This is a genomic window from Nonomuraea sp. NPDC001684 (assembly GCF_053596515.1).
Genome location: NZ_JBSFGJ010000036.1, coordinates 1 through 43,101 on the forward strand (window position 1 = coordinate 1; position 43,101 = coordinate 43,101).

The window sequence follows — 43,101 nt, forward strand, 5'->3', positions numbered from 1 at the left end:
GGGATGTCATATGTGGCCGTTCCGGAGAAAGAAGCAGGAGCAGATCGATCCGGAAGAGCGGTCACCGGAGCTTGGCGTCAAATACAAGGACCTGATGGTCATGCGTCAGCTCACCAAGGCAGGGGCCGATCTTGAGCAGCCTCGTCGTGTGATCTTCCACCTGTACGCCCCGACCCTCGATGCCGCTCAGAGCATCGCCAAGGAGGCCAACGGCGCCGGCTTTGGTCTGCGCCCCGAGGTCGGGAAGCCTTCCCCGGAGTCTCCTGACAGCTGGCCGGTGACCTGCGAGGCAACCGCCGTGATCTCACCCGACTTCGTACGGGAGACAGGCAACCTGTTCGACGACCTGGCAGCTCGCCACCACGGCGCATACGACGGTTGGCAGGCCGCAGCCGCCCCGTGAGGGATAGTCACTCAGCAACGCGAAAGGCCGCCTCCCACAACGGGGAAGCGGCCTTTGACCTGGGTGGAGATGAGGGGATTCGAACCCCTGACCCCTTCGATGCGAACGAAGTGCGCTACCGGACTGCGCTACATCCCCAAGGACTCGACCAGATTAGCAAACTCCCAAGGGTCCTCGCGCCATCCTCTCAGTCCCCCACCGCCCGTTTGGGCGGTTCGGCGTACTGGTCGAACAGGACGTCGGCGTGCAGCGCGGTCAGGTCGATCACCTCGGCCTCCACCTCGGCCGCCGCCCGGCGCCGCTCGCGGGCCCGTCGCAGCCGCTCAGAGCGCGCCTGGAGGGCCCGCTCGCGGCGTTCGCGATCCACCTGTACGGCGATCCGCAGAAAGGCCATGTACGACAGCATGACGACCACGGACGGAGCCACACCCCACCACGGGATCATCTCGACCCCGGCCGTGACCACCGAGGCGAGGACGAGCAGCGCGGTGAAGAACAACAACCTCCGGCGGCGCGCTACGATGATCGCCCTACGCCGAAACCGGAACTGCCGGACATCGACCTTCTCGACCTCCGGCGCGTCCTCGTCGCCGAGGGTGGCGTCGAGGTTGTCCAGGTCGGGCAGGGCGTGCTCGCCGGTGTAGTGCTCTTCGAGTTCGGCCAGCTCCTGGAGGTTCGTCTTGTCCCGGCGCAACCACATCGGGATCAGGACGCACAGCCACATCACCACAATGGCGACATAGAGGAAGGCGCTGCTCACGACCACCTCCGGGCAGCACGAAAGCGCGTCTGTGCTCGTCGCGCCTTCATTGTGCTCACGTCACGCACCGTAAGACCGTGTGTCACTGATTGACGAGCATTCGGTGCGGTGTGTCGCGAGATCGTCAAACCTCTTCGATCGGAGAACCGCCGTGAGCGGCCGCCTCACGGGCGCGCCGCCACTGTACGAGCAGGCCGCCGGGGACGTCCTCGACGGTCAGCGCGTAGCAGATGTGGTCGCGCCAGGCCCCGTCGATGTGGAGTTGGCGACGCCGAATGCCTTCTTCCCTGAACCCGAGCTTCTCCACCACCCTACGGCTGGCCTGGTTCTCAGGACGGATGTTCGCCTCTAGCCGATGCAATCCGGTGGTGAAAAAGCAATGATCGACGGCCAGGGCCAGGGCGGTGGGGATGATGGCCCGCCCGGCCAGCGCGCCGTCCACCCAGTAACCGACCTGGGCGGAACGGGCAGATCCCCACACGATGGCCCCCACGGTGAGCTGCCCGGCGAAGCGGCCGCCGTAGGTGACCACCCAGGGCAGCGCCAGCCCCTGCCGGGCCTCGCGGCGCAGGGTGCCGACCATGGAGACGTACGGGCCGAGCCCCGTCCTGAACAGCGGGGTCTCGGGGTTGCTCGGTTCCCAGGGACGCAGCCAGTCGGCGTTGCGCAACCTGGTCTCGCGCCAGACGCGTACGTCGCTCAGCCGCAGCGGCCGCAGGCCTACCGGGCCCTCGTTCAGAATCGCCGGCCAGCCACGAAGTCGATCCACGCCTCTCATCATCCCCCCATCGGGCTCGATGTCGCCACGGATCATCGATCGGCAGACCGAAACCTGGTCAGCGGGGGTGGTCGCCGCCCTTCATCTGCTCGACGGCGTGCCGCAGGACGGGCGCGAGCACCGCGACCCCATCCCGGACGCCCCCGGACGAGCCGGGCAGATTCACGATCAACGTGTCACCCGCCTGACCGGCCAACCCCCGGGACAGGACCGACGTGGGCACCTTGTCGCGATTCGCCAGGCGAATGGCCTCCGCTATACCGGGAATTTCCCTGGTGATCACGCGGGCGGTCATCTCCGGCGTCAGGTCGAGGGGCGTGAGCCCGGTGCCGCCGGTGGTGACGATCACGTCGTAACCCTGCGCGACGCCGTCCCGCAGCGCCGCCTCGACCGCGTCGCCGTCGGGGACGACCACAGGCCCCGAGACCTCGCAGCCGGCGTCGGACGCCAGCAGCTCGGCCAGCAACGGCCCTGACTTGTCGGCATAAATCCCGGCGGACGCGCGGTTCGACACGGTCACCACGAGCGCCCTGATCACGTGGCTTCCCTGGTCCACAGACCGGTCTTGCCGCCCACCTTCTCCTCCACCCGGACATCGGTGATCACGGCGGCCGGATCGACCGCCTTGACCATGTCGATCAGCGCCAGCGCGGCCACGGTGACGGCGGTCAGCGCCTCCATCTCCACCCCGGTGCGGTCGGCCGTCCGCACCCGGGCGGTGATCGCCACGCCCCAGTCCTCGACGTCGAGCACGACCTTGACGCCGTGCAACGCGATCGGGTGGCAGAGCGGGACGAGGTCGGGCGTGCGTTTCGCCCCCATGATCCCGGCGATCCTGGCCACCCCCAGCGCGTCGCCCTTGGGCACCTCGCCCGACCGCAGCAGCGCCACGACCTCGGACGACAGCAGCACCCGCCCGGTCGCCGTCGCGCTACGGGCGGAGACGTCCTTGGCCGAGACGTCGACCATGCGCGCCGCACCCGTCTCGTCGAGGTGCGTGAACTCGCTCAAATCCGGATCACCTCCACCTCGGACCCGCCGGGCACCTCGGTCACGTCCTCCGGCACCACGATCAGCGCGTTCGCCGAGGCCAGGGCCGCGAGCTGGTGGGAGCCCTGCCCGTGGACCGGCGCGACCGTGCCGTCGGAGGACAGCACGCCGCGCAGGTACGAGCGCCGGCCCGACGGCGAGCGCAGCGCCGCGGTGACGTAGGCGGTCACCGGGGCCGTGTCGGTGGGCAGGCCGCGCATCTTGTCGAGCGCGGGGCGGACGAACAGCATGAACGACACGAAGGAGGACACCGGGTTGCCCGGCAGGGCGAAGATCGGCACCCGGTCGTCGCCCAGGACGCCGAAGCCCTGCGGCATGCCGGGCTGCATCGCGACCTTCTCGAACCGGACCGTGCCGAGCGGCGACAGCGCCTCCTTGACGGGCTCGTAGGCCCCCATGGAGACCCCGCCGCTGGTGATGATGGCGTCGGCGCGCACCAGATGGGTGTCGAGCTGGTCGAGCAGCACGGCGGGATCGTCGCCGACGGACCCCGCGCGGAACCCCTCGGCGCCCGCCTCGCGGACCGCGGCCGTCAGGGTGAAGCTGTTGGAGTCCCAGATCTGCCCGCGGTTCAGCGGTGCGCCCGGTTCGACCAGCTCGGCGCCGGTCGAGATGACGACGACGCGCGGCTGCGGACGCACCCACACGCGCCGCCGGCCCACACCGGCGATGATCCCGAGCTGGGCCGGCCCGATCACCGTGCCGGCCTTGAGCACCACCTCGCCCGCCTGGACGTCCTCACCCGCCCGGCGAATCGCGTTACCGACCGGGACATCCCGATTGATCCGGACGGAGACCGTGCCGCCGTCCGTCCACTCCACCGGTACGACGGAGTCCGCCCCGGCCGGCATCGGCGCCCCGGTCATGATGCGGACGGCATGCCCGGGGCCCACCGCCCGCAACTCGTCGGAGCCGGCGGCGACGTCGTCGATCACCGGCAGCGTGCCGGGGACGTCCTCGGCCCTGACCGCGTAGCCGTCCATCGCGGAGTTGTCGAACGGCGGCAGCGGCACCGGCGAGGAGACGTCCTCGGCCAGCGTCGTGCCTAGCGCCCGCTCCAGCTCCAGCTCCAGAGGCGCCAACGGACGCACAGTGGCCAGGATCTCGGCCAGATGCGCGTCAACCGATCTCATCGAGGAACTCCCGCAGCCACGGCACGAACTCCGGCGCCAGATCCTCGCGATCGGCGGCGAACTTCACCACCGTGCGCAGATAGTCGAGCTTGTCGCCGGTGTCGTACCGCCGCCCGCGGAACAGCACGCCGTGCACCGGCCCGCCCTGCTCGGAACTGCGGCCGGCCAGCGTGCGCAGCGCGTCGGTGAGCTGGATCTCGTTGCCACGCCCCGGCGGGGTGTTCTCCAGGACCTCGAAAATGGCGGGATCGAGCACGTATCGCCCGATGACCGCCCATGTGGAGGGCGCCTCGTCCACCGGCGGCTTCTCCACCAGGTCGGTCACGCGCACGACGTCGTCCTCGACGGTGCCGGCGATGGTGGCCACGCCGTAGAGCGAGACCTGCTCCCTCGGCACCTCCATCAGCGCCACCACGCTGCCGCCGAACGTGTCACGCACCTCGATCATGCGCTTGAGCAGCTGGTCGCGGTAGTCGATCAGGTCGTCACCGAGCAGGCAGGCGAACGGGTGGTCGCCGACGTGCTGCTTGGCGCACAGCACCGCGTGCCCGAGCCCCTTCGGCTCGCCCTGCCGCACGTAGTGCAGCGTGGCGAGCGAGGCGGGCTCGCGGACCTGGGACAACCGTTGCTCGTCGCCCTTGGCCTCCAGGGCCTCTTCCAGCTCGAACGCGCGGTCGAAGTGGTCTTCGATGGACCGCTTGTTCTTGCCGGTGACCATGAGGACGTCGAGGAGCCCGGCGGAGGCCGCCTCCTCGACGACATACTGGATCGCGGGCTTGTCGACGATGGGCAACATCTCTTTGGGTGTCGCCTTGGTCGCCGGGAGGAACCGGGTGCCCAGACCCGCGGCGGGCACGACGGCTTTCGTCACAGGGTCGAAGTCAGCCATGAGTAGACCCTAGTGGAGGTACCTGTGGACAAGCTGAACCTGCGTCGCCGACTGCTCGCGGCGCGTACCGCTCTACCCCCCGAACAACTGCGGGCAAACGCCACCAAGGTCCGCGAGACGCTGCTCGAACAGCCGTGGGTCCAGATGGCCGGTCTGGTGGCCTGCTACTGGTCGGCGGGGTCGGAGCCGGAGACGCACGGTCTCGTGTTCGCTCTGTGGAAACACGGCGCGACGGTGATCCTTCCGGTGCTGAAAGAGGACAATGACCTGGATTGGGCGGTCTACGACGGCCCGGACACGCTCGCCCCTGGCCGCTTCGGCATCATGGAACCGGTCGACACGCGCCGGGGCGTCGACGCCGTCCGCACGGCCGCGCTGGTGATCGTGCCCGCCCTCGCGGTCGACCGCCGCACGGGGGTGCGGCTCGGACGCGGCGGCGGTTCGTACGACCGCGCGCTGGCCAGGGTGGGGCCCAACGTCCCCACGGTGGCCCTGCTGCACGACGGCGAGCTGATCGACGACGTGCCCGCCGAGCCGCACGACCACCGGGTCCGTTTTGCGATGACGCCGCGCGGACTCACTAGGCTTATGTGACCGAAGGGACGAGAGGGGGCTGGATGACGCTTGATGTCTGGCTCCTGATCGGCGCCGGAATTGTCATCGCGGCTATCGCGTCCGTACGCATCACGCATCGCAGCGGTCTGCCCAGCCTTCTCCTCTTCCTGGCCCTCGGCCTGGTTCTGGGGGCTTCGGGGTTCGGCGCCAAGCTGGAGAGCCCGCAGACCGTCCAGCAGATCGGCCTGATCGCGCTGGCGGTGATCCTGGCCGAGGGCGGTCTGACCACGACCTGGTCGCACGTCCGCAAATCGGTGCCGCTCGCCCTGATCCTGGCCACCGTCGGCGTGACGGTGAGCATCGTGGTCGTGGCGCTGGCCGTCCAGGGGCTGCTCGGCATGGATCCGACCGCGGCGCTGGTCCTCGGCGCCGTGCTGGCCTCGACGGACGCGGCCGCCGTCTTCTCGGTGCTGCGCAGGTTGCCGCTCCCGACCCGGTTGGCGGGGGTTCTGGAGGCGGAGTCCGGATTCAACGACGCCCCCACGGTCATCGCCGTCGTGCTGCTCAGCGGGGCGTCCCGGCGGCCGGCGTCAGTGGGAACGTTCCTGCTGGAGACGGCCATCGAGCTGGTCATCGGCGCGGCCGTGGGCCTCGCGGTCGGACCGGCGGGCGCGTACGCGCTGCGCCGCGTCGCCCTCCCCGCCTCCGGCCTCTACCCGATCGCCGTGCTCGCCCTCACCTTCGTCTCCTACGGCGGCGCGGTGCTGCTGCACGGCTCCGGCTTCCTGGCCGTCTACCTCACGGCCCTCATCCTGGGCAATTCGCGCCTGCCCCACCGCGCCGCGACGAGAGGGTTCGCCGAGGGCGCGGCGTGGCTGGCGCAGATCGGGCTGTTCGTCATGCTCGGACTGCTGGCCACCCCCAAGGAGCTGCCGTCGGCCATCGTGCCGGGCGTGATCGCCGGGTCCGTGCTGGTGATGGTGGCCCGCCCGCTGTCGGTGCTGGTCAGCTCGACCGTGGCCCGGGTGTTGCGGCTGGATCGGGTGAGCTGGCGCGACCAGGCGTTCCTGTCGTGGGCGGGGCTGCGCGGCGCGATCCCCATCGTGCTGGCGACCATCCCGTGGGCGTCCGGCGTGCAGGGCTCGAAGGAGATCTTCAACTGGGTCTTCGTGATCGTGATCGTGTTCACGCTGCTGCAGGGGCCCACACTGCCGTACGCGGCCCGGCTGCTCGGGGTGAGCGCGCCGGGCGAGGCGCACGACCTGGAGGTGGAGTCCGCGCCGCTGGAGGAGCTCAAGGCGGACCTGCTCCAGGTCAAGGTGCCCGCCGGGTCGCGCCTGCACGGCGTGGAGGTCTTCGAGCTGCGCCTGCCCGCCGGAGCCGCCGTCACGCTCGTGGTCCGCGACGGCAAATCGTTCGTACCGGACAACAGCACCCGCGTCCGGGCCGACGACCAGCTCCTGGTGGTCACCACGGCCGCCTGCCGTGACCAGGTCGAACGCCGCCTGCGCGCGGTGAGCCGCAGCGGCAAGCTGGCCGGTTGGTACGGGGAGCGGGGGTTGGAATAGGTGTTTGGCCCAATCGGTTAGCATTAGCAGTCGCATCGCTCGAGTGCCAGAACGTATAAGGAGGAGCGCGTGCCGACCTACCAGTACGCCTGCAACGACTGCGGCGAGCAGCTCGAAGTCGTGCAGAAGTTCACCGACGATGCGCTGACGGTGTGCCCCAACTGTCAGGGCAACCTGCGGAAGGTGTTCTCCGCCGTCGGCATCGTGTTCAAGGGTTCGGGCTTCTACCGCACCGACAACCGCTCGTCCTCGACGTCCTCCGCCTCTTCGACCACCCCGTCGAAGCCGGCCGAGAGCAAGTCGAGCGAGTCGTCGTCCGCGTCGTCCTCGTCGTCGTCCACCCCGGCGCCGGCGCCCGCCGCGGCTTCCAACTAGGCGCGTCACCCCGCCCGCACGGGCGGGGGCCTCATCGAGGCCGGTCGGCGTACGCGCCGAGCAGTTCCGGCGCGATGCGATCGACGAGCCGCGTCAGCTGTGGATCGGGCCCCCAGTCGGCCACGAGCCTGCTCAGCCCCTCGCGTGAGCAGCGCACGAGCCCCAGGGCCGCCCGGTCCCCCTTCGGCGTGAGCCGCAGCCGCTCGCCGTCCTCAGAACGTTCCACCAGCCCCTCGTCCACCAGCCGGTCGACGTGGGGCCGTCCGTGTGCCCTGCTCACCTTGGCGCACTCGGCCAGTTCGCCCGCGCCGACCCAGCCCTTGTCGTTGAGCCTGGCGAGCACCCACACCCCCTGCGGCGCGAGGCCGCTCAGCCCGGCCAGCGCCCCGAGCCTTTCGTAGTAACCCCTGCGCAGGTCGGCGTCGGCGAGCCGCATGAGCCCCCGTTCGACCTCCTCCAGCGACGACCGCTCGGCCGACGTGGCGCCCAGCCCCTCGCCCAGGTCCGCCGCCTTGGTGGTCTCCCTCAGCCGCGTCTGCGGGATGAACCAGCTCAGCGCGAACGCGCCGAACATCACCGGCGCGGCCACCCGGAAGACGGTGGCGATGGCATCGGCGTACACATGGAGGAACTGACCGGCCAGCGCGGGAGGCAGCCGCTGGATGACGGTCGGGTCGCGCTGGATCCCGGACGGGTCGAACCCCGCCGGCAACCGGGCCCTGGCCAGCACCTCCCGCAGGTCGCCGTCGAGCGTGCCGGTGAAGACCGCCCCCAGCGTGGCGACCCCGAAGGAGCCGCCGATCGACCGGAAGAACGTCGCCCCCGAGGTGGCCACGCCGAGGTCCTTGAAGTCGACGGCGTTCTGCACGACGATCACCAGCACCTGCATGGTCATCCCGAGCCCGACGCCGAGCACCAGCAGGTAGCCGCCCATCGTCAGCAGGCTGCTGCGCTCACTCAGCCCGGACAGCAGGAACAGCCCCGCCGTCGCCACGGCCGTGCCCGCGATGGGCAGGAAGCGGTATCTGCCGGTCTTCGAGATCACCAGCCCGCTGACGATCGACATCGTGAGCATCCCGGCCATCATCGGCAGCAGGTACACCCCGGACAAGGTGGGACTCACCCCATGCGCGACCTGCAGGAACAGCGGCAGGTACGTGAGCGCCCCGAACATCGCGAACCCCACCACGAACCCCACCGCGGACGACATCGCGAACGCCCGCACCCGGAACAGCCCCAGCGGCAGCACCGGCTCGGCGGCCCGCCGCTCGACGGCCACCCACGCCGCGACCAGCGCCGCCGCCCCCAGCGCCAGGCCGGCGATGACCGGGCTCGCCCAGGGATAGGTCGTGCCGCCCCAGGTCGTGATGAGCACCAGGCACGAGGTCGCGCCGCCGAGCAGCATCACCCCGGCGTAGTCGATGCGATGGCTGGTGCGCGTGTCGTCGCCGGGCAGCGCCGCCGCGATCACGCCCAGGGCGATCGCGCCCAGGGGAAGGTTGACGTAGAACACCCAGTGCCAGGACAGATGGTCGACGAACAGCCCGCCGAGCAGCGGCCCCACGATGCTGCTGACGGCGAAGACGGCGCCGAAGAAGCCCTGGTAGCGCCCTCGTTCGCGGGCCGAGACCACGTCGCCCACGATCGCCTGCGCGAGCACCATGAGCCCGCCGCCGCCCAGCCCCTGGATCGAGCGGAACCCGATCAGCTCCCCCATGTTCCGGCTCAGCCCGCACAGGGCCGATCCGAGGAGGAAGATGATGATCGCGGCGATGAAGAGCTTTTTGCGGCCGTACTGGTCGCCCAGTTTGCCCCACAACGGCGTGGAGACGGTCGAGGCGAGCATGTAGCCCGTCACCACCCAGGAGAGCTGCTCCAGCCCGCCCAGGTCGCTCACGATCGTCGGCAGGGCCGTGGAGACTATGGTCTGGTCGAGGGAGGCCAGCAGCATGCCGAGCATCAGCGCGAGGATGATGAGGCCCAGCCCTTTTTGCCGCATGCGGCGATCCTACTCTTCGTACTGGTGTGCGTACGCTCCGCGTTCAGGGGGGTGATCTCGCGCCCGCGCGGTTGTCCACAGAACGGCGTTCGGCGTTCTCGCCGCCCTCGGCCGTCCGGCTACTCTCGGCGCCATGGTCACTCGCGCAGACATCGGCGTCCTCGGCGGCTCGGGCTTCTACTCCCTGCTCGACGACGCGGAGGAGATCGAGCTCTCCACCCCCTACGGGCCGCCCAGCGACGTCGTCACCGTCGGCCGCATCGGCTCGCGCTCGGTCGCGTTCATCCCCCGGCACGGCCGGGACCACCGATTCCCTCCCCACCGCATCCCCTACCGCGCAAACCTGTGGGCGCTGCGCTCGCTCGGCGTGACGCAGGTGCTCGCCCCCAGCGCCGTCGGTTCACTCAGGGCCGAGTACGGCCCCGGCGCCATCGTCGTGCCCGACCAGATCGTCGACCGCACCTCGGGCCGGCCGCAGACGTACTACGACGTCTCGGGGGCCGTCCACGTGTCCTTCGCCGACCCCTACTGCCCGTCCGGCAGAGCCGCGGCCGTGGCCACGGCCCGCTCCACCGGCTGGGGCGACGTCGTCGACGGCGGCACGCTGGTGGTCATCGAGGGCCCTCGCTTCTCCAGCCGGGCCGAGTCCCAGTGGTTCGCCGCCAACGGGTGGTCGATCGTGGGCATGACCGGCTATCCCGAGTCGGTGCTGGCCCGCGAGCTGGCCCTGTGCTACACCTCGCTCTCCCTGGTGACCGACCACGACGCCGGGGTCGAGGCCGGTCAGGGCGTGACCCACGACGAGGTGCTGGAGTTCTTCGCCCGCAACGTCACCCGCATGCGCACGCTGATCGCCGAGACCGTCCAGGCCCTGCCCACCGACCGCACGTGTCCCTGCGGCTCGGCCCTCGACGGCATCAAGCTGCCCTTCGAGCTGCCGTGAGCAGGCAGCCGGCCTGGCTGCGGCCGTGGGCCCGGCGGCGTCGTCCGATCGCGGCGGTCCTGGCCGCAGTGGGCGTCCTGTCGGCCTATGTCGCTCTCCGTCCCGCTGCGGGCCCTGAGGTCCTCGTCGCCGCCCGCGACCTAACCCCTGGCCCGCTGCGTCCCGGTGACCTCCGTCCGGAGCCGCTCGCCCGTCCGCCCGACGGGGCCATCCGGTCGTACGCGGCGGGCCGCTACCTCGCCGGGCCCATGCGCCGGGGCGAGCCGCTGACCGACGCCCGCCTGCTCCATCCCGTGCCGCTGCCGCCGGGCACGGTGGCCGCCCCTGTCCGCATCGCCGACCCCGACGCCGTCGCCCTCATCCGCCCCGGCTCGACCGTCGGCGTCCTGGCCGCCGGGGAGGGCGGTCAGCCGGCCCAGCTCATCGCCGACGACGTCCGCGTGATCACCATCCCGCGTCCCGCCGACGACTCCCGTACCGGCGGTGCGCTGGTGGTGCTGGCGGCGACCCCGTACCAGGCGGCCCAGCTGGCGGGCGCCCAGACATCGGGCCGCCTCTCCATCACCTTCAAGAGTTAGCTGAGAGTAATCGTTCGACTACGATTCTCGGCCATGAACGGATTCAAGAAGTTCCTCATGCAGGGCAACGTCCTCGACCTGGCGGTCGCGGTGGTCATCGGGGCGGCCTTCAACTCGATCGTGCAGTCGTTCGTCGCCGACCTGCTGACCCCACTGATCTCGGCCTTCGGCGGCCTGCCCGACTTCTCCTCGCTGAAGGTCACCGTCGGCGCGTCCCACTTCATGTACGGCAAGTTCGTCAACGCGGTGATCTCGTTCCTGATGATCGCGGCGGTGATCTACTTCCTGGTCGTCAAGCCGTACACGCATTTCAAGGAGCGCGCGGCGGCCCAGGTCGAGGCCAAGACCCGCGACTGCCCCGAATGCCTGTCGGAGATCCCGAAGGCCGCCTCCCGCTGCGCCTTCTGCAGCGCCGAGGTCGTGCCTGCCTAGAGCTGCGAGTCGATCTTCGGGTCGTACTCCCAGTGCCACGGCTCGAACGGGCTGCTGTAGGCCCAGGCGGGATGGAACCACCCGTACCTCTTGGAGTTCTTCTCCATCCACACGAACTCCGTGGACCGGAACCGCTCCACGCCACCGCACAGGTCCACAGCCAGCCCGAGACCGTGGTTGCTCCGCCCCGGCACGGCCGCGAACCCCGGCCGCCGGTAGTAGACGGACTGCTGCTCGGCCAGGCTCCGGTAGGCGTCCGTCACGCAGATCGCCTTGCCGAACCGCCTCCGGTAGGCCTCGTTCAGGCTGACGAAGGCGATGGTGGCGTCCGCCCGCAGACTGAAGCCCTTCTGCTGCAACGGACAGAGCATGCTCTTGGGGATGAGCCCGTTGGGGTAGTTGTTGGCCGTGGCGGCCTGGAGAGGGTTGCAGCCCAGCGCCGCCCGTCCGACCTTGTCGATCTTGATGCCCAGCTTCACCAGCGCCGCGGTGAGCGACTTGACGATCTTGTCCGAACGCTGCCTGAGCGTGTCGATCTCAGCCGCCATCTGAGCCTCGGCCAGCAGGTTGCCCGCCCTCAACTCCTGAGCCTCGGCGGCCAGCCGCTCGGCCTCCTTGTACAGGGTGCTGGTCTGCTCCACGGCCTGCTGCCGTACCCGGACCATCTCCGTCGAGTCCGAGAGCGCCCGCAGGGTGCCGACGCCGGCGTCCCCCGACAGGAACGGCACCACGCCGTCCGCCCCGACGGGCTGCTCATAGAGCAGCTCCGCGAGCTGCGAGACCGGCTGCCGGATCACCGCGAGCCTGCGCTCCAGATCCTGCAGCCCGTTCAGCTTGGCCTTGAGCTCCTTCTCGGACGCCGCGATCGTGGCACGCCGCTTCTCCAGCGCCTTGGTGGCGTCCTCAAGCTCCTTGGCCGACTTCTCGGCCTCCTTGCGCAGCTCCGCCAGATTGCTCGGATCCCGCCGCTCCACCTGGGTCCGCGCCTGCGCCTGAACCGCTGATGGCACGAAGAGAGAAGCCATCGCCATGACGACCGCGATCAGACCCGCTGATCGAGGGGATGGCACGTTCGACTCCTCCGTTTGCACACTCGTTACCCGGGTCAGGCACGCACGTTACTACAGCCCCCTGAGTGTCCGGACCGAACTCCGAAGAGCTGCTATGAGACAAAAAGCGCACTATGTACGGCTCCCCCTCCCCACCAGCGGCATCGCATCCCTACCTCCACCCTCGCCACCGAACAGTGCGCCTTGACCTCTCTGTCGGTGTGCAGACGGCCCGTGAGGCGCTGTCACTGCACAACCCCGAAAGACGGCTGCGAGAGCGCGCACACTGGCCACCCGGACCAACCGCACCCCTGCCTGTCATGCACGGTTGCACCCCTCCTGCACCGCCGCACCGCACACACCCAGACCTCCGGGCGCCCTGGCATGACATGGCCCCCGCGACTCCACCTGGGCTCTCTTGCGGTGGTTCGTCTCCGCCGTCCGCTACGGCACCCTTTCTCACCTCTCCGAGGCCTTTGGCGTCTCTTGTCACGAGGACCGCGACCCCTTACAAAGACCCGCGACGCCCCCCTTTGCGGACTCCTCCACCCTCTGAGCTTCGGCGGCTCGTCCTCTTCCGGGAACGGTGCTCACCAGACCCTTGCGACCAGTCCCTTCTGAGATCACCGCCGACAGCGTGTCCAGACCTCCGAGTCTGTCGCGGTCTGTTGGGCACAACGGGAGGTCATCCCAAGAGCTGCGCCACTCGACCTACAGTCCTCCACGAGCTGCGCAACGTCGCCGAGCCATTCCTGACCTCACCTCAGCCCTTGGCTTCAGAACCTTCACTCCAGCCGCGCAGTCGCACGCATGCCCCCTACCAAGAGGGACCAGGCCATACGCAACGACCTCCAGCGTGCCCACCGAGCCGACGTACCCTGCCCCAGCAGCGCAGTGCCCCCTGATCGGGAAACCCCCACCGCAACCAACACCAACCCCCAAGCCACTCCCGCGCCTAACCGCCCCCGAGACACAGCAACACGGGGAGATAGTTCACTGGCCTAGCCGGCGGCCGGCGGCCTGGGGCGCCGGCGCACCCCGCGACCACACCCTCCTCAACCAACGCCCCTCGTCAACTTCACAAACCCGACAACCAGCCATAGCGGGCATTCTGTGCCGCCTCCTGCTCCCGCTCCCGGCACATGTCCCACAGCCAGGTGTCCTCCCACTCCCCCGCACACCCAGGCGAGGACCGCGAAGCCTCAGGCGCGTACGGCTCCTCCTCAACCACAGGATCCGGCTCCGGCGCAGGCGCGGGCACCGAGGACCGCACCTCCAACGCCTCAGACACCTCGGCGACCTTCCGCACAGGCGCCGGAATCACCCCTTCGTACCGCCGATCAGGATGAGCAGGCGCGGGCATCCACACGGGCTCGAACGCCAACCGCACCGCCCTCCGCTCCTCCATCCCCACCGGCGCACCAACCCCCTCGAACCCCCGCATCTCCCCCGCCAACAGTCCGCCGGCAAGAATCGCCGGCGCCAGCAACGCCCCGAACAACACAACGGGCCGCCTACGAGCTTGCGTGGATCGCCTCCTGGTCACAGGCAGAAGCTAGCCACGCACGAAGCACCGGAATCCGACCGCTTGCCATGCCTTTACCGCAGCTCAGAGCACCCATAACCAACCTCACCAAACTGACCCCGGCCCGGCGGCCCACGCACTGCCCAACTTTCGCTAGGCTTACGAGGGTCCGCCTCCGTAGCTCAGGGGATAGAGCACCGCTCTCCTAAAGCGGGTGCCGCAGGTTCGAATCCTGCCGGGGGCACCAGGTTCGAGCAGCAACGAAGCGCCCTTGACCAGCGGAAACGTCGGTCGAGGGCTTTTTGGTGTGTCCGGTGGTGTCCGACTGCCGTCGATCGCTTGCGGCCACCCCTTCCCAATGCCTTCCCAGGGCAGTTCAGCTCTCACAGACTCTGAGACTTCGCCCATGCGTAGCAAAGAGAATGGAGATGGGACTCGGGGTCGGGTTCAAGCAGGAAGGCGGCCTGACGATGCTCTCTCGGCGGTCGACACGGTGGAGCGGATATGGCAGCGCTGTGCTGCTGCTGGCGGTCGCGATCCTGGGCAATCAGGTGCTCGACGACAGCGGGTGGAGCTGGGGATGGGGAGCGGCCGCACTAACCGCAGCCTTAGCAACTGGTGCCTGGGATAGCTGGAGGTCCCAGTCCGAACCGGCCGGGAGGCTGCGGGTTGCGGATCCGCGTGGGCGACCATTACCGCTGGAGCACGTCAGTCTTGCTCAACTTGGCGTTGCCGACTCGCGTTTCGCCCGTCCTGATCGGATGGCTCCACACATCAACCGACCGATCGACAGGCAGCTCGGTCAGGCGCTAGATGCTCTCGCCGGTGGACGAGAGCGTGTGGTGTTGGTGCAGGGAGAGCGCCTCGCCGGCACTACGCACGCGCTGGCTCATGCGGCACAGATCCACATACCGCAATGGAAGCTGGCCGCCTTCGAACGCGAGCAGGAATTGACGCTGGCGGCGATGTTAGAGCGGGCCGCCGAGTGGGTGGAACCGCAGGCCGGAGTGGTGGTATGGCTAGATGCCATCAGCTTGGAGCATCTAGGCCAACTCACTGAGACACTGCTGGCCAAGTTCCCGCCTCGGGTCGGAGTCTTGGTCACACTGCACACCGAGGAGATCACCGGTCTACACGGGGAACCAGCGGCCCGGCTGCCCTCTCATGTGATGCATGTTCTGGCCGAGCACACCGTACACCTCGTCCTGGGAGTGATCACACCTGGCGAGCGTGAACTGATCCGCGCCGAATCCAGCTACCAGGCTCTGCAGCCGTCCATAGATGACGTGGCAACCGAAGTGCTGATGGGTCGCCTGATGGTCTCTCTGAGGCAACTACGTAACGCGCTGACAACCGGCGACTCCGAACAGGCGACCGACCGTGTGGCGTTGCTACGTGCAGCCACAGACTGGCACCGCGCGCAGATCCCAGAGCGGCTAACCAGAAAGGTTCTTCAGAAGCTGTGGGCAGACTACCGGCGCCACTTGACATGCCTACCGTCACGCACTCGGCTTCCAGCCGACAACTTCGTTCGCGCACTGGAATGGGCGAAGGCGCCCGCCTCCGCAGCCCGTCCGCAACTGCTCAGCGCCACCGCCCCGTACAGGCCGCACTGCCTATTAGCTGTAGTCGCCGCAGAAGACGAGCCGATCGGTTGGCGTATTGCTCCGCCCCTATGGGACTACGCCCTCCATCACCTTGACGACGGCAACCTGCTCAAACTCGGCTACACAGCACTCGACCACGGCGAAATCGAGGCTGCAGCCAAGCTACTGGAGCGCCTCTCAGCCGCTGACATCACCCTGCCCGTAGTCATGACCATCGCTGATCACTTCTACGCCACGGAGGACTCCAGCCATTGCCATCAGTGGTTGACGCGCGCTGCTATATCTGGTCATCCTGACTCCCCGAGGGCGATGTACAACCTGGGCATCCTGCATGAGGAGCAGGGCCAAGTGGAGGAAGCCCGCGAATGGTTCTTGCGGGCGGTGGAGTCCGGCCACCAAGACTCTGCACCCCAAGCCATGGTGGTCCTCGGCATCGTGGAGAACGAGCAGGGACGGACGCAAAAGGCCCGCGAATGGTTCCTGCGAGCTGCGGAGTCGGGTCATCCTGAGTACGCGCCGAAGTCGATGGTCAACCTCGGCGTCATCGAAGGAACGCAAGGGCCAACGGACGAAGCCTACCGCTGGCTGGTGCGAGCAGTTGAGGCTGGCCATCCCGAGCACGCGACAGCGGCGATGATCCATCTCGGCCTATTGGAGGCGCGGCGAGAGCGGGGAGAGGAAGCTCGCCGCTGGTGGGCTAACGCGGTGGAGTCAGGGCACCCCGAATCAGCACCCCGCGCCATGGAGCACCTGGGAATGCTGGAGGCGGACCACGGTCAAGTAGGCCAGGCCCGCGAGTGGTTCGTGCGCGCAGCGGAGACCAATCATCCTGAGTATGCATCAGAGGCGATGGTCAACCTTGGCATCCTAGAGAGAGGGGAAAACCAGATCGAGGAGGCCCGCAGATGGTTTGTACGGGCGATTGATTCCGGCCACTCTGAGCACACGCCGAGAGCAATGTTCAACCTGGGCCACTTGGAAGAGGAACAGGGGCGGGTGGACCAGGCTCGTCACTGGTATACACAGGCGGTTCAGTCCGGCCATCTTGACCAAGCCCCAAAGGCGATGGTCAACCTCGGCCACATGGAAGGGAGACTTGGACAGGTGGAGGAGGCCCGCAAGTGGTTCTTGCGAGCCATCGAAACCGGCCATTCTGAACAAGCGCCGAAGGCTATGCTCGATCTCGGCACGTTAGAGGCAAGCCTCCAACGAGTGGATCAAGCTCGCCACTGGTATGGGCTAGCGGCCGAATTCGGGCATACAGAAATTTCACCCGTAGCAATGGTTGACCTTGGTGGGCTAGAGGCGGATCAAGGCCGGATAGTCGAATCGCGAGCATGGCTAGCAAGAGCAATTACCAGCGAGTACGTCTACGCATCGGACCTAGCGCAACGCCGACTGCGCGACTTAGACCACAAAGAGGCAGAGTTGCGCCGAGCAGCATGGTATGCGAAGTACGGCTATTTGGGTTCTGCCGCTTCTCCTATCACCGCACATCCCCCCACTGCTTCGGAAGATGATGACGACACTTGACCAATCACCAAGAAGCCTCTCGATCCGCCACTATCAATCGGCCTCAAGATTTCGCGGCCCACACCAATATAGGCAAGCACCTGCCATCCGCCTCACACTTCCACTTAGAACGCTATAACTGCGATTTGCGATGCCGTAAAGCAGTCGCAACAAGACCATTTCCTTCAGCGGAAGGCGAGCGGTAAGCGACAGATGCTTTTATGGCGAAGATGAATCCGAGAGGATCACCATGGGCAAACCCTGGGACTGGGTGAACGATCGTTCCTATATAGAGCGTCTGTCAGAAGTGATTGGGATCAGTCTCGGCTTGGCAGCGACTAGAGAGCAAATACAGCTAGCAACCAAGGAGAACTTGCACCGAGTGGAGCGGCACCTAGGAACTAGTGCCGAGTATAAGGCCGTAAACGGCACGCTAATGGCGGCCGTGCTGGAAAAGTTCGGATTCCATGGCGCTCTGCGGGCAACCAACCAACCAATAGTCGCCGGAATCAAGGAACGACTCGGCGACCTGGACCTAGCAGTCCAAGCAGCCGAGTTCGTGATTGGGCGCATATACTATCCCGTCAGACAGCCCCACCCGGTAGATTTGGGCCCGTCTCCACTCGCTGTGATCATCAATCCAATCCATGTCGAGCCAAATCGCACTGGCGAACTCATCGAAGAAGCCCGAGAACTTGCTGGACAGGCGCTGGCAGGCGCGGTCTCGGTAGCACTGGACGAAATGGCGTTTCGATACGCCAGAAGCGCAATCAGACTGGACGCCTCCGAGAAGATTTGGGAAGATTCGCTAAAGCTTTCCGAGCTCTTCGATTCAGAATCTACTATGGCCACATATGGTAGATTTTTTGACCAGCGCTTCATAGATTATCTAGTCGCTAATTTCGACCAGATCGGCGATATCAATTGGAGGAAGTTCGAAGCCCTTACTGCCGAACACTTCTATCGACAGGGCTTTGAGGTCGAACTTGGTGCGGGCAGGAATGATAATGGGGTCGACCTAAGGATATGGGAATCTGGAGCGAGAGATGAGGGCGCGACACCAACAATCATTGTGCAGCGCAAACGCGAGAAGCATAAGATCCAGAAAGTCGTCGTTAAGGCGTTGGCAGCAGACGTAGAGTGGGAAGGCGCCAAGCAGGGGCTACTTGTAGCTACGGCCGAATGGCTGCCCGGAGCGAGAGAAGTAGCAAAAACCAGAAGCTATCCAGTGAGAGAAGTCAATCCGACCACTCTCAGGGAATGGCTGGCTACGATGAAGACCACCGGAAGTGGTCTCTGGCTCCCGTGATCAATGTGATTTAGCTGGGTAGGCATGAGTGGCGAGGGGAGTCCGACACTTTCATCGGACTCCCACCCGCCGCCTTATTCTGCAAGGGCATCAGCAATTCGGGCCCTGGCCGCCTCGTCCTGACCGACAATGCACTTGGCGTAGATGCGCAGGAGCACGTCAACACTGTGCCCGGCCCATTCCGCCACCTGCGGCGCAGGAACGCCAGCGTTGAGCCACATGGACACGCAGGCATGACGTAGGTCGTATGGTCGCGCGGCCAGAGCTGAGGCGAACTCCTTCTCTGTGAGGGCTGTCTTGCGGGCGGCCTTCCAGGCGCGGCGGTAGGTGATGAATGGCAGCTCGCTCACCTTGACGCCGTAGAACAGGCGGCCCTGCGGTCCCTGGTCGAACTTTGCGAGATGGGCTCGCAGGATCCGCACCAGAGGTGGCGGGATGGGCACCGTACGGCTGTGCCCGACAGCGCGGTGCTTGAGCGCGCGTTCCTCTCGCGCCTTGCCGCTGTCTGTCCAGTCCCGACCGGCGTACGGTGCGGCCTTGACGAGGTGAAGTTCCCCCCAGGCGTTGGCCGACTCCTCCATCTCGCCCTTCTCCGCGTTCTCGCAGAGAGGCGGAAGGGTGAGGTTGTCTCGGCGTAGGTTGACGGCCTCCTCCGGACGCAGGGCCGCGTAGTACATGAGGGCGAAGAACGCCGCGAGACGTTCGCCGCTCGGCTTCTGTGCAGCCACGGCCGCGAGCAACGCCTTGGCCTGGGTGTGGTTGACGACGCTGCGCCGGTCGACCTCGTAGGCGTTGGCCGGCGGCTTCCACTTCAGGGTTTTGAGCGGGTTGGCAGGCAGGAGCTTGAGTTCCACGGCGTAGTCGAGGGCGTTGGACAGGAGCATGCGGTGCTTGCGTACGGTGCTGGGTGCGGCGCGGGTGCCGTCCAGCAGGGACGTGGCGGCCTCCAGTAGGTCGCGGGCGAGGCCGGCGTCGTCGATGAGTGCTGAGATGGGCTTGGTGTTGTCGGCCAGCCAGCGCAACGCGTCGGCGGCCTCGTCGGGTGCTTGCTGGCGTTGCTTGGTGTTGAAGCCCCAGCGGTGCATGGCTGAGCGCAGTGCGCGGTCTTCCGGCTTGCCGCGTGTGGTGGTGTACATGGCGGGTGTGGCGGCGGTGAGGGCGCGGGCGATGTCCTGGCGGTACTTGGCGGCGGCGTTCTTCCACTTCATGTCGGCGAACTTGCAGGCGAAGTCGTACCAGCTCATCTCTGGGCGGTCGGTGCGTCCCCAGGAGACGGGTTCGCCGGTGAGGGTGCTGAAGCCTTCGCCGCTGCGGGCGGCGGTGAGCAGGGCACCGCGGAAGGTGTCGGCCTGGGCGGCGAGCTTAAACGAGCGCTTCCAGGTCTTCGTGGTGGTCTGCCAGGCCACGCGGTAGGAGGTGACCTTGCCTTCCTTGTTCCTGCGAGCCTCGATGGCGTAGACGCGGACGTTGTAGGTGAGGTCCTTCATCAGGCGGCGTCCTCCATCGTGGCGAGCCAGCGGTCCAGGTCGGCACGGCGGATGCGAAGGTCGCCGTTGGGCAGCTTGAGGCAGCGCGGGGCGCGGCCCTTGGCTCGCCAGTCGTAGAAGGTCGAGCGGGAGATCTGGAGTTCGGTGCAGAGGTCGGCGAGGGTGAGCATGCCTCGCTGGGTGGTGCCGGTGGCCAAGTGCGGCTCCTTGCGGATCAGGTGGTTGGGTGTTCGGCCCCGTGCTTGGTGGCTGTGGGCCGGGAGTTGATCAGGACGAAGGAAGAAGAAAGAACGGGCGGTGCGTGATGGAGCCGGGATGGTGGTGATCGGCTTCGTTCGTGGCGGACGAAGAAAGGGCTGTCCTTCTGTGAAGGCGTTGTCGCTGCTGCGTGCTGGGCTGCGTAGGTCATGAGGTCTTGTTTCTTCTTTGTTCGTCGGGGCTGGTGCGGCGGTAGCGGACTGACGGGCGGCCGCCCGTGGGCGTGGTGAAGGTCTCGTACTGGCCGGTGGCCGTCAGGCTGGCCAGGAGCTCGTCGAGGGTCTGTTTGGGGACGTTGCGGGAGAACAGGGCGCTGATCTCCGAGCGGGTCAGGCCGGTGCCTACGGCCTGGTCGAGGGCACGGCGGATGCGGTCGATCTTCGGGTCGCGCATCTGCTTGTCCAGGACGAATACGGCTGAGGCGATCGAGTAGCGGACCAGGGCCGCGGCGGCTCCCAGGTCGGTGGTAGTGATGTGGACGCGGGCGTCGAGGGCGGCGTACAGGGCGGCGATGCGCAGGCAGTACGGGGCTGAGCGGCGGGTGAACTCGGTCCAGGCGTGGTCTTCGTCGTCGGCGGCGGTGAACTCCTCGTACAGCTCGGCGGACCAGTAGGCGCGGGCGTCCTCGTCGAGGGCGATGCGCTTGATCTGGCGGGCGGCCTTGACGGCGTCGTGGAGCCTGCCGCTGAGGCTGGCCAGCAGGTCCAGAGCGACGCCTTCCGGGATGGGCAGGCGCTTGGAGCGCTCGACGTAGATGGGCAGGAAGCGGTTGTAGGAGCCGCCGGCCATGTCCGCCTCGGCCAAGCGCATGCGGAACTCTTTGGGCGTGATGTGGCCGATGATCGCGATGTGCGGGTTCGAGGCCCGGTAGGCGTTGCGGGTCAGTACGGCGAGCGTCCGGCCGTCCCATGCCTGGCGGAGCATCGTGCCGAGCGTGGAGCCCTCGCGCTTGGCGCGGGCCATGACGGTGGAGAACTCCGGCTCGGTGACCGACAGGCGCTTGTCCATGGTGCCGCCGGGGTCGTCCGGGCTGTCGGGGTCGCGGATGCGCTCGATCAGTCCTTCGCCGGAGGACAGGCCGGTGACGCAGAGGTCGCCGTAGCCGATGCCGGCGTGATGCAGGAAGATCTCGGCGGTGTCGGTGGCCTGACCCTTGCGGCCGGAGCCGGTGCGACCGAACAACAGCGGCCAGATCAGCAGCGGGTGGCGGGTGTTGCCGATCTGGACGTACGGGCCAGGGCCGATGACCGCACCGCAGGCGGACAGCGCGGAGACCAGGACGCCGACCGGGTCGGCCTCGGTGGACGGGTCCGCGGCCTGCACCAGCTCCCCAGGCAGGCCGTAGAACATGGCCGGGTCGGCGGCCGGCGGCGGGACCGGCAGACCGAGGGACAGGTCGCCGGACTGGTCGCGGTGCAGGCGGGTGATGGTGGCATGGGCGTCGAGGTTCTCCAGGATGGTGTTGGCGTCGAGTGGGTTGGTCATGCGATCCCCCGGCGTGGCTGGCGTGCTCCGGCGGTCAGGCCGGAGCGGATGGTGGCGGCGGCCTCTCGGGGGGACAAGCCGATGGCCTGGGCGGCGGCGTGCAGGGCGTCCTCGGTCAGGCGGTGCGGCAGCAGGCCCGTGGCGACGAGCTGGCCGAGGGCGAACGCGGCGGCGTTCAGGGTGTGGTTGCGGGTTCCCGGCCCGGCGTCGAGGACGTGCTGCAGCTCGTTGTGGAGTGCGGTCATCGCGTAGCCCGTGGACTGGTTGCCGAGGGCGGCCAGGACGTCATGGACCGAGACGTGGACCGGATGGTGCTCGTGGTGGGAGCGGGCCAGCCGCTCTGCCAGCCAGGACGGCAGCGGTGCGGGCTCGGCGGTGTGGATGGTGTCGTAGGTTCCGGTGCCGTCCGGGAGGTCGACGTAGCTGCCTGGTGCGACGACGTAGCCGCCGCTGGCGCGGATGTCGATCAGCCAGCCCAGTCCTTGACCCTTGGCGCCGGAGGTGTTGCCGAGTGTCAGCCCTTCGGGTGCGGTGAAGTACAGATGGGTGCCGCCGCGCCGGGTTCGGACCTGGAACGTCTCCAGGGGTAGCGGTTGGCCGGCCTGCTCGCACAGCAGGGCCAGGACGTCCGCCCCGTCGTTGACGCCGGGTCGGTTCCAGGGCGGCGGGGGCTGTTCGCCGTTCTTCGGGGTGTCCAGGTCGATGACGACCAGGTTCGACGGGCCGGTGGCGATGCCGATGTTGTACGCGGTGCCGGTCCAGAAGCGGCTGATGGTGTCGGCGTCGGTCGTGTGGTGTTCCTTCCACTTCCAACCCTTGAGCGGCACCTTGTCCCCCGGCGTGAGCGGGAAGACGTGCCAACCTCGGGCGGCGGCGGCCAGGGCGTAGGACCGCGTCTGGCGGGGCGGATGAGGTGTCATGCTGGTGGTTGCTCCTTGAGTCGGCCCCGCGGGGCCGGTGACCGGTTGGGGCATGGCCCCGGCGTCGTGCTTGGTGGCTGTGCGCCGGGGCCGCTCTCAGTGGTGCAGGTGGCGGACGTAGTTCCAGACGTGGCGGCCGAGACGCAGGCGAAGGCCGGTGGCGTCGCAGCGGCGGCAGTAGCGGATGCCTCGACGCTGCGGGAAGCGGCCCTTTCCCTGGCACTTGCGGCAGCGGCCGAACGGGCTCACGTAGCACTTCGCGGCGTAACAGAGCGTGCTGGTGATCGTGGTGATAGCGACGAGCAGGGCGAGGTACACGAGAGCCTCCTGGGCCGGTTTTCGGGTGTGGTGAAGCAGGGCCGCTAGCGCGCTAACGGCCTGGCCATGGCGCATTTCTGGTGCTAGCGGGGGTGCTAGCGCTAGCAGGCTCGGCTACTAGCGCTAGCAGCCCCGTGACCGGTCAGCCGGAGCGCTTCTGGCGGTTACGCTCGGCGATGGTCTCGGTGAGGTCGTCCAGACGGATGCCGCGTCGGGTGACGGGCTTGCCGTCGATGCGGCGGCCGATGTCACCGACCCGCAGGCCGTGCGGCTTGAGGGCGCTGGTGAGCTGTTCGGACTTCCAGCCGGTGTAGACGTCGGGACGGAGTTCGGTCAGGCGGGTGCAGAGGGCTTCGTTCCAGGCCGCCGTCTCCCCTGCGGGCCAGATCTCCGCGAGGTCGGCCAGGACGTCGAAGACGGGTGCGTCCTCGCGGGCCTGGGTGCCGGGTTCGGGCAGGGTGCCGGCCAGGCCGCGGAGCCGCTTGGCGCGAACGATGACCTTGTCGGCGTCGGTGGTGTCGAGGTAGTAGGAGCGGCGGGCGGCGGGCTTGCCGAGGCCGGCGAGGATGCCCCAGCCGGCCTCCATCACCGGCTGGAACACCGTGGCGCGGTAGCCCTGCTTGTACATCGAGGTGCCGAGGATCATGTCGTTCGCGGTCTGGTCGGCGACGCTCATGCAGTAGCGAGTGTTGACGTTGCGGGTGATGCCGGTCGGCAGGCTGTCCTTGTCCGGGATCTGGGTGCCCAGGAGCAGGATCACGCCCAGGGCGCGGCCGAGCTTGATGACCTTCTCGCAGATCTCGCCGGCTTCCTTGCCGTACTGCGGGTGCAGGAACAGCTCTTGGATCTCGTCCACGGTCACGATCAGCGGGTGCAGGCCCGAGCCCTTGAGCGAGGCCAGTTCGGGTGTGACCTTGTTCTCGGGGGCCTTGCCGAGGGCGTGGTAGTGGGCGATGCGCTTGGAGCGGCGTTCGCACTCCTTGTAGAGCCAGGCGAACATCGCGGCGCAGCGGGCGATCGTCTCGTCGTCGAAGCCGTTGCCGTACTCGGTGCAGACAGGTTCCAGGACCTTGAAGTCCCCTACTCCCTTCAGTTCATAGATGCGCAGCTCGGCGCGCGGATCGAGGGCGGCGGCCAGGACCGCGAGCCTGAGCCCGAACGTCTTGCCTGAGCCCGGTTGCCCGCCGACGAGCCAGTTGCGGAACACGAGCTCGGCGTTGACGGTCTCCATTCGTGGTGTCGTGGCGAACGGGAACGGCTTGAACACGTCCACCTGGCCGTCGCGCAGCAGCGGCCAGGGCGGCTGCTTCATCTGCGAGGAGGGCTCGTAGCCGACCCACAGGGCGAGGCGGCCGGGGTGTCCGGCGGCCGGTTCGGGCCAGACCTGGTCCATGGGGAGGCGCATGGCCGAGGCGAGGCGACCTCGGCGAGCCACCACCTCGGCTGCTTCCACGCCGAAGGGCAGGTCGATGATGGCCAGATGTCCGGGGCCGTCGCGGTGGATCTCCTGCGGGAAGCTGATCGCGTTCGGATCTTTGCTGACGGCCTGGGTGATGCCGGAGATACCGCAGTGCAGCAGCGAGCGGCGTACCAGCTCGGCGGTGAGCTTGCGGTAGCGCGGGCCGTCGCTCACGCGGTCTGTGATCGGGCTGTCGGCGGGACGGCCGGCTCGGGCCAGCAGCGGGACGGCCAGGACCAGCGCGCCGAGGTGCGCCCAGCCAGGCAGGTCCGCCGCCAGGAAGACCAGCAGGCCGGCCAGGGCCGTGATGGTGAGCGCCAGTACGACCGACCAGCGCCAGCGGGACTGGCGTTGGCGCTGCTTGTCGAGCTTGAGCCACATCTCCGGGTCGTTGCGGTCGGCGGCGTATTGGCGCAGAGCCCAGTTGCCCTCCTCCGCCGTCGCCCAGTGCAGCAGCCGGCCGATGGACTTGAAGACGCCGGGCACCGCGTACCAGAGCACCTTGAGCAGGTACTTCGGCGAGCGAACGGCGTGATAGCCCAGGACGTACGCGGTGTCGCGGGCCTGCCAGACGATCATCGCGCGGACGGACTGCCAGGTACGGAGCCAGGCCGGGATGATGGGCGCGCGACGCCGGGCGGTCCGTGCCGCAGGCGGTACCGCGTCCTCGTCGGGCGGGTCGACCGGCGGGCCGATGACACGGTCGGCGATGTCGATGGACTCGTGGTCCAGGACCTCGTCGTCCGGCTCGGCGTCCTCGATCTGGCGAGCACGCCGGCGGGAGTCGAGGGGGACGACCTCGGCCTCGCCGTTCTCGTCCTCATCGCGGTCGGGCCACTCGAAGCCGTGCAGCTCGCGACCGTGCTCCGGACGGCGGTCGGGCTCGTGCGGTGTGTGGGTCATGATGAGTACACCTCGTGTGCCTTGGCGGTAGCGGGGTGGCTGGGCGCGGCCACTGTTCTTGGCGGAGTGGAGGCCGCGCCCTGCGTCTGTGACGGTGTGCGGTCGGACCGCGCTTCGTCCGGTCGGTCGTCCACGGTCGGGCCGTGCGGTCCGACCGCCTCAGCGGCAGCGGTCGGGGTCCGGTCCGGCGGTGGTTCCGTCCGCAGGCGGGCCAGGAGTGCCCCGGCGCGGTCGGTGGAGACTGACTGGCCGGTCCGCCGGATGGCGTCCCGAAGGCGGTCGCGGGTGAGCTGGACCTTGCGCGTCTCGTGGTCGGCGGCGATCTGCCGGCCGAGTGGCATCAGGTCATCCACGTCGGCGCGGGGTCGTCGGGCGGTCTTCTTGGTTGCCTTGTGCTTGGGCTTCGGTGGCAGGGCGGGACGCTCAGGCGCGGGTGCGAGTCGGATCCGGTCAGGAGTCAGCTCGCCGAGCCGGTAGAGCGCTCGTTCGCGGCGGGTGGCCTTGAAGCGCCACAGCCGGCCGTACCGGTCTTGAAGGTCGGTACGGGCGAGGATCCGGTCGCGCTCGCGGCCGAGGGCGTTCGGGTAGGAACGGATCTCCCACAGCACCATCCGGCGCCACAGGGCGAACGTGGACGGAAGGGCCAGCACCCACCGGGAGAGCCGGATGGACTCCATATGGTCGGGCCTGGTCAGGTCGGCACGCTTGCGGATGGCGTACGCACCGACCTCCACCGCCACCACCCACAGGCCGGGAAGCATCGCGTGGGCGATGATCCCGAACAGGGTGTCCTCGGCAGCCACGTTGAGATAGACCGTGGCGGCGGTCAGCGCCCATGGCACGAGCCGGAGCAGGCGAAGGCGCATGCCGAGCCTGGCCAGGACGATGTCGAGCGCCGAGAAGACCGCGATGCCGAGATCGATCCCAAGTGGAACGATCCAGGCGAACCAGCCGAAGGACGGCTCGGCAGCCCTGGCCACCGTGGCGAAGCTGATGACGAAGCCGAGCAGGCCCAGGCTCGCCACCGCGGCGGCGGTGACCGAGACGGCGGTCTGTTCGCCCTCGCTCAGCGGACGAGGTCCGTAGACAGCGGCGGTCATCGGCCCCACCGTCCCCAGCAACGCAGGCAGCCGGGCCGGTTGCACCAGTTGGCGCGGCGGCTGGACCAAACGCGGAGCACCTTGTCGGGCGATCCGGCGGAGTGGACGCTGAAGCGTACGACCTGGTGGATCCGGAACCGTTCCTGGGCGATGCGTACGAGCTCGCAGACCAGGAAGCCGACGGCGAACACCACCAGATAGAGCAGAACAGTGATCATGCGGTTCTCCTGAGCGGGACGTGAATCTCGTGGTCGAGGTCGGCGGCGAACACCGAGCGACGGCAGGACGCGCAGTAGAACTGGACGGGGCCGCCGTCGAGCTGGGCCCTACAGCGCGGGCAGCACGTGCCCGGCCATGGCGACAGGCGGATGGCGTTCATGTGACCTCCCTTCAGATGCCGGACTGTGAGCGGGCGAGGATGCGGCACATACGGCAGCCGGGCAGGCAACGGGTGCCGTGAGCCGTACAGACCTCAACCTGGCGACGGACGCCGCAGCCGCGGCACCCGAACGGGCTACGGGAGCGCCGGCCGCAGTCGGCGCACTGGAAGCGAGCCATCAGGCGGCCACCTCCCGCAGGTCGCGGAGTTCCTCGACGGTCAGGCCGGCCCAGACGCCGGCCTCGGGAACCACGGCCAGCGCGTACGCCAGACAGGCCGCGCGGGCCGGGCACTCGGCGCACAACGCCTTGGCCTTTCCCTCGCGCGCCTCCCGGACGTCGTCCGGCTCGGACTCGAACAGGTCGGGGCCGGTGAAGAGCTCGGCGTCGTCGCTCTCGCAGGCCGGGTCGGCGTTCAGCAGAACATCGCGAAGGTCGGACAGCTGCTCGTCGCCCCGGCTGGTGATCACCTCGTTCATCGGCGCACCCCCAGCAGAGTGGCGAGGGCCTCGGCGACGGCGAGCTGGTGGCAGGACGGGCAGATCGGCGGAGTGGGCGCCTCCTCGGCCGGGTCGATCTCCTCGGCGCCACCGCAGACGAGGCAGGTCCATTGGATGGCGGACCAGGTGACGGCCCGCATGGGCAGGCCGAGGTCGGACGTGGGCTGTGTGTTGCTGGACCCGTGGGTCATAGTGAAGACACCTCTTCTAAGGGGTGCCGGGGCGCGGATCAGGTTTGGCGACTTTGGGCCGCGCCCCGGCTTCTTCCGTTTGGTGTGGTTCAGCCGAGTCCGTCGCTGAAGACGGTCAGGGCTTGGGCGATCTTCTGTACGGCGTCCACGGTGGTGTTGACCGCGACCGCGGCCTTGTGCGGCTGAGTGACCACGAAGAAGGCCGCGACGATCATCAGCACCGTGGGCAGGAAACGGCGGGGTCGGAGAGCAGGCATCGGGCGGTGGTCCCTTTCTGGTCGTCGCGAAGCCTGCTTCTCCTGGTGGCAGCTCCTCCCACGAGAGAAGCTGTCCTGTACAGGTATAGAACAGGCTTGGCGGGTCCGTCAAGGTCCTTTCGGGACCCGCCGTGTTCGTGGCACCAGAAAACCGCGCAGGTCAGGGGGTACGGCAGCGTTCAAAAGACGGTGCAATTGAGCGAAGGGGGGTGCACTACGGCCCGGAGGAGGTGCAAACTGTCTGCGACATTGCGATCACCCAGGGTTGTGAAGCCGTTGCGCGACGGGAGTGCCATGAAGCTCCGAGAGCCGAATCACCAGCTCGCGGCGGTCATGGCGAGAGCCGCATGCTCGAACAAGGCCCTGGCGCGACGGGTGCAGGACGTGGCCGCGACTCACGGCGCTGACATCCGCTGCGATCACGTGTCGGTGAAACGCTGGCTGGACGGAATGCACCCCCGCGGACTCACCCCGCACTTCATCGCCGAGGCCCTCGGCCGCAAGCTGGGCGAGCGAGTGAGCGTCCGTGACATCGGCATGATGTACGCCGAATCAACGCCCTTCACACGCAGCGCGCTGAAGCAGTCGGACTGCCTGGCCGGCGGTGTAACCGTCCTCGTGTCCGGCGATCTGTCGGCCAACCCTCAGGTGGTGGAGAGCGATATCTCCGCGGACTCCTGGAACGACTCCATGGTCACGTGGCTGATCAACCCCATACCGTCCCCGAAGCCGCTGGCCGAAGGCAGGCTGGTCACCGCTTCCAGCGTCGAGGCCGTACGGGAGACGACAGCGATGTTCGCGAAGCTGGACTACCGGTTCGGCGGCGGCCATGCCCGCTCCACGGTGGTCCAGTACATCGCCATGGAGGTGGAGCCGCTTCTCAAGCACGTCAGGCCCGACACGGCGCTCGGCAAGGAGTTCCTCTCCGAGACGGCGGCCATGCTGCGCCTGGCGGCCTGGATGGCGTACGACACCGGCCGGCACGGCCTGGCCCAGCAGTACATGACGAAGGCCCTCCACCTGGCCCGCGAGGCGGGCAACCGGATGCTCGGCGGACGCATCCTCGCCGGCATGAGCCATCAGGCGAACTACCTCGGACACTACGCCATGGCGGTGAACCTAGCCCGAGCCGCGCAGATGGGCGCCATGGGCGCGGCCACGCCGACAGCCATGGCGCTCTTCAGCGCCATGGAGGCGCGAGCCCTGGCCTCACAAGGCGACAAGGTCGCGTGCAGCCGGGCCCTCGGCGAGGCCGAGCGCTGGTTCGAGCGGCGCGTCCCGGAGGAGGACCCCGTCTGGCTCAAGTACTTCGACGAGGCGGAGCTGGCGGCGGAGTTCGCGCACTGCTTCCGGGATCTGGGCCAACATCACCGAGCCCGCGACCGGGTGCTGGAGAGTGTGGAGCTGTCCGAGAGCCTCTACGTCCGCAGCCTTTCCTTCGTGCGCACCATCCTGGCCACGAGCCACGTGGCCAACGGCGACCTCGACCATGGGCTCGCCGTGGCGCGCGAGGTCGTGACGACTGTGGCCGACCTGAGGTCGGCTCGCACACGACGATACGTACAAGAATTCATCGGTCAGCTCGCACGCTACGGGAACGATCCACGAGTGCGCGAGTTCCAGGCATTTACCGAGGCAAGGCTCGTTCGTGCTCGCATGGAAGCAGCCGCGACAAGCTAAGACGTGACGTTGCGTACGCACGCCGCGCCACCCAGCTCCGTAGTAAAAATATAGAAAGCATTGGTAGCGTTGCGGACAACGGTGCCATCGGCGCTCAAACTGTAACAGCTAGGCGCGGATCGGTAATGCGCGAAGCGACGCTGGCAACATGGCGTACCTGCGGTCAAGCACGCACATGTCTCGCATTGCGGGGCAAGCCCGCACGAACAGAGGTTGCCTGCAAACGGCAACGAAGTTCTCTGGCTTGGCGCATAGAGCCTCGATAGGCTTCCGACTCACCTTGAGGCTCTTATCACGGTCAATCCACCGTGGCGCTTGACCATGGCAGCCTAGAGCGTCAAGTCGCGAAGGGCAATGCAATCACGCGAGCCATTGGAACGTTTACACATCAACCTCGGCGAGTGCGGAACCACCCCACCCTGCACCATCTAAGCGATGAGCAACGAGGCAACACCTACCGTAGCTCATAGCTCGTGTACGGAGCATACCTTTCCGGTTACTTAAAAGAATCTTTACTTTATTCATGCCTTATGTGACGATCAGTACGTTTTGCCTCATCGGCCCGAAAGGCTAGAGTGAACACACGACAATCGGCGTCCAGGCTATTACTCAGGACGCCCCGCCGCGCTGCCCTGATTCTTGTTTTGGCCCTGCCTTTAAGTTTATTGGCAGCGCCTGCGATCGCTCAGCCCCCCACTCCTTCTCCTCTGCCTCCTGGAACACCACAGCCTAGCGCCGAAACCCCGACTGGGGCGGCTATGAAGCAGGCCAAGCAGGAAAACAAGCGGGTCGAGATCGATTCTCTGCGCTCGGAGACGGCAACCTACTTCGCTAACCCTGACGGGAAGACACTCACCACTGAGCTCGCCATCGACCCCGTTCGCTTCAAACAGGACGGCCTCTGGCGGTCGGTTGACACCTCACTCATGGCCGACAACGGCATCATCAGACCGAGGGCCACCAAGGCCAGCCTGACGCTGTCAGCCGGAGGCAACACCGACCTGCTCAGTGTGAAGAGCCCGCGCGACGGGGCTACGACCAAAATCTCCGCCCCGCGCAAATTGGCCGCGCCAAAGCTTTCGGCGAACCGTGCCGAGTACGCGGACGCTTACGGCCCGGGCATCGATCTGGTAGTCATCGCGACACCTACTGGATTCCGGCAGAAGGTGGTCATCAGAGAACGACCGGTCGGCCCGCTGAAACTTCCGATCTCTGTCCAACTGCCCGCCGGCCTGTCCTTCGGCGAAACCTCTACAGGAAAGTTGGCCCTGCAAGACAGTTCCGCCATAGACGAGAGTCAAGTGGCCGAAGTGCCGACTCCGTTGCTCACGGACGCTGCCGCAGATCTCAAGGTGGGAGAGGAGGGGCGAGTCGGCAAGGTGACCGCCGTGGTTAAGAAGACCGCAGCGGGGCAGGCGATCATCTACAGGCCCGATGCGGGTTTCCTAGCTGATCCGGATGTCACCTATCCGGTCACTCTCAACGTGGACCTTCCTGTCTGGACTGAATTGCCGGACGCAAACGACACGTTCATCAACAACTCCTCCTACCAGAACGGCTACGCCAACAGCGGCGCCTATCACGTGCAGGCAGGCATGACCAACAGCGGGACTGTCCGCTGGCGTACCTATATCCGGTTCGAGGAGATCCCCGAGGACTCCCCACTGCGCGGTGGACGGGTAAAAAACGCCGACCTCATCCTCTGGAACATCGACTCCAACGATTGCGGCCTTCCAGTAGGGTCCGGCATCACCGCCCGGATGATCACCCAGCGATGGGACGTCTCCACGCTCACCTGGAGCAATCAGCCGACGGTGACCAACGCGGGCGCCAACACCGAGTACGGCGCGTACAAGCCGACTTGCACGCGCGGCTACATGGATTACGAACATGACCTGATCCACTACGTGAACGACATTGTTCAGGAGTGGGCCAACGGCCAGCCCAACTACGGGTTCCAGCTCACTTCGGGTAATGAGTCCGATTACACCAACTGGCGTGCATACCGTTCGAAGGAGTACGGCACTGTAGGTGAAGCCCACGGGCCCAAACTCGTCATCGGTTACGAACCTGCTGATACGCAACTCAGCGCAGTGGGCTGGTTCTTCGACGGAGAGCCGGAGCTGGGGCGGGATCCGGTCTACGACCAGACTGTGATCGACAATCCTGCGCTGGCACGGGCCTCCGCGACACAGCCGGTCGCCGATGACATCACCGAGGATCAAGTGCTGCAGGCCCAGAAACTGGAGGGCCAAGACGTCGAATCTCCGCCCAATCTTCAGGACGAGGACCCAGACGTCGATCCGGTTGAGCCAACCCCGACACCGGAACCCGACACTTCACCTCCAACGGTGTCCAGCACCGAGCCTGCGAGCAACGCCACGGACGTCGCTGTGGACAGCACCATCCACGTGAAGTTCAGTGAGCCGGTACTCGAGGTGGTGATGGAAGTGAAGACGCCCGACGGTACCTCGGTCGCCGGAGAGGTTCACTCAAACCCCGAGTCTGACACATGGACATTCACTCCTGCAGATCCATTGGCCGCTGATACCGCCTACACCACCACAGTGAGCGGTGCTGTCGACCTCGCCAACAATCCCCTTGCCGCACCGTACAACTGGGCCTTCACCACGGGTTCCCGAACGTCACAGCCCACGACCATTGCCTTGCCATTGCGCGATGACACCTGGATCGACAGCGAGGGCTCACAGGGCCCCTCCGGGGAAACCTTGTGGGCGGGCACCTACAACAACTTGAACGAACGAACCTACCTGAACTTCGACACCGCGCCCATCGCAGGTAAACGCATAGTCAGTGCCACACTGAAGCTCCACAATACCCAGTCCTACGGTTGCGGAGGTGGCAGGTCGGCGCTTGTAGCTCAACGAGTAACTGCCGCGTGGAGTGCGAGCACGTTGAGCTGGCAGAACAAGCCGAGCTCGACGTCCGACAGCCAGGCGCTGGCACGGGACCCAGGCGGATGTTCTGACAACGCGAACGCCCCGACGGGCGGGACGTGGACCTGGGACGTAACCGGAATCGCGCAAGCGTGGGCATCAGGGCAGGTGGGCCACGGCCTGGTGCTGCAGGCAACGGACGAGTCGGCCGGAGGCCCCCTATATGACCGCGGCTTCGATTCCGCCGAAGCCAGCCAGACGACTGGGCAAGCTCCGGTTCTGGAGGTGACATATGCGGGAGGTACAGGTCCGACGCCCACCACCTCTCCCGGTCAAGACACAACACCGCCGGCGGTTCTCACCACCGCGCCCGAGAGTGACGCGACCGACGTGTCGAGTGACGCTCAAGTAAAAGTGACCTTCAGCGAGCCGGTGAGAGACGTACAACTCGTTCTCGACGATCTCCTTCTCGAGCAAGAGGTGCCTGGCGAGGCCACTTTGAGCGGTGATGGCACCACACTCACCTTCACTCCGTCCTCCGAGCTCTACGGCTTCTATAGAGCAGAGGTGACCCAAGCCAAGGACAGAGCCGGCAACTCCCTTGCGCCCTATGGCTGGTACTTCGAGACGTCCTTCGCCTCATCGCTGACATCCCGAGCCACTTCAGCTCGCAAGGCAGCGCAAGCCAAGCCAGGGGTGATCGAAGCGTGGAGCAAGCCGAACAGCGAAAGATTCAGTCGGATCACGACGCCTCACCTGATGGCGAAGGTGTCAGATCCCCTGGGACGCCAGTCAGCAGTTCGGTTCGAGGTAACGCACGCCCCATCGCTACCGGAGCAAGGCAAGGGAGTGATCTGGTCGGGAGAGGACAGTCGTGTGACGTCGGGCACCCCGGCCATGGTGCATGTACCGAAGGGCAAGCTGCGTGACGGCTGGAAGGTGCAGTGGCGGGCGCAGGCCATCGCAAGAGGTGCGAAAGGCCCGTGGAGCGAGTGGCAGACCCTGACCATCGGCCGGCAAGGAGGGGCAGCGGCCAAATCCCCCTCGATCGCCGCGATTCCGCGGCCGGTAAAGGAGACACCCCCCGCTCCCGCCGCACGGATCTACGACCGGATCGACACGGACGAGTGCTTCAATAAGTGGGCGACGGCCGGAAAACCACAGGGCTGGATCAAGAATCACTTCTCGTGGTGCCAGATTGGCAGAATCGAGGCGACTCAGACTAGATATAACGGAATGACCAGCGGCAAACCTCCCATTGAGGAGGACTATTATCGGACATACGTCATGCTGATCGCATACACGTTCAGCGGTACAACGGCGGCGCGTAAAGCTCGGGTAGAACCACGTGACATCGTGGTGGAGGCGTTCCTGTTCGACCAGCAAACCTACGGGACCATGCCGTTGAACAGGACAATGGTGCTCGGCATGGATATCGGAAACAAACCACAGTGCCAGCATATCTCCACCTACAACGGCGCACCGCACACGAACTATAAGAGCCTTACTGTTTCACAATGGAAGGCAACGCCTACCGGCAGGGCAACCTTCCGCTTCCGTTGCGCAGCGGACCAGAGCCCTGCGAAGAGGCAAATCGAATGGGGCCCGCACCCCTACCAGAAGCTGTCCATCGACAATGAAGAGAAGGTGGGCATCGGCACTCTTTCAGCCTACGCCAACTTCCCCGACTGGCCCAAGGCGATCAACAAGTACATATCAAACACAAACCAGACTGGAATCGGCACCACCGTTAGGTGCGACTCGGCGACATACGTCCAGTACAAGGGAGGTTGCGTCTTCTCCTTAACCTTGCCCTGGGTTAAGTTCCACTGGGGCAAGGGATACGACCAAGCCTTCAACCACTACTGGAACGCGTGCACACGACCGGGGCTCGAGACCTACCCAACAGACACTTCCAAGGCGATTCACGGCTGCAGAAACCCAAATATACCGACCGAAGAGAACAAGCTGCATCGTGAATACCAGAACATCCGGAATGCCAATCAGAGCCAGACCAACCGCTGGTGCAACAACATGTGGCCCGGCTACGCGAACAACGGCGCCAAGCAGTGCGATGAGTACCCGTTCGCGTCCACGCGGGAACGAACGAACGTTCGCAACAACAAAACGAACTCGATTTCTCTCTGCCCAGTCGATACAGCCGACAACGGCGCGGCCGGCCTAATCCTGGACAGGCACTACTACCAGAAGGATCGGATCCTCATAGGCGACGCGTTCTACACCACCTTCGAACAGGCAGGCATGGGAACGCAGAAGGACAGAGCCAGCCTCTGCGGTTCTCCTTCTCGCGACTACTGGCCATAGTTAGACTCAGGGGGCCGCTCCCGGGCGGCCCCCGCCCCCCACCAAGGAGAACGAATTCATGCCAGGCGCGGAACACTACCGTCGGGTGCTGGATGAGCAGCAGTGGCTCCACGAAAGCGGTCTCTGCTGGAGCGTGATCCGCACAAGGGGAGGCCACCGTGACATCGCACATCGACTGGCCCCGGGCACCGACCCGGAAGTACGCGAACTGGACCCGCGCGAAGATCCGCTGAACTTCTCTCCACTGCCCCTGATCTTTGTGGACGAGCAAAGCGAAACGGTGTCCTTGATCCAGACAAATGGCGGGGATTACCTGCGCAGCCAGGACGTGCTTGCACGACTGTCGCAGGACGGCGAGGCGTGGGCCGTGTCCTGGGGTCCATCGGTGAACGTCCGGCTCGCGCACGCCCGGGGGGGAAACTACAGCTACGTATGGCGGACCTTCGGCGATGCTGCAGATCCTCCCACAAGCCCGTTCGGTGACTGGCTGGCGGCGGTGATAGAGGCGGAGCGCGAGGATGACTGGACTGGCGTCCAAGCCCACGCCATGGCCGCCGTGGATGGTGCCGCCAGGACGAGCCTGGACGCGGCATGGTTCGACGACGACCAGCGGGCCTTCATCATCGACTATCCAGAGCCAGCACCAGAACCGCTTCTGTCACCGTTCGCCCATACTGACCCTGGCCGCACGTCATCCATGGAGGCTCTGCCTCATGCCGTACGGCGTGAGGTTTTGCTGGTCGTGGCCGAAACGATGCGCGACCGGTTTGACCTGGATATACCTCCCGGACTCCCCGACGCACTAAGGCGAGGCGACGGCTTGTCCGACACAGATAGGGAGTCGCTGACATTCCTCCTTGAGGACGCATGTGCATCCTGGGAGAGGAGCGGCAAGCACGAACGCCTGCATGCCATGCTCGCGTTCAGATCGGCCTTGCGTGCCGCGAGCAGCGATGCGGCCAATTTCGACGCCTTAGCCAGCGCTAGAGCAGCTTTAGGCGCGCAATGGCCAGAGCTGGACATCGCGATCCAGCGGCTCGCCAGCCCTTGATGCGTCCGATCGGCGGAGGAACCGAGACTGCCAAGCTTTGACCAAGGCAAGTGGCTCAGAGGGGACGCCAGGAACGCGGCAGGACGTCATGGCGCAGTGAGGCGATGCGGCGGTCGAACTCGGCTCGGATGTCGGGACCGTGGTCCACGTTCTGCATGAGCCATGTTGTCATGGTGATCTCGCGGATGCGACGCAACGTGTGAAGCCCAGGCCACTCCGCGATGTCGAATCCGTACGCGTCCACAGCATGTGCGTACTCGTCGTAGTCGAGCCACCGAAAGCCTTGGAACGGAATCCCCACGGCAGTGCTGAGATCCCATTCACGTGGACCGAAGGCGAACCTCTCGAAGTCGAGAAGGATCACGTTCCCGTCCGTACGGCGTAGCAGGTTGCCCTTGTGAGCGTCGCCGTGGATGTGGCCAGCGGGCAGTGCGAACTCCAGACCGTTGTATTCGGCGTAGAGCTCCTTGATGCGTCGACGCAGGAACTCGATGTCCGCTTCTGAAACGCTCGGGGCGCAGTCCAAGCGGTCCTCTACGCGGCCCAGCGGGTCGAACAACGGCAAGACCAGGTCCACCGGTTTGGGTAGGGCGTGGAGCTCTCTCAGCATCGCTGCCAAGTCCCCGAAGCCCGGAGAGGGGCCATCACTGTCCACGTGCTGCCAGAACGTCACCACGCGGCCCTCTTGGATGAGTGCCTGGGGACAGTCAGGGAGGAGCTTCACGCTCGGGAAGTCGACCGCTTCCAGCCAGCGCGCGATCGCGACCTCCTTGCGGACGTCGCTCAGAAGATCCACGCTGCGCGCGATTCTGACCACCACTGGGGCCGATGCGAGGCGGAACAGGATGTTCTCACCCACCCGCAGAGGGACCGCATCCCGACTGTCCAGTCCGGCCTCCCGGCAGGCTGCGACGAGCGCCTTGTGGGCGTCTTGCTGGGAGAAGCCTCGTGCGGTGTGGGTCTCCGTCATTGCTAGTCCTCGCTGTTCGTTTCTGGTGGTCGTTGAGTGGCCACGAAGCGGCCCTTGCTGGGGATGACGACGATCAGGCCCTCCTGCTGAAGCAGTTCCAGGGCCTTGCGTACCGTTATGCGTGCCGTGCCGAACCTTGCCGCCAGGACAGGTTCGCCAGGCAGGCGGACGTCCGGGGCGAACTCGCCGGTCTTGATGGCGGCGCGGAGCTGGTTGGCCACGTCTTCGTAGCGGGTGCTCGGCTGCACGTCCGGCGCCGCTTGGCCTTGCACCCTGCGGCCTCGTCCCATCTGGCTGACGACCAGGCCCTCACGCTCCAGCTCGGCGAGCGCCTGGCGGACAGTGCCGCGAGCCACGCCGAACTCGGCCATCAAAGCCGTCTCCGACGGGATCATCCCGCCTGGCGGGTACTCCCCCGTGGTGATCCGGCGGCGGAGATCGTCGGCCATGGTGGCGTACGTGGGCTGAGCTTTGCCTTGCGTCATGGGGCTCCCTTGCGAGCAGCAACAAGACTCAAGGCTAGGACGACAAGGCCTGAGCGGGTTCGCGTGTCTCTTCACAGAGGCCGTCAGGGACATAAGCTCACCTCGCCCGAGAGGAGCTGCGCCCAGATGCGGCCCGCCGCCTGACGGCGCCATGGGCCGGCGTACGTCACGCGAGGAGGTGCCGTCCGCTCCGTTCGGCGGATTCGATAGCTGCCTCCGCACGCCAGTAACTCGTAGACGATGGGCTGGCATGCACACGTGTAGTCGAGCGTTCGGGACTGCGCCGGCTTGTCTGTCGTCCAGTCGAGGAACGATGTCCTGCCGTGGGCGAGGCGTGGTGGGTGCGGGGCGAACCCCGGACATGGCCATGCATCCTTTTCTGGAGCCGGAGGCCGAATCGGGACGCCGTCAGAGGCCCTCCCGGCCTTCGTGGCTTCATTGCGCGGCATCCATCGCTCCAGCTCTCCGGCCGAGCATCTGGTCAGTACGCCCCGAGACGTCTTCCAATTCCTGAGCGGCGGGCACCACGCGGAGCTTCGCGGGACCGGGGGCCGGTTGACTCATCGGGGGTGCGCCTCCTGCTGCAGGATGTCCCGGTACGACTCGCCGAACCAGATCTTGAAGTCGGCCGCAGCATCGGCGGGATTGTCGCTGGAGTGGACGAGGTTGCGGATGAGCCGCCCTTCGGCAGCGGCCTTCTCAGCGCTGTCGTCGCCGTAGAAGCCGCGGATCGTGATGGACGGCGCACGAGACGGGTCGTAGTGACCGATCAGGTCCCGTACCTGCTGAGCGGTGTCGTTCGTCTCCCCGCGGGCGAGCGCCACCGTCACGGCGGAGCCGACGTAGTGATCGATGAGGTCGGCACGGACGTCGAACGGAAAGCGATGCCGGAGCTCCAGCATGTCGGCATAGTGCGCGAGGATCTGCCGGGCGGTGACGATCACTTCTCGGGTCCGGACGATGGTCACAGTGCCGGCGATCCACTGGAGGATCGGCCTGACGAGCCCCCGATCCGTCGCGTCTGGCTTGCACATCACGACCGTCCAGCGGCCCCATCCGCCTGGCGGCTCATCGAAGGTAGGCACTGCCATGCCGCCACCTGCGACCGACGTAGGCCACGCTGGGTCGCCATCTTCCAGGCGGGTCACGAATGGCCGCATCATCCGGCCCTCCACAGGGAATCGGTATGCCGCGCTGAGCCGATGCGCGGCCGCCAAGCGCCAGCATCATCAGCATGGTCACTGCCCAGGTCCACGAGGGGATGTAGGGGGTCGAACGCGAGGATGCGCTCCCATAGCCCTTGAGGAGTTAGGGACTTCCGGTAGCCACCGTCCTCGGCCGTTTCGCCGAGATATGCGGCGGTGAACCGCTGGCTGCCGGATTCCCAACGTACGAGCCATTGGCCACCGGCGTGGTGTTGCAGGTGGCCGGCCCACGCCCATCCGAGTTCGTCCGGGACGAACGACAGGCCGCTCGCGAAGGATGGAGGGTCGGTGTTCATGAAACCTCAGCGGATGTCATGGGGACGGAAGCTGATGCGAGAGGCCCGTCTGCGGGAGCTGGCCGTCGCTGCGCAGCGAGACGACCGGCGGCGTGTCCGCAGTGGGCGCTTCGCCCTCGTCGACGGCCCACACCTGCGCCTGCCAGACCACCTGGGTGACGCCCTCGTTGGCCGACGTACTCATCGCGGTCATGAGGAAGAGGCGAGCGACGGCGTCGTACCGGTCGGTGGGCAAGTTGAGCGTGCCGCTCAGCTGCCATGTCCCGCCGGCATCGCTCGACACAAGAAGAGCGAGCAGCGCCGACCGCCTCGGTAACACGGACGCCTCAGCCGGCTGCTGGAAGGCGGGGCGGAGGGCCGCGTTGAGGGCCTGCATCGTGTTCTGCTCCTCACGTACGGTGACGGTTCTCTACCACCTTGGATTCGTACGACTCAGGCGGGAACACCAGCGAGGCAGGCAGTCAAGAGTCAGACCGCGGTCAGATCTCGGTCAGTTAGGCGGGGCCGCGGACGCACCACTATGCGACGATGCGCACAGAGGGAGGCAGCCAATGTCAGACCCGAATCTGCAGTTGCAGCAGGCGCGAGAGCGATTGCCATCCCCTGCCGACCCCGGCGAGCACGCCTCGCGCCAGGAGTTGGCAGACCTGGTCAACGCCTGGTTGTTCGAGAACCACCACCGACACGGCGGCCTGACCCAGGAGTACATCGGCAAGCTGGAACGCGGCGAAGTGCGCTGGCCCAACGCCCACTACCGGGAGGCGTTCCGTGCCATTCTCGGCGCGGAACGTGACAGGGACCTGGGCTTCAACAGATCCCGGCGTGCCAACTCGGTCGTTACCGTGACAGATGTGGATCGCAAAGGCTTCATTCGTACTGCGCTCGGGGCAGCCGCCGCCATCCCCCTCGCCGAACTGGCTTTGCCTGCCCAGGCCATCGCGGCACCGTCCGTCATCCAGCCATCTGACATCGCCGAACTCCGCAACATCGCCCACGTCTTCACCACCTGGGACCACACCTACGGCGGCGGCCTGGTGCGCGAGGCCGTCGTCGGGCAGTTGCGTTTCGCGGTCGGCCTCCTGAAGCAGTCCCGCTGCCCGTCCAAGCTGCACGCTCCCCTGTACGCCGCAATCGGCTGGCTGGCCCACGCCGCCGCGTTCATGGCCTTCGACGCCTACGCCCACGAGGACGCTCGCCGCATGTTCGCCCTCGCACTCACCTGCGCCGAACAGGCGAACGACTGGCACCTCCGAGCCAAAGTGCTCTCCTCCATGGCACGACAGTCCATCTGGTGCGGCGACGCCGACAACGGGCTGACCTTGGTCGAGTTCGCGATGGTACGAGCCGACCGCCTGACACCCGCCGAACGAGCCATGCTGCGCGGAGCCCAGGCACGCGCCTTCGCCAAGCTGGGCCGGACACAGGAAGCATTGAAGGCCATCGCAGAGGCGGACACGGAATACGACCACATCCGCCCCGGCGAAGAACAGCCCTGGATGCGGTACTACGACGCCGCCCAGCACTCAGGCGACACCGGCCACGCCCTGTTCGACCTGGTCATCATCGACAGGACAACGACCGGCAAGCCGGCTGGTGACGCGATCGACACCAGGTACCTGAGCGAGGCGTCCACGAGGCTCGCGAACGCTGTGGCTGGCCACACTGCCGCTTACGTCCGCTCCCGCGCCATCAGTGGCATCAAGCTGGCCTCCCTCACTATGGCAACCGGAGATCCCGAGGAGGCGGCCTCAATCGGAGGACGAGCCGTCACCGACGCCGGCACCGTGCGCTCCCGCCGCGCCCAGGACGACATGAAGGAACTCGCCAAGTTCGCCCTCCCTCACAAGACCCGGACACCAGTGGCCCTGCTCCGTCACCGGATCCGGGAGGCCGTCCAGACATGACCCAGACCAGCGACGCCGAAACGGCCGCGTGGACCGTCCTCGACGTAGCCAGCCGCCGCGCCGGCCTGGACCCATCCGGCGCCGAGCTGATGCGCCTCGGCGAGAACGCCCTCTTCCGACTCCCCGGCGGCATCGTCGCCCGCATCTCCCGCCGCGACCAGGTCGCCGCCGCAGCCCGCGAGGTAGCAGTGGCACGCTGGCTCAAAGCCAACCACGTACCCGCCGTCCAAGCATGGCCAGACATCGACCAGCCCATCGAGGTCGACGGCCGAGCAGTCACCTGGTGGCAAGAACTCCCACCCCACCGACACGGGACGGCCCTCAAAGTCGCAACCGCGCTACGCCGCCTCCACGACCTCCCCCCACCGACCGACTTCGATATCGGCCGCTTGGACCCGTTCGTACGACTCGCCGAACGAATCGACCGTGCCATCACCCTCACCGAGGCAGACCGGGCGTGGATGCGCACCCACCTGGACGAGCTGAAGGCACGCTACGTGGACCTGCCCGAGGGCCTGCCGGAAACGGTCGTACACGGCGACGCATGGATAGGCAACGTGGTGAGCACCGATGCCGACACGGCCGTACTGCTCGACCTGGAACGCTGCTCAATCGGCCCGCCTGAATGGGACCTGACCTCCACAGCAGTGAAAGCCTTCACCCTGGCCGGCATCACCGCCGAGGACTACGACACCTTCGCGAGGACGTACGGGCGAGACGTCACTGCATGGGCAGGGTTCGAGACGCTCCGGGACATCCGCGAGTTCCGCATGACCTGCATGGCCGCCCAGGTGGCCGCCGAGAATCCGCTTCGGCATGACGAGGTGTTGCTGAGGTTGGCGTGCCTGCGTGGCCGGCACGGCTCCAGACCGTGGACCTGGACAGCTGTTCCGTAGCGGCCTGCGTCAGGTCCTCAAAGGATCGTGGGCAAGCTGTCGGCCTCCTCTCGGCAGAACGCGATGGCGGCGGCGCTGAAGGAGTACAGCGTGATTCTCCGTACCGTCTACCCCGCCCGCTACCTGTTCGGCGAGGCCTGCTGGCGGCGCATCGCCAGGCAGCTGGACAAGCGCGAGAGCCTGCACGCGCTGCGCCGCGAACTGCGCTACGCTCCGGCGGCGCCTTCCACAGCCCGCACCTCACCGGGCAGAGTGAGCAGGCATGGCGCCTGACCATGCGGACCAACGCGGTCGTGACCTGGACCAGCGACTATCTGGGGCTGACGGTGGCCGCGCTACAGGCCGAGGGCCGCTATCAGGTGCCAGCTGAAGGTCGCGGCAGGGGGCGCTCACTGACGGGCGAACCATGCGGTGAGGCGATCGTGGCGCCGGTCAGGGCGGATTCCCGGGGTGCTGGAGAGCGTCGCGGAGGGAAGCGCGGGAGGTGATGCCGAGCTTGGGGAAGACCTGGTAGAGGTGGGTGGAGACGGTGCGCGGGGACAGGTTCAGGCGCTGGGCGATCTGTTTGTTGGTCATGCCGGCGGCGGCGAGTGTCGCGATCTCGTGTTGCTGGGGTGAGAGGCGGGTGTCGCCGGTCGGGGCGGGGAGAAGTCCTGTGGCCCGGAGTTCGCTGCGGGCTCGTTCGGCCCAGGGGGCGGCGTTGAGCCGGGTGAAGGTCGCGAGGGCGGCGGTGAGGTGGTCGCGGGCCGACTGAGTGGCCTTGAGGCGTCGGAGGCGTTCGCCGTAGAAGAGCCTGATGCGCGCCAGGTCGAACGGCCAGGTTGCGGCTTCGGGCAGGGTCAGAGCCTGTTCGAAACGGTCGTCGGCGGAGGTCATGGCCGTCGCACCATGGGTCATCAGGGCCAGCCTCGGGGAGAGCTCGGCCGTGTGGGCCCGGTTCAGCGCCGCGACGTGGGCTTCGGCCTCGGTGGGGCGGCCGGAGCGGACGGCGGCTTCGACGAGGTCGGGGACCAGACACAGAGCGGGCCCCTGGAGATGCGCGCGGTCGCCTGCGGGCGCGATCGAGGTCGCGTGCAGGAACGCCGCTTCGTAATCGCCTCTGGCGAGAGCGGCCCGCGTTCTGATCTCGGCGGCCAGGATGCGGAGGAGCTGGAGGCGGCGGGGCGCGGCGAAGCGGGTGATCTCATCTGCGAGTTCTCCTGCCCGGTCGGTGTCACCGTGCACGGTGGCGAGCATGCCTTGGCGGTGGAGGAACATCTGAGCCAGGAGGTGGTAGCCATGCCGGCGGCTGAGCCGTAACCCGTCCTCGCTGAGGTGGGCGGCCTGATCCCACGCGCCGGATTCGTAACAGTGCCGGCTGAGGAGGTTCATGGCGTGGATGGCCAGCGTCAGGTGCTCGTCCGCATGGCGGTCCTCCAGCAGGCGCAGCAATGCCGCTCTGCATTCCTCCAGACGGCCGACGTACTGGGCGGCGATGCCGATCCGGATCACTTCGACGGGGCCGGCCGCGGCGAGCCGGGCGATCGCGTCATCGAGTCGGCCGGGGTCGTGAAGCGCGGGATCGGCGAAGCAACTGATGAGCAGTGACAAGGAATCCGGGACTGGCGGAGCCAGCTGCGTGGTGGCGAGCCGGAGTGGCGTCCAGAGGTCCGGGCGGGCGGCGAAACCGCT

At 66.8% G+C, this 43,101-nt stretch carries 40 protein-coding genes and 2 tRNA genes; 16 read left to right on the forward strand and 26 right to left on the reverse strand.

The window, feature by feature from the left end; all coding sequences use genetic code 11:
* Positions 1–403, forward strand: a 403-nt coding sequence (locus ACWCSD_RS10310; RefSeq protein WP_449913994.1) for a ribonuclease E inhibitor RraB, incomplete at its 5' end; no start/stop codon positions are given.
* A 64-nt stretch (positions 404–467) separates the two neighbouring features.
* Here the strand turns inward: ACWCSD_RS10310 and ACWCSD_RS10315 are convergent.
* The 7 genes from ACWCSD_RS10315 to galU all read right to left on the reverse strand — a co-directional run bounded on the left by ACWCSD_RS10315 (position 468) and on the right by galU (position 5,013).
* Positions 468–541 (reverse strand) — tRNA-Ala (locus ACWCSD_RS10315).
* Between the two features lie 49 nt (positions 542–590).
* Positions 591–1,163, reverse strand: a complete 573-nt coding sequence (gene sepX / locus ACWCSD_RS10320; protein ID WP_358301048.1) for a divisome protein SepX/GlpR — start codon at positions 1,161–1,163, stop codon at positions 591–593.
* Positions 1,164–1,287: 124 nt separating this feature from the next.
* A complete protein-coding gene (locus ACWCSD_RS10325) occupies positions 1,288–1,941 on the reverse strand; it encodes a GNAT family N-acetyltransferase (protein ID WP_397161709.1) in 654 nt (217 codons plus the stop codon).
* Positions 1,942–1,999: 58 nt separating this feature from the next.
* A complete protein-coding gene (locus ACWCSD_RS10330; protein WP_352325746.1) occupies positions 2,000–2,479 on the reverse strand; it encodes a MogA/MoaB family molybdenum cofactor biosynthesis protein in 480 nt (159 codons plus the stop codon).
* Positions 2,476–2,952, reverse strand: a complete 477-nt coding sequence (gene moaC / locus ACWCSD_RS10335) for a cyclic pyranopterin monophosphate synthase MoaC (RefSeq protein WP_449913997.1) — start codon at positions 2,950–2,952, stop codon at positions 2,476–2,478. The genes ACWCSD_RS10330 and moaC overlap by 4 nt, the downstream gene beginning before the upstream one ends.
* Entirely contained in the window at positions 2,949–4,124 is a 1,176-nt protein-coding gene (glp, locus tag ACWCSD_RS10340) for a molybdotransferase-like divisome protein Glp (RefSeq protein WP_364341110.1), read from the reverse strand. The genes moaC and glp overlap by 4 nt, the downstream gene beginning before the upstream one ends.
* A complete protein-coding gene (gene galU / locus ACWCSD_RS10345) occupies positions 4,111–5,013 on the reverse strand; it encodes a UTP--glucose-1-phosphate uridylyltransferase GalU (protein WP_449913999.1) in 903 nt (300 codons plus the stop codon). Before galU ends, glp begins: the two co-directional genes overlap by 14 nt.
* Positions 5,014–5,037: 24 nt before the next feature.
* Here galU and ACWCSD_RS10350 point away from each other — a divergent pair, with 24 nt between their 5' ends.
* From ACWCSD_RS10350 to ACWCSD_RS10360, 3 genes are all read left to right on the forward strand, one after another.
* Positions 5,038–5,607 carry a 5-formyltetrahydrofolate cyclo-ligase gene (locus tag ACWCSD_RS10350; protein WP_358301060.1) on the forward strand — a complete coding sequence of 190 codons (570 nt, stop codon included), beginning with the start codon at positions 5,038–5,040 and terminating at the stop codon, positions 5,605–5,607.
* Positions 5,608–5,630: 23 nt separating this feature from the next.
* The gene (locus tag ACWCSD_RS10355) at positions 5,631–7,136 is read left to right on the forward strand and encodes a potassium/proton antiporter (protein ID WP_397161542.1); all 1,506 of its coding nucleotides are present in this window, start codon (positions 5,631–5,633) and stop codon (positions 7,134–7,136) included.
* Between the two features lie 69 nt (positions 7,137–7,205).
* On the forward strand, positions 7,206–7,511 hold the full coding sequence (locus ACWCSD_RS10360) for an FmdB family zinc ribbon protein (protein WP_352366385.1): 306 nt from the start codon (positions 7,206–7,208) through the stop codon (positions 7,509–7,511).
* 31 nt (positions 7,512–7,542) lie between these two features.
* Here ACWCSD_RS10360 and ACWCSD_RS10365 read toward each other — a convergent pair whose 3' ends face one another.
* Complete coding sequence (locus ACWCSD_RS10365; RefSeq protein ID WP_449914001.1) at positions 7,543–9,510, reverse strand: MFS transporter; 1,968 nt, start codon at positions 9,508–9,510, stop codon at positions 7,543–7,545.
* 133 nt (positions 9,511–9,643) lie between these two features.
* Between ACWCSD_RS10365 and ACWCSD_RS10370 the strand changes: the two genes are divergently transcribed.
* The 3 genes from ACWCSD_RS10370 to mscL are packed head-to-tail and all read left to right on the forward strand — an operon-like array spanning position 9,644 to position 11,463.
* The gene (locus ACWCSD_RS10370) at positions 9,644–10,453 is read left to right on the forward strand and encodes an S-methyl-5'-thioadenosine phosphorylase (RefSeq protein WP_397161544.1); all 810 of its coding nucleotides are present in this window, start codon (positions 9,644–9,646) and stop codon (positions 10,451–10,453) included.
* Positions 10,450–11,031 (forward strand): Flp pilus assembly protein CpaB, encoded by a 582-nt coding sequence (locus tag ACWCSD_RS10375; RefSeq protein ID WP_397161545.1) that lies wholly within the window; start codon positions 10,450–10,452, stop codon positions 11,029–11,031. Before ACWCSD_RS10370 ends, ACWCSD_RS10375 begins: the two co-directional genes overlap by 4 nt.
* A 33-nt stretch (positions 11,032–11,064) precedes the next feature.
* Positions 11,065–11,463: a large conductance mechanosensitive channel protein MscL gene (gene mscL, locus ACWCSD_RS10380; protein ID WP_352326225.1), complete on the forward strand. Its 399-nt coding sequence runs from the start codon at positions 11,065–11,067 to the stop codon at positions 11,461–11,463.
* Here the strand turns inward: mscL and ACWCSD_RS10385 are convergent.
* Complete coding sequence (locus ACWCSD_RS10385; protein ID WP_449914002.1) at positions 11,460–12,473, reverse strand: D-alanyl-D-alanine carboxypeptidase family protein; 1,014 nt, start codon at positions 12,471–12,473, stop codon at positions 11,460–11,462. The genes mscL and ACWCSD_RS10385 overlap by 4 nt on opposite strands.
* 1,735 nt (positions 12,474–14,208) lie before the next feature.
* Between ACWCSD_RS10385 and ACWCSD_RS10390 the strand changes: the two genes are divergently transcribed.
* The 3 genes from ACWCSD_RS10390 (at position 14,209) to ACWCSD_RS10400 (ending at position 18,465) form a co-directional block, all read left to right on the forward strand.
* Positions 14,209–14,284 (forward strand) — tRNA-Arg (locus tag ACWCSD_RS10390).
* A gap of 268 nt (positions 14,285–14,552) precedes the next feature.
* Positions 14,553–17,177 carry an SEL1-like repeat protein gene (locus ACWCSD_RS10395; RefSeq protein WP_449914004.1) on the forward strand — a complete coding sequence of 875 codons (2,625 nt, stop codon included), beginning with the start codon at positions 14,553–14,555 and terminating at the stop codon, positions 17,175–17,177.
* 229 nt (positions 17,178–17,406) lie between these two features.
* Complete coding sequence (locus ACWCSD_RS10400; RefSeq protein ID WP_449914005.1) at positions 17,407–18,465, forward strand: restriction endonuclease; 1,059 nt, start codon at positions 17,407–17,409, stop codon at positions 18,463–18,465.
* A 74-nt stretch (positions 18,466–18,539) separates the two neighbouring features.
* Here ACWCSD_RS10400 and ACWCSD_RS10405 read toward each other — a convergent pair whose 3' ends face one another.
* The 12 genes from ACWCSD_RS10405 to ACWCSD_RS10460 all read right to left on the reverse strand — a co-directional run bounded on the left by ACWCSD_RS10405 (position 18,540) and on the right by ACWCSD_RS10460 (position 27,721).
* Entirely contained in the window at positions 18,540–19,952 is a 1,413-nt protein-coding gene (locus tag ACWCSD_RS10405) for a tyrosine-type recombinase/integrase (protein ID WP_449914006.1), read from the reverse strand.
* On the reverse strand, positions 19,952–20,149 hold the full coding sequence (locus ACWCSD_RS10410; protein WP_397034421.1) for a helix-turn-helix transcriptional regulator: 198 nt from the start codon (positions 20,147–20,149) through the stop codon (positions 19,952–19,954). Before ACWCSD_RS10410 ends, ACWCSD_RS10405 begins: the two co-directional genes overlap by 1 nt.
* A 208-nt stretch (positions 20,150–20,357) precedes the next feature.
* Positions 20,358–21,695: a hypothetical protein gene (locus ACWCSD_RS10415; RefSeq protein WP_449914008.1), complete on the reverse strand. Its 1,338-nt coding sequence runs from the start codon at positions 21,693–21,695 to the stop codon at positions 20,358–20,360.
* Positions 21,692–22,615 carry a bifunctional DNA primase/polymerase gene (locus tag ACWCSD_RS10420; RefSeq protein ID WP_449914009.1) on the reverse strand — a complete coding sequence of 308 codons (924 nt, stop codon included), beginning with the start codon at positions 22,613–22,615 and terminating at the stop codon, positions 21,692–21,694. Before ACWCSD_RS10420 ends, ACWCSD_RS10415 begins: the two co-directional genes overlap by 4 nt.
* 96 nt (positions 22,616–22,711) lie before the next feature.
* Complete coding sequence (locus tag ACWCSD_RS10425) at positions 22,712–22,933, reverse strand: hypothetical protein (protein ID WP_449914010.1); 222 nt, start codon at positions 22,931–22,933, stop codon at positions 22,712–22,714.
* A gap of 142 nt (positions 22,934–23,075) precedes the next feature.
* The gene (locus ACWCSD_RS10430) at positions 23,076–25,295 is read right to left on the reverse strand and encodes a cell division protein FtsK (RefSeq protein WP_449914012.1); all 2,220 of its coding nucleotides are present in this window, start codon (positions 25,293–25,295) and stop codon (positions 23,076–23,078) included.
* Positions 25,292–26,395 (reverse strand): DUF2637 domain-containing protein, encoded by a 1,104-nt coding sequence (locus ACWCSD_RS10435; RefSeq protein ID WP_449914014.1) that lies wholly within the window; start codon positions 26,393–26,395, stop codon positions 25,292–25,294. Before ACWCSD_RS10435 ends, ACWCSD_RS10430 begins: the two co-directional genes overlap by 4 nt.
* Positions 26,392–26,613, reverse strand: coding sequence for a hypothetical protein (locus ACWCSD_RS10440; protein ID WP_449914016.1), 222 nt, complete (start codon positions 26,611–26,613; stop codon positions 26,392–26,394). Before ACWCSD_RS10440 ends, ACWCSD_RS10435 begins: the two co-directional genes overlap by 4 nt.
* Positions 26,610–26,774, reverse strand: a complete 165-nt coding sequence (locus ACWCSD_RS10445) for a hypothetical protein (protein ID WP_449914018.1) — start codon at positions 26,772–26,774, stop codon at positions 26,610–26,612. The genes ACWCSD_RS10440 and ACWCSD_RS10445 overlap by 4 nt, the downstream gene beginning before the upstream one ends.
* 178 nt (positions 26,775–26,952) lie before the next feature.
* On the reverse strand, positions 26,953–27,252 hold the full coding sequence (locus ACWCSD_RS10450; RefSeq protein WP_397161556.1) for a WhiB family transcriptional regulator: 300 nt from the start codon (positions 27,250–27,252) through the stop codon (positions 26,953–26,955).
* Positions 27,249–27,464: a hypothetical protein gene (locus ACWCSD_RS10455; RefSeq protein ID WP_397161557.1), complete on the reverse strand. Its 216-nt coding sequence runs from the start codon at positions 27,462–27,464 to the stop codon at positions 27,249–27,251. Before ACWCSD_RS10455 ends, ACWCSD_RS10450 begins: the two co-directional genes overlap by 4 nt.
* 89 nt (positions 27,465–27,553) lie before the next feature.
* Positions 27,554–27,721 (reverse strand): hypothetical protein, encoded by a 168-nt coding sequence (locus ACWCSD_RS10460; RefSeq protein WP_397161558.1) that lies wholly within the window; start codon positions 27,719–27,721, stop codon positions 27,554–27,556.
* Between the two features lie 294 nt (positions 27,722–28,015).
* Between ACWCSD_RS10460 and ACWCSD_RS10465 the strand changes: the two genes are divergently transcribed.
* The 3 genes from ACWCSD_RS10465 (at position 28,016) to ACWCSD_RS10475 (ending at position 35,674) form a co-directional block, all read left to right on the forward strand.
* A complete protein-coding gene (locus ACWCSD_RS10465) occupies positions 28,016–29,401 on the forward strand; it encodes a hypothetical protein (protein WP_449914021.1) in 1,386 nt (461 codons plus the stop codon).
* Between the two features lie 758 nt (positions 29,402–30,159).
* On the forward strand, positions 30,160–34,623 hold the full coding sequence (locus tag ACWCSD_RS10470) for a DNRLRE domain-containing protein (RefSeq protein WP_397161560.1): 4,464 nt from the start codon (positions 30,160–30,162) through the stop codon (positions 34,621–34,623).
* Between the two features lie 58 nt (positions 34,624–34,681).
* A complete protein-coding gene (locus tag ACWCSD_RS10475; RefSeq protein WP_449914023.1) occupies positions 34,682–35,674 on the forward strand; it encodes a hypothetical protein in 993 nt (330 codons plus the stop codon).
* 55 nt (positions 35,675–35,729) lie between these two features.
* Here the strand turns inward: ACWCSD_RS10475 and ACWCSD_RS10480 are convergent, their stop codons facing one another.
* From ACWCSD_RS10480 to ACWCSD_RS10495, 4 genes are all read right to left on the reverse strand, one after another.
* Positions 35,730–36,644 carry a phosphotransferase enzyme family protein gene (locus ACWCSD_RS10480; RefSeq protein WP_449914024.1) on the reverse strand — a complete coding sequence of 305 codons (915 nt, stop codon included), beginning with the start codon at positions 36,642–36,644 and terminating at the stop codon, positions 35,730–35,732.
* A gap of 2 nt (positions 36,645–36,646) precedes the next feature.
* Positions 36,647–37,093: a GntR family transcriptional regulator gene (locus ACWCSD_RS10485; protein WP_449914026.1), complete on the reverse strand. Its 447-nt coding sequence runs from the start codon at positions 37,091–37,093 to the stop codon at positions 36,647–36,649.
* A 596-nt stretch (positions 37,094–37,689) separates the two neighbouring features.
* Complete coding sequence (locus tag ACWCSD_RS10490; protein WP_449914028.1) at positions 37,690–38,220, reverse strand: nucleoside-diphosphate kinase; 531 nt, start codon at positions 38,218–38,220, stop codon at positions 37,690–37,692.
* Between the two features lie 426 nt (positions 38,221–38,646).
* Positions 38,647–39,006 (reverse strand): hypothetical protein, encoded by a 360-nt coding sequence (locus ACWCSD_RS10495; protein ID WP_449914029.1) that lies wholly within the window; start codon positions 39,004–39,006, stop codon positions 38,647–38,649.
* Between the two features lie 175 nt (positions 39,007–39,181).
* On the opposite strand from ACWCSD_RS10495, the gene ACWCSD_RS10500 reads away from it, so the two are divergent.
* Genes ACWCSD_RS10500 through ACWCSD_RS10510 form a run of 3 tightly spaced genes read left to right on the forward strand, consistent with a single transcriptional unit; the run spans position 39,182 to position 41,703 of the window.
* Positions 39,182–40,534 carry a hypothetical protein gene (locus ACWCSD_RS10500; protein ID WP_449914031.1) on the forward strand — a complete coding sequence of 451 codons (1,353 nt, stop codon included), beginning with the start codon at positions 39,182–39,184 and terminating at the stop codon, positions 40,532–40,534.
* Positions 40,531–41,430: a phosphotransferase family protein gene (locus tag ACWCSD_RS10505; protein WP_387661197.1), complete on the forward strand. Its 900-nt coding sequence runs from the start codon at positions 40,531–40,533 to the stop codon at positions 41,428–41,430. Before ACWCSD_RS10500 ends, ACWCSD_RS10505 begins: the two co-directional genes overlap by 4 nt.
* A 27-nt stretch (positions 41,431–41,457) precedes the next feature.
* On the forward strand, positions 41,458–41,703 hold the full coding sequence (locus ACWCSD_RS10510) for a Tn3 family transposase (protein WP_449914033.1): 246 nt from the start codon (positions 41,458–41,460) through the stop codon (positions 41,701–41,703).
* A 159-nt stretch (positions 41,704–41,862) separates the two neighbouring features.
* Here the strand turns inward: ACWCSD_RS10510 and ACWCSD_RS10515 are convergent.
* Positions 41,863–43,101: helix-turn-helix transcriptional regulator (locus tag ACWCSD_RS10515; protein ID WP_449914034.1), on the reverse strand; the 1,239-nt coding region annotated here is incomplete at its 5' end.

Coding starts and splice junctions, on each gene's coding strand:
- ACWCSD_RS10325 (WP_397161709.1), bottom strand. CDS start 1,941: ATGAGAGGCGTGGATCGACTTCGTGGCTGGCCGGCGATTCTGAACGAG.
- glp (WP_364341110.1), bottom strand. CDS start 4,124: ATGAGATCGGTTGACGCGCATCTGGCCGAGATCCTGGCCACTGTGCGT.
- galU (WP_449913999.1), bottom strand. CDS start 5,013: ATGGCTGACTTCGACCCTGTGACGAAAGCCGTCGTGCCCGCCGCGGGT.
- ACWCSD_RS10355 (WP_397161542.1), top strand. CDS start 5,631: ATGACGCTTGATGTCTGGCTCCTGATCGGCGCCGGAATTGTCATCGCG.
- ACWCSD_RS10365 (WP_449914001.1), bottom strand. CDS start 9,510: ATGCGGCAAAAAGGGCTGGGCCTCATCATCCTCGCGCTGATGCTCGGC.
- ACWCSD_RS10370 (WP_397161544.1), top strand. CDS start 9,644: ATGGTCACTCGCGCAGACATCGGCGTCCTCGGCGGCTCGGGCTTCTAC.
- mscL (WP_352326225.1), top strand. CDS start 11,065: ATGAACGGATTCAAGAAGTTCCTCATGCAGGGCAACGTCCTCGACCTG.
- ACWCSD_RS10400 (WP_449914005.1), top strand. CDS start 17,407: ATGGGCAAACCCTGGGACTGGGTGAACGATCGTTCCTATATAGAGCGT.
- ACWCSD_RS10405 (WP_449914006.1), bottom strand. CDS start 19,952: ATGAAGGACCTCACCTACAACGTCCGCGTCTACGCCATCGAGGCTCGC.
- ACWCSD_RS10415 (WP_449914008.1), bottom strand. CDS start 21,695: ATGACCAACCCACTCGACGCCAACACCATCCTGGAGAACCTCGACGCC.
- ACWCSD_RS10420 (WP_449914009.1), bottom strand. CDS start 22,615: ATGACACCTCATCCGCCCCGCCAGACGCGGTCCTACGCCCTGGCCGCC.
- ACWCSD_RS10430 (WP_449914012.1), bottom strand. CDS start 25,295: ATGACCCACACACCGCACGAGCCCGACCGCCGTCCGGAGCACGGTCGC.
- ACWCSD_RS10435 (WP_449914014.1), bottom strand. CDS start 26,395: ATGACCGCCGCTGTCTACGGACCTCGTCCGCTGAGCGAGGGCGAACAG.
- ACWCSD_RS10440 (WP_449914016.1), bottom strand. CDS start 26,613: ATGATCACTGTTCTGCTCTATCTGGTGGTGTTCGCCGTCGGCTTCCTG.
- ACWCSD_RS10445 (WP_449914018.1), bottom strand. CDS start 26,774: ATGAACGCCATCCGCCTGTCGCCATGGCCGGGCACGTGCTGCCCGCGC.
- ACWCSD_RS10450 (WP_397161556.1), bottom strand. CDS start 27,252: ATGAACGAGGTGATCACCAGCCGGGGCGACGAGCAGCTGTCCGACCTT.
- ACWCSD_RS10455 (WP_397161557.1), bottom strand. CDS start 27,464: ATGACCCACGGGTCCAGCAACACACAGCCCACGTCCGACCTCGGCCTG.
- ACWCSD_RS10460 (WP_397161558.1), bottom strand. CDS start 27,721: ATGCCTGCTCTCCGACCCCGCCGTTTCCTGCCCACGGTGCTGATGATC.
- ACWCSD_RS10465 (WP_449914021.1), top strand. CDS start 28,016: ATGAAGCTCCGAGAGCCGAATCACCAGCTCGCGGCGGTCATGGCGAGA.
- ACWCSD_RS10470 (WP_397161560.1), top strand. CDS start 30,160: ATGAAGCAGGCCAAGCAGGAAAACAAGCGGGTCGAGATCGATTCTCTG.
- ACWCSD_RS10475 (WP_449914023.1), top strand. CDS start 34,682: ATGCCAGGCGCGGAACACTACCGTCGGGTGCTGGATGAGCAGCAGTGG.
- ACWCSD_RS10480 (WP_449914024.1), bottom strand. CDS start 36,644: ATGACGGAGACCCACACCGCACGAGGCTTCTCCCAGCAAGACGCCCAC.
- ACWCSD_RS10485 (WP_449914026.1), bottom strand. CDS start 37,093: ATGGCCGACGATCTCCGCCGCCGGATCACCACGGGGGAGTACCCGCCA.
- ACWCSD_RS10490 (WP_449914028.1), bottom strand. CDS start 38,220: ATGGCAGTGCCTACCTTCGATGAGCCGCCAGGCGGATGGGGCCGCTGG.
- ACWCSD_RS10495 (WP_449914029.1), bottom strand. CDS start 39,006: ATGCAGGCCCTCAACGCGGCCCTCCGCCCCGCCTTCCAGCAGCCGGCT.
- ACWCSD_RS10500 (WP_449914031.1), top strand. CDS start 39,182: ATGTCAGACCCGAATCTGCAGTTGCAGCAGGCGCGAGAGCGATTGCCA.
- ACWCSD_RS10505 (WP_387661197.1), top strand. CDS start 40,531: ATGACCCAGACCAGCGACGCCGAAACGGCCGCGTGGACCGTCCTCGAC.